The 57,166-nt window shown below is 58.9% G+C and carries 57 protein-coding genes and 1 pseudogene (2 of these 58 only partly in view); 8 read left to right on the forward strand and 50 right to left on the reverse strand.

The features are described from left to right. On the reverse strand, nucleotides 1-464 hold the 5' portion of the coding sequence (locus tag CKW17_RS15780) for an electron transfer flavoprotein subunit beta/FixA family protein (protein WP_007908338.1). 286 nt of this gene lie to the left of the window's left edge; the window shows 464 of its 750 coding nt (coding positions 1-464); its start codon is at nucleotides 462-464; the stop codon falls past the left edge of the window. Nucleotides 465-1,015: 551 nt separating this feature from the next. On the opposite strand from CKW17_RS15780, the gene CKW17_RS15785 reads away from it, so the two are divergent. Next, nucleotides 1,016-2,680: an electron transfer flavoprotein-ubiquinone oxidoreductase gene (locus CKW17_RS15785; protein WP_095120550.1), complete on the forward strand. Its 1,665-nt coding sequence runs from the start codon at nucleotides 1,016-1,018 to the stop codon at nucleotides 2,678-2,680. Between the two features lie 184 nt (nucleotides 2,681-2,864). On the opposite strand, the gene CKW17_RS15790 is transcribed toward CKW17_RS15785, so the two are convergent. Next, nucleotides 2,865-3,755 (reverse strand): AraC family transcriptional regulator, encoded by an 891-nt coding sequence (locus CKW17_RS15790; RefSeq protein ID WP_016985999.1) that lies wholly within the window; start codon nucleotides 3,753-3,755, stop codon nucleotides 2,865-2,867. Between the two features lie 192 nt (nucleotides 3,756-3,947). Here CKW17_RS15790 and CKW17_RS15795 point away from each other — a divergent pair, with 192 nt between their 5' ends. Then, nucleotides 3,948-5,000, forward strand: a complete 1,053-nt coding sequence (locus tag CKW17_RS15795) for an NAD(P)-dependent alcohol dehydrogenase (RefSeq protein WP_095120551.1) — start codon at nucleotides 3,948-3,950, stop codon at nucleotides 4,998-5,000. On the opposite strand, the gene CKW17_RS15800 is transcribed toward CKW17_RS15795, so the two are convergent. The 13 genes from CKW17_RS15800 to CKW17_RS15865 all read right to left on the reverse strand — a co-directional run bounded on the left by CKW17_RS15800 (nucleotide 4,997) and on the right by CKW17_RS15865 (nucleotide 16,450). Further along, nucleotides 4,997-5,800 (reverse strand): IclR family transcriptional regulator, encoded by an 804-nt coding sequence (locus CKW17_RS15800; protein WP_034155326.1) that lies wholly within the window; start codon nucleotides 5,798-5,800, stop codon nucleotides 4,997-4,999. The genes CKW17_RS15795 and CKW17_RS15800 overlap by 4 nt on opposite strands. Nucleotides 5,801-5,862: 62 nt before the next feature. Then, nucleotides 5,863-7,173: an MFS transporter gene (locus tag CKW17_RS15805; protein ID WP_095120552.1), complete on the reverse strand. Its 1,311-nt coding sequence runs from the start codon at nucleotides 7,171-7,173 to the stop codon at nucleotides 5,863-5,865. 190 nt (nucleotides 7,174-7,363) lie between these two features. Next, the gene (gene dgoD, locus CKW17_RS15810) at nucleotides 7,364-8,512 is read right to left on the reverse strand and encodes a galactonate dehydratase (protein WP_007908327.1); all 1,149 of its coding nucleotides are present in this window, start codon (nucleotides 8,510-8,512) and stop codon (nucleotides 7,364-7,366) included. Nucleotides 8,513-8,558: 46 nt separating this feature from the next. Beyond that, a complete protein-coding gene (locus CKW17_RS15815; protein WP_095120553.1) occupies nucleotides 8,559-9,179 on the reverse strand; it encodes a 2-dehydro-3-deoxy-6-phosphogalactonate aldolase in 621 nt (206 codons plus the stop codon). 19 nt (nucleotides 9,180-9,198) lie between these two features. Continuing rightward, nucleotides 9,199-10,188, reverse strand: a complete 990-nt coding sequence (locus CKW17_RS15820) for a 2-dehydro-3-deoxygalactonokinase (RefSeq protein WP_095120554.1) — start codon at nucleotides 10,186-10,188, stop codon at nucleotides 9,199-9,201. 861 nt (nucleotides 10,189-11,049) lie between these two features. Next, complete coding sequence (locus CKW17_RS15830) at nucleotides 11,050-11,790, reverse strand: alpha/beta hydrolase (RefSeq protein ID WP_095120555.1); 741 nt, start codon at nucleotides 11,788-11,790, stop codon at nucleotides 11,050-11,052. 6 nt (nucleotides 11,791-11,796) lie between these two features. Then, on the reverse strand, nucleotides 11,797-12,291 hold the full coding sequence (locus tag CKW17_RS15835) for a PAAR domain-containing protein (protein ID WP_095120556.1): 495 nt from the start codon (nucleotides 12,289-12,291) through the stop codon (nucleotides 11,797-11,799). Then, a complete protein-coding gene (locus CKW17_RS15840) occupies nucleotides 12,288-12,950 on the reverse strand; it encodes a hypothetical protein (RefSeq protein ID WP_095120557.1) in 663 nt (220 codons plus the stop codon). Before CKW17_RS15840 ends, CKW17_RS15835 begins: the two co-directional genes overlap by 4 nt. A 317-nt stretch (nucleotides 12,951-13,267) precedes the next feature. Then, entirely contained in the window at nucleotides 13,268-14,110 is an 843-nt protein-coding gene (locus tag CKW17_RS15845; RefSeq protein WP_141234571.1) for a hypothetical protein, read from the reverse strand. A 62-nt stretch (nucleotides 14,111-14,172) separates the two neighbouring features. Beyond that, on the reverse strand, nucleotides 14,173-14,703 hold the full coding sequence (locus CKW17_RS15850) for a hypothetical protein (RefSeq protein ID WP_137217817.1): 531 nt from the start codon (nucleotides 14,701-14,703) through the stop codon (nucleotides 14,173-14,175). A gap of 58 nt (nucleotides 14,704-14,761) precedes the next feature. Further along, on the reverse strand, nucleotides 14,762-15,283 hold the full coding sequence (locus CKW17_RS15855; RefSeq protein ID WP_095120560.1) for a hypothetical protein: 522 nt from the start codon (nucleotides 15,281-15,283) through the stop codon (nucleotides 14,762-14,764). A gap of 15 nt (nucleotides 15,284-15,298) precedes the next feature. Next, nucleotides 15,299-15,811: a hypothetical protein gene (locus CKW17_RS15860; RefSeq protein ID WP_095120561.1), complete on the reverse strand. Its 513-nt coding sequence runs from the start codon at nucleotides 15,809-15,811 to the stop codon at nucleotides 15,299-15,301. 159 nt (nucleotides 15,812-15,970) lie between these two features. Continuing rightward, complete coding sequence (locus CKW17_RS15865; protein WP_038364457.1) at nucleotides 15,971-16,450, reverse strand: GNAT family N-acetyltransferase; 480 nt, start codon at nucleotides 16,448-16,450, stop codon at nucleotides 15,971-15,973. 231 nt (nucleotides 16,451-16,681) lie between these two features. On the opposite strand from CKW17_RS15865, the gene CKW17_RS15870 reads away from it, so the two are divergent. The 4 genes and pseudogenes from CKW17_RS15870 (at nucleotide 16,682) to CKW17_RS15885 (ending at nucleotide 19,367) form a co-directional block, all read left to right on the forward strand. Beyond that, entirely contained in the window at nucleotides 16,682-17,335 is a 654-nt protein-coding gene (locus CKW17_RS15870; protein WP_095120562.1) for an HD domain-containing protein, read from the forward strand. A 109-nt stretch (nucleotides 17,336-17,444) separates the two neighbouring features. After that, nucleotides 17,445-18,641, forward strand: a pseudogene (locus CKW17_RS15875) (MFS transporter). Between the two features lie 82 nt (nucleotides 18,642-18,723). Beyond that, nucleotides 18,724-19,065 carry a hypothetical protein gene (locus CKW17_RS15880; RefSeq protein ID WP_095120563.1) on the forward strand — a complete coding sequence of 114 codons (342 nt, stop codon included), beginning with the start codon at nucleotides 18,724-18,726 and terminating at the stop codon, nucleotides 19,063-19,065. Between the two features lie 44 nt (nucleotides 19,066-19,109). Then, nucleotides 19,110-19,367 (forward strand): hypothetical protein, encoded by a 258-nt coding sequence (locus tag CKW17_RS15885; RefSeq protein ID WP_016986009.1) that lies wholly within the window; start codon nucleotides 19,110-19,112, stop codon nucleotides 19,365-19,367. A gap of 156 nt (nucleotides 19,368-19,523) precedes the next feature. Here the strand turns inward: CKW17_RS15885 and CKW17_RS15890 are convergent, their stop codons facing one another. From CKW17_RS15890 to CKW17_RS16020, 27 genes are all read right to left on the reverse strand, one after another. Then, on the reverse strand, nucleotides 19,524-20,453 hold the full coding sequence (locus tag CKW17_RS15890; protein ID WP_095120564.1) for a PfkB family carbohydrate kinase: 930 nt from the start codon (nucleotides 20,451-20,453) through the stop codon (nucleotides 19,524-19,526). Further along, nucleotides 20,446-21,912, reverse strand: coding sequence for a cytosine permease (locus tag CKW17_RS15895; protein ID WP_038364464.1), 1,467 nt, complete (start codon nucleotides 21,910-21,912; stop codon nucleotides 20,446-20,448). Before CKW17_RS15895 ends, CKW17_RS15890 begins: the two co-directional genes overlap by 8 nt. 229 nt (nucleotides 21,913-22,141) lie before the next feature. After that, complete coding sequence (locus CKW17_RS15900) at nucleotides 22,142-23,140, reverse strand: ADP-ribosylglycohydrolase family protein (protein ID WP_095120565.1); 999 nt, start codon at nucleotides 23,138-23,140, stop codon at nucleotides 22,142-22,144. Beyond that, nucleotides 23,137-23,850 (reverse strand): GntR family transcriptional regulator, encoded by a 714-nt coding sequence (locus CKW17_RS15905; RefSeq protein WP_095120566.1) that lies wholly within the window; start codon nucleotides 23,848-23,850, stop codon nucleotides 23,137-23,139. Before CKW17_RS15905 ends, CKW17_RS15900 begins: the two co-directional genes overlap by 4 nt. A 403-nt stretch (nucleotides 23,851-24,253) precedes the next feature. Then, a complete protein-coding gene (araH, locus tag CKW17_RS15910; RefSeq protein WP_026000669.1) occupies nucleotides 24,254-25,222 on the reverse strand; it encodes an L-arabinose ABC transporter permease AraH in 969 nt (322 codons plus the stop codon). Between the two features lie 12 nt (nucleotides 25,223-25,234). Beyond that, entirely contained in the window at nucleotides 25,235-26,779 is a 1,545-nt protein-coding gene (gene araG, locus CKW17_RS15915; protein WP_095120567.1) for an L-arabinose ABC transporter ATP-binding protein AraG, read from the reverse strand. 48 nt (nucleotides 26,780-26,827) lie between these two features. Continuing rightward, complete coding sequence (locus CKW17_RS15920) at nucleotides 26,828-27,832, reverse strand: substrate-binding domain-containing protein (protein WP_095120568.1); 1,005 nt, start codon at nucleotides 27,830-27,832, stop codon at nucleotides 26,828-26,830. A 136-nt stretch (nucleotides 27,833-27,968) separates the two neighbouring features. Next, entirely contained in the window at nucleotides 27,969-28,787 is an 819-nt protein-coding gene (locus CKW17_RS15925; protein ID WP_095120569.1) for an SDR family oxidoreductase, read from the reverse strand. Nucleotides 28,788-29,058: 271 nt separating this feature from the next. Further along, nucleotides 29,059-29,934, reverse strand: a complete 876-nt coding sequence (locus CKW17_RS15930; protein ID WP_095120570.1) for an SMP-30/gluconolactonase/LRE family protein — start codon at nucleotides 29,932-29,934, stop codon at nucleotides 29,059-29,061. Nucleotides 29,935-30,066: 132 nt separating this feature from the next. Next, nucleotides 30,067-30,783 (reverse strand): FadR/GntR family transcriptional regulator, encoded by a 717-nt coding sequence (locus CKW17_RS15935; protein WP_095120571.1) that lies wholly within the window; start codon nucleotides 30,781-30,783, stop codon nucleotides 30,067-30,069. Between the two features lie 177 nt (nucleotides 30,784-30,960). Continuing rightward, nucleotides 30,961-31,521: a DUF1285 domain-containing protein gene (locus CKW17_RS15940; RefSeq protein ID WP_095120572.1), complete on the reverse strand. Its 561-nt coding sequence runs from the start codon at nucleotides 31,519-31,521 to the stop codon at nucleotides 30,961-30,963. Between the two features lie 15 nt (nucleotides 31,522-31,536). Then, complete coding sequence (locus CKW17_RS15945) at nucleotides 31,537-32,142, reverse strand: DUF4823 domain-containing protein (RefSeq protein WP_007908280.1); 606 nt, start codon at nucleotides 32,140-32,142, stop codon at nucleotides 31,537-31,539. Between the two features lie 170 nt (nucleotides 32,143-32,312). After that, nucleotides 32,313-33,281: a GTP 3',8-cyclase MoaA gene (locus CKW17_RS15950; RefSeq protein WP_095120573.1), complete on the reverse strand. Its 969-nt coding sequence runs from the start codon at nucleotides 33,279-33,281 to the stop codon at nucleotides 32,313-32,315. Between the two features lie 137 nt (nucleotides 33,282-33,418). Continuing rightward, the gene (locus CKW17_RS15955) at nucleotides 33,419-34,057 is read right to left on the reverse strand and encodes a TetR/AcrR family transcriptional regulator (RefSeq protein WP_007908276.1); all 639 of its coding nucleotides are present in this window, start codon (nucleotides 34,055-34,057) and stop codon (nucleotides 33,419-33,421) included. A gap of 454 nt (nucleotides 34,058-34,511) precedes the next feature. After that, complete coding sequence (locus CKW17_RS15960; protein ID WP_095120574.1) at nucleotides 34,512-35,303, reverse strand: TatD family hydrolase; 792 nt, start codon at nucleotides 35,301-35,303, stop codon at nucleotides 34,512-34,514. A 15-nt stretch (nucleotides 35,304-35,318) separates the two neighbouring features. Further along, nucleotides 35,319-35,675 carry a PilZ domain-containing protein gene (locus CKW17_RS15965; protein WP_095120575.1) on the reverse strand — a complete coding sequence of 119 codons (357 nt, stop codon included), beginning with the start codon at nucleotides 35,673-35,675 and terminating at the stop codon, nucleotides 35,319-35,321. A gap of 42 nt (nucleotides 35,676-35,717) precedes the next feature. After that, a complete protein-coding gene (locus tag CKW17_RS15970) occupies nucleotides 35,718-36,701 on the reverse strand; it encodes a DNA polymerase III subunit delta' (RefSeq protein ID WP_095120576.1) in 984 nt (327 codons plus the stop codon). After that, nucleotides 36,694-37,326 (reverse strand): dTMP kinase, encoded by a 633-nt coding sequence (gene tmk, locus CKW17_RS15975; protein WP_095120577.1) that lies wholly within the window; start codon nucleotides 37,324-37,326, stop codon nucleotides 36,694-36,696. Before tmk ends, CKW17_RS15970 begins: the two co-directional genes overlap by 8 nt. Before the next feature lie 19 nt (nucleotides 37,327-37,345). Then, nucleotides 37,346-38,527 (reverse strand): endolytic transglycosylase MltG, encoded by a 1,182-nt coding sequence (gene mltG / locus CKW17_RS15980; protein ID WP_095120578.1) that lies wholly within the window; start codon nucleotides 38,525-38,527, stop codon nucleotides 37,346-37,348. A gap of 3 nt (nucleotides 38,528-38,530) precedes the next feature. After that, the gene (gene pabC, locus CKW17_RS15985; RefSeq protein WP_095120579.1) at nucleotides 38,531-39,346 is read right to left on the reverse strand and encodes an aminodeoxychorismate lyase; all 816 of its coding nucleotides are present in this window, start codon (nucleotides 39,344-39,346) and stop codon (nucleotides 38,531-38,533) included. Beyond that, the gene (gene fabF / locus CKW17_RS15990; RefSeq protein WP_095120580.1) at nucleotides 39,346-40,590 is read right to left on the reverse strand and encodes a beta-ketoacyl-ACP synthase II; all 1,245 of its coding nucleotides are present in this window, start codon (nucleotides 40,588-40,590) and stop codon (nucleotides 39,346-39,348) included. The genes pabC and fabF overlap by 1 nt, the downstream gene beginning before the upstream one ends. A 111-nt stretch (nucleotides 40,591-40,701) precedes the next feature. After that, the gene (gene acpP, locus CKW17_RS15995; protein ID WP_003175607.1) at nucleotides 40,702-40,938 is read right to left on the reverse strand and encodes an acyl carrier protein; all 237 of its coding nucleotides are present in this window, start codon (nucleotides 40,936-40,938) and stop codon (nucleotides 40,702-40,704) included. Nucleotides 40,939-41,134: 196 nt separating this feature from the next. After that, entirely contained in the window at nucleotides 41,135-41,878 is a 744-nt protein-coding gene (gene fabG / locus CKW17_RS16000; RefSeq protein ID WP_095120581.1) for a 3-oxoacyl-ACP reductase FabG, read from the reverse strand. Between the two features lie 17 nt (nucleotides 41,879-41,895). After that, nucleotides 41,896-42,834: an ACP S-malonyltransferase gene (gene fabD, locus CKW17_RS16005; protein ID WP_095120582.1), complete on the reverse strand. Its 939-nt coding sequence runs from the start codon at nucleotides 42,832-42,834 to the stop codon at nucleotides 41,896-41,898. A gap of 123 nt (nucleotides 42,835-42,957) precedes the next feature. Beyond that, nucleotides 42,958-43,968, reverse strand: coding sequence for a phosphate acyltransferase PlsX (gene plsX, locus CKW17_RS16010; protein WP_095120583.1), 1,011 nt, complete (start codon nucleotides 43,966-43,968; stop codon nucleotides 42,958-42,960). Nucleotides 43,969-43,972: 4 nt separating this feature from the next. Then, entirely contained in the window at nucleotides 43,973-44,155 is a 183-nt protein-coding gene (rpmF, locus tag CKW17_RS16015; protein ID WP_003179396.1) for a 50S ribosomal protein L32, read from the reverse strand. Between the two features lie 13 nt (nucleotides 44,156-44,168). Next, nucleotides 44,169-44,696, reverse strand: coding sequence for a YceD family protein (locus CKW17_RS16020; protein ID WP_038364482.1), 528 nt, complete (start codon nucleotides 44,694-44,696; stop codon nucleotides 44,169-44,171). A gap of 105 nt (nucleotides 44,697-44,801) precedes the next feature. Here CKW17_RS16020 and CKW17_RS16025 point away from each other — a divergent pair, with 105 nt between their 5' ends. Further along, nucleotides 44,802-45,380, forward strand: coding sequence for a nucleoside triphosphate pyrophosphatase (locus CKW17_RS16025; protein WP_095120584.1), 579 nt, complete (start codon nucleotides 44,802-44,804; stop codon nucleotides 45,378-45,380). Between the two features lie 94 nt (nucleotides 45,381-45,474). Here the strand turns inward: CKW17_RS16025 and sppA are convergent, their stop codons facing one another. The 3 genes from sppA to rluC are packed head-to-tail and all read right to left on the reverse strand — an operon-like array spanning nucleotide 45,475 to nucleotide 48,097. Continuing rightward, nucleotides 45,475-46,464: a signal peptide peptidase SppA gene (gene sppA / locus CKW17_RS16030; protein WP_034155357.1), complete on the reverse strand. Its 990-nt coding sequence runs from the start codon at nucleotides 46,462-46,464 to the stop codon at nucleotides 45,475-45,477. A 24-nt stretch (nucleotides 46,465-46,488) separates the two neighbouring features. Then, a complete protein-coding gene (locus CKW17_RS16035) occupies nucleotides 46,489-47,151 on the reverse strand; it encodes an HAD-IA family hydrolase (RefSeq protein WP_095120585.1) in 663 nt (220 codons plus the stop codon). Further along, nucleotides 47,138-48,097 (reverse strand): 23S rRNA pseudouridine(955/2504/2580) synthase RluC, encoded by a 960-nt coding sequence (gene rluC / locus CKW17_RS16040; RefSeq protein WP_095120586.1) that lies wholly within the window; start codon nucleotides 48,095-48,097, stop codon nucleotides 47,138-47,140. Before rluC ends, CKW17_RS16035 begins: the two co-directional genes overlap by 14 nt. Nucleotides 48,098-48,796: 699 nt before the next feature. Between rluC and rne the strand changes: the two genes are divergently transcribed. Next, a complete protein-coding gene (rne, locus tag CKW17_RS16045) occupies nucleotides 48,797-52,036 on the forward strand; it encodes a ribonuclease E (RefSeq protein ID WP_095120587.1) in 3,240 nt (1,079 codons plus the stop codon). 269 nt (nucleotides 52,037-52,305) lie between these two features. Here the strand turns inward: rne and CKW17_RS16050 are convergent, their stop codons facing one another. The 5 genes from CKW17_RS16050 to murB all read right to left on the reverse strand — a co-directional run. Continuing rightward, a complete protein-coding gene (locus CKW17_RS16050) occupies nucleotides 52,306-52,902 on the reverse strand; it encodes a nucleotidyltransferase family protein (protein WP_095120588.1) in 597 nt (198 codons plus the stop codon). Further along, nucleotides 52,899-53,879 carry an XdhC family protein gene (locus CKW17_RS16055; protein ID WP_095120589.1) on the reverse strand — a complete coding sequence of 327 codons (981 nt, stop codon included), beginning with the start codon at nucleotides 53,877-53,879 and terminating at the stop codon, nucleotides 52,899-52,901. The genes CKW17_RS16050 and CKW17_RS16055 overlap by 4 nt, the downstream gene beginning before the upstream one ends. Then, the gene (locus tag CKW17_RS16060) at nucleotides 53,879-56,200 is read right to left on the reverse strand and encodes a xanthine dehydrogenase family protein molybdopterin-binding subunit (RefSeq protein WP_095120590.1); all 2,322 of its coding nucleotides are present in this window, start codon (nucleotides 56,198-56,200) and stop codon (nucleotides 53,879-53,881) included. Before CKW17_RS16060 ends, CKW17_RS16055 begins: the two co-directional genes overlap by 1 nt. After that, the gene (locus CKW17_RS16065) at nucleotides 56,197-56,667 is read right to left on the reverse strand and encodes a (2Fe-2S)-binding protein (RefSeq protein ID WP_003227073.1); all 471 of its coding nucleotides are present in this window, start codon (nucleotides 56,665-56,667) and stop codon (nucleotides 56,197-56,199) included. The genes CKW17_RS16060 and CKW17_RS16065 overlap by 4 nt, the downstream gene beginning before the upstream one ends. A 312-nt stretch (nucleotides 56,668-56,979) precedes the next feature. Further along, a protein-coding gene (gene murB / locus CKW17_RS16070) for a UDP-N-acetylmuramate dehydrogenase (protein ID WP_095120591.1) crosses the window boundary here: on the reverse strand, nucleotides 56,980-57,166 show its 3' end. The gene runs 833 nt beyond the window's last position; 187 of the gene's 1,020 nt are visible here — the last part of the coding sequence; the start codon falls outside the window, past its right edge — the gene reads right to left on this strand; the stop codon is at nucleotides 56,980-56,982.

The raw sequence follows: 57,166 nt of genomic DNA on the forward strand, positions 1-57,166 counted from the left end.
ACGGCAACGCTGTCGCCAGACACTTCGACTTTCGATGCGAACGTGCCCTGACCGTAGCCGCTCAGTGCAGCGAGCATCTGGCCAGTCTGGTTGTTGTCGCTGTCGATGGCTTGTTTGCCAAGGATCACCAGCTGTGGCTGTTCCTTGTCGACAACAGCTTTCAGCAGCTTGGCAACGGCCAGGGAAGTCAGATCTTCGGCGGATTCGACGAGGATGGCACGGTCGGCCCCCAGAGCCAGTGCGGTACGCAGCTGCTCCTGAGCGGTGGTCGGGCCGATGGAGACGACGACGATTTCAGTCGCAACACCTTTCTCTTTCAGGCGTACGGCTTCTTCCACTGCGATTTCGCAGAACGGGTTCATCGACATCTTGACGTTGGCGAGATCGACGCCGGAATTGTCCGCCTTGACGCGAACCTTGACGTTGTAATCCACAACGCGTTTGACAGCTACAAGAACCTTCATGGATTCCTCGTTACTCTCCGGTGAAAAGAAAGTCGCCTAGGCGAACCTGGCGGTTGATGCTCATCAGGCTAAAAGGGCACCTCTAAAAACGCCGACCGGGGTGCGAAGTGATTCCACGATGTGAAGAGGGTGCGACCGTTCGTCAGTGGTGACCGACAAGTCATTGATCCTCACGCTGTGTAAACTGCGCGCCAGACTGCGCTGCGCATCACTCTCAACCGCCTGTGCCCTGTCTTTAGACGTGCTCTTGAAACCGCCAGTCTGCCTACGACGAGCGCAAAACCGCCCGTATCTTGACCGGAACGCCTATTCCGGTCAATACAGCAAAATGACCATTCATAAGCCGCGCTTCTTTGATTTCTCTGGGCTGGAGCCGATTCAAACAAACGTTTGTATTGGACGCTCGGAGTGGTGTAGATATAATGCGCCGCCTAGAGAGAAAGGTCTGTTCTCCAATATTCCCCTTGACGTTAACGTAAAGGAATAGCGGATGCGACATCAAACCTCCAAATTAGAAAAAAAACTGTTGAGCCTTGAGTAGGAGATAGCCTGTGGAACGCGAATACATGGAATTCGACGTGGTCATCGTCGGTGCCGGCCCCGCTGGCCTGTCCGCCGCCTGCCGTCTGAAGCAGAAGGCCGCCGAAGCCGGTAAGGAAATCAGCGTCTGCGTGGTCGAAAAAGGCTCCGAAGTCGGCGCACACATCCTGTCCGGTGCCGTGTTCGAACCACGCGCTCTGAACGAACTGTTCCCGGACTGGAAAGAGCTCGGCGCGCCGCTGAACACGCCAGTGACCCGCGACGATATTTTCGTGCTGAAAAACGCCGAAAACGCGCAAAAAATTCCAGATTTCTTTGTGCCCAAGACCATGCACAACGAAGGCAACTACATTATTTCCCTCGGCAACCTGTGCCGCTGGCTCGCCCAGCAGGCCGAGAACCTTGGCGTAGAAATCTACCCGGGTTTCGCCGCTCAGGAAGCGCTGATCGACGAGCAAGGCGTGGTGCGCGGGATCATCACCGGTGATCTCGGCGTCGACCGCGAAGGCAACCCGAAAGAAGGCCTGTACACCCCTGGCATGGAACTGCGTGGCAAGTACACGCTGTTCGCCGAAGGTTGCCGTGGCCACATCGGCAAGCAACTGATCAAGCGCTACAACCTCGACAGCGATGCCGACGCCCAGCACTACGGCATCGGCCTGAAAGAAATCTGGGAAATCGACCCTGCCAAACACCAGCCAGGCCTGGTGGTGCACACCGCTGGTTGGCCGCTGGACATCATGGGCACCGAGAACACCGGTGGCTCGTTCCTCTATCACCTGGAAAACAACCAGGTCGTAGTCGGCCTGATCGTCGATCTTTCCTACAGCAACACCTATCTGTCGCCGTTCGACGAGTTTCAGCGCCTCAAGCATCACCCGGTGCTGGCGCAGTACCTGGAAGGCGGCAAGCGCATCAGCTACGGCGCCCGCGCGATCTGCAAAGGTGGCCTGAACTCGCTGCCGAAAATGGTCTTCAAGGGCGGCGCGCTGATCGGTTGCGACCTCGGCACCCTGAACTTCGCCAAGATCAAAGGCAGCCACACCGCGATGAAGTCCGGCATGCTCGCCGCTGAATCGGTGGCCGACGCGCTGTTCGCGGAAAAGGACGGCACTGAAGAACTGACCACTTATGTGGACGCGTTCAAGAAGAGCTGGCTCTACGACGAACTGTTCGCCAGCCGCAACTTCGGCCCGGCGATCCACAAGTTCGGCGCCATCGTCGGCGGCGGTTTCAACTGGCTGGACCAGAACATCTTCGCCGGCAAACTGCCGTTCACCCTGCACGACACCAAGCCGGATTACGCTTGCCTCAAGCTCGCGGCGGACTGCAAGAAGATCGACTACCCAAAACCGGACGGCAAACTCAGCTTCGACAAGCTCAGCTCGGTGTTCATCTCCGGTACCAACCACGAAGAAGAACAGCCTTGCCACTTGAAGCTGACCGACCCGAGCATCCCGATCAGCAAGAACCTGCCGCTGTACGACGAACCCGCGCAGCGCTACTGCCCGGCAGGCGTATACGAAGTGATCACCAAGGAAGACGGCGAAAAACGCTTCCAGATCAACGCGCAGAACTGCGTGCACTGCAAGACCTGTGACATCAAGGACCCTTCGCAGAACATCACCTGGGTCACGCCGGAAGGCGCTGGCGGCCCGACTTACCCGAACATGTAAGTCGAACCGCTGAACAACAAGGCTCCCGAAATGGGGGCCTTTTTGTTGCCCAAAATTCCTCAAACGCCACCGAACCAATGTAGGAGTGAGCCTGTTCGCGATAACGGTGTGTCAGTTGACGATGATGCTGACTGACACACCGCTATCGCGAGCAGGCTCACTCCTACAGGGGATTTTTGTCGGCTCAGGCAGCGCGCTCGTCACCCGGGCTGCGCTCGAAATAGCGTTTGTACTCGCGGCTGAACTGGGAGGTACTCTGATACCCCACCCGATGCGCGACCTGCGCCACACCCAAGCCTTCGGCGACCAACAACGTCTGCGCCTTCAACAAGCGCAAACGCTTCAGATACTGCACCGGCGACAACAACGTGCTGCGCTTGAAATGCTCATGAAAGGTCGACACGCTCATGTTCGCGCAACCGGCCAGCGTCTCGACATTCAATGGCTCGGTGTAATGCGCATGCAGATGACTGATCGACGCCGCCACCCGCGCGAATTGCCCCTGCTGCTCGACCAGCGCCCGCAATACATCGGCCTGCGGCCCGCGCAACGCGGTGAACAACAACTCCCGCACCCGCGCCGGCCCGAGAATCTGGCATTCCAGCGGATCGTGCAGGCAACTGAGCAAGCGCTCGACACAGCCACGCATGTCATCGTCGAGCACCACTGAGGTCATCGACTCCGGCGTCTGCGCCGGAATATGCCGTCCCGGCGCCAACCCCATCGCCAGCACCAGTTCACCGAGCAACACCCGATCAATCGCCACCGACACGCCGAGCAACGGCGCATCCGGCAAGGCGAAGGTCTCACATTCGAACGGCACCGGCAGCGCCTGAATCAGATAATGCCCGGCGCCGTATTCCATAGTGCGTGGCCCGAGAAACGCCAGTTTGCTGCCCTGGGCGATGATCATCAGGCTCGGTTCATAAATGTGCGGGCCACGGGCGACGTCGCAACTGGCGCGCAATACTTGCACACCGGGCAATCCGGTCGGCGAATAACCATCGCGAAGCGCCAGCGGTTCGATCAGCGAAACCAGCCGCGCATTGGCATCAAGATGACGGGTCAATTGCATCGAATTGTTCTTCACGAAAAATCACGAAAATAGGGGATGAAAGCATCATCGCAGATCCTTTTGCCAATGCGACCGATCAAACCCGTATGCCGGAGGATTAGGCATGAGACCCGGAGGAATCGTCATGGCCGGCCGGTCAGTCGACGCCCAAAATGCGCCGCCTCCCCTGTCACTGCTTTTGCGAGGTTTCACATGTACACCGCCATCGGCTATGCCGCCCAATCGGCCACCACTCCCCTCGCCCCGATGAAGTTCGAACGCCGCAGCCCGCGCGCCGACGACGTGGCGATCGAGATTCTCTACTGTGGCGTCTGCCACTCCGATATCCACCAGGCGCGCAACGAATGGGGCATCGCCGTTTACCCGTTGATGCCGGGCCATGAGATCGTCGGAAAAGTCACCGCGATCGGTGCGAATGTCACCCAACACAAAGTAGGCGATCTGGTCGGGGTTGGCTGCATGGTCGACTCGTGCCGCACTTGCGAAGCCTGCCAGTCGAACCTTGAGCAATATTGCCTCGAAGGTCCGACCATGACCTACGCGACTCCGGATCGGGTCGATGGCAGCAACACCATGGGCGGTTATTCCGACAGCATCGTCGTCAGCGAACACTTCGTCGTGCGCATCCCGGAAAAACTGGCCCTCGCCAGCGCCGCACCGATTCTCTGTGCAGGCATCACCACCTACTCGCCGCTCAAGCACTACGGCGTCAAGGCTGGCGACAAGGTCGGGATTCTCGGCATGGGCGGTCTGGGCCACATGGGCATCAAGTTCGCCAAAGCCATGGGCGCCGAAGTGACGCTGTTCACCCGCTCGGCGAGCAAGGCAGAAGAAGGTCGTCGTCAGGGTGCCGATCATGTGATCGTTTCCACCAACGCCGAACAGATGAAAGCCGCGGCCGGTTACTTCGACTTCCTGCTCGACACCATTCCGGTGCAGCACGATCTCAACCCGTACCTCGACACCCTGCGCTTCGACGGCGTGCACATTCTGGTCGGTTTGATCGAGCCGGTTGATCCACCGGTACACGCCGGCAAACTGGTGATGAGCCGTCGCGTATTGGCCGGTTCGTTGATCGGTGGCGTCGCTGAAACCCAGGAAGTGCTGGATTTCTGCGCCGAGCACAACATTACCTGCGACATCGAAATGCTCGACATCCGCCAGATCAACGAAGCTTACGCGCGCATGATCGCCGGCGACGTTAAGTACCGTTTCGTGATCGACATGGCGACGCTCAAGGTTTAAACCTTCAGGCCTAGCTCTGCCGACAGCCGGGCTGTGACCCCTTTGATCAGGGGAATCAGCTCGGCCATTTTTTCCAGCGGCATGTACGGCACGGTGCTGGCGATACTGATCGCCGCGACAATGCCCTTGCTCGCATCGCGAATCGGCGCCGCCACGCAGCGGATCGACGGTTCGTTGTCCTCCAGATCGAACGCGTAGCCACCGGCGACATACTCGGTCATGCGCTGCTCAAGCTGTTCCCACGACTGCTGGGGATGCTGCGGCCAGAACTGACTTTTCCCACCCGCCGGCAGGCTGATGTCGTACAGCCGCTGCCAGTCTTTCGGCGAGTCATCGAGCATCAACGCCTTACCGATCCCGGTGCGCGCCAACGGCATGCGATGGCCGACCCGTGAACGCATTTCCGGGCCATTACGCCCCGGATTTTTCAGCAGATACAGCACCTCGTCGCCTTCACGAATGCCCAAATGCACGGTGTCACCAGTCAGCGCCGACAACTCGTCCAGATACGGCCCAGCCAGGGTCACCAGCGGTAACTCTTCGCGCGCCTGGAAACCCAGCTCGATCAACTTCGGCCCGAGCAGATAACCGACTTGTGGCACCACACGCAGGTAGCGCTCGTCGACCAGGCAACTGGCCAGACGATGGGTGGTGCTGCGCGTGGTGCCGATCAGCCGGGCAATCTCCTTGAGATCGCGGGCGCCACTGGCCACCGCTTGCACCACGCCGAGGCCGCGCAATAGCGTCTGCGTGCCGGTGGGTGCGGCGTCCTTGGTTTTTTCCGGGGCGTCTTCCTGCATATCCAGCCTTTTACCGTTTGAGCGAGGGAACGGGCGGCATTATGGTCGCCCGACGCAGACCACTACAACTCGATACGCTCGACCTTGCCGACCAGCAGCACGTAGGACAAAGCACCGATCAATGCGAGAACCGCGATATAGGTGATTGCTGGCGCGAACGAATCGCCGCTGGCGAGGAAGCCGATGACGATCGGCGTGGCAATTGCCGACAGGTTGCCGATGAAATTGAACACCCCGCCGGTCAGCCCGAGCAAACGCGCCGGCGCCAACGTCGACACCAGCGACCAGGTGATCGAGGCCAGACCATTGCCGAAGAACGCCAACGCCAGAAAGGCAATCACCAGCGGCGTCGACTCAACGAAGTTGGCGCCGATGATCGAGGTGGAAATAAGCAGCCCGCCAATGATCGGCAACTTGCGCGCGAACCCGACGGTGTAGCCGCGACGAATCAAGAAGTCGGAAAAGAACCCCGAACACAGCACTCCGATGAACGCGGCGAGAAACGGCAGCGATGCCAACAGGCCGGACTTGATGAAGTCCATGCCGCGATACTTCACTAGATAAGTCGGGAACCAGGTGAGGAAAAACCACAGCGTCGAGTTCAGGCAAAACTGGCCGAGGTAGATGCCCCACAACTTGCGCTTGGTGAGGACGATGCCCAGATCGGTCCAGCTGAACTTGGCTTTGACCTTGGCCGACTCTTGCTGAATATCGACCAGACCACCGCCCTCGCGGATCAGGTCGATTTCAGCTTCGTTGGCGCCTTTGAAATCCCGCGGCTCGCGATACACCGCGTACCAGATCGCTGCCCAAATGATGCCCACCGCGCCGGTCGCGACGAAGACCATGTGCCAACCGAATTCGTGTTGCAGCCAAGCCAGAACAGGGGTCAGGAATGCCAGGCCGACGAACTGCCCTGAGGTGTAAAAACCAATCGCCGTGGCGCGTTCACGCTCGGGGAACCACGTCGTGACCACGCGGCTGTTGATGGGATAGGCCGGCGCTTCCAGCGCACCGACCGCCATGCGCAATACAAACAACGCGATGAAACTGGCTGCGAAACCGAGCATTACCGTGGCCAGCGACCACAGTAGCAACGCGACACTGTAAAGAATGCGCGGCGGCACGCGATCGACCAGCCAGCCGCCGGGGATCTGCATGGCGGCGTAAGTCCAGCCGAATGCGGAAAAGATCAGACCGACGTGAATCGGGTCGATGCCCAGATCACTGGTCAGGGCCGGCGCGGCAATCGACAGGTTGCTGCGGTCGAGATAGTTGATGACCACGGTGATAAACAGCAACACCATGATGAAAAACCGCTTGCGGCTGGGCGTGACTAAAGACGCCTGCCCGGTGAGGGTTTGCGGTTGCATGGGGAGAGCCTCTTTTTATGTTTATTGAGGTCGGCCGGAGGCCTGCACTGCACTCTGTCTGATCGTTCCCACGCTCCGCGTGGGAATGCTGCCCGGGACGCTCCGCGTCCCAAAAGCGAACGCAGAGCGTCCATTGAGGCATTCCCACGCAGAGCGTGGGAACGATCTCATCGGGTGTGTCAGGCAGTAATCACCACTCGGCAAAACTGCCATCGGCATGGCGCCAGATCGGGTTGCGCCAGCGGTGGCCGACCGCCGCGCGCTCGATCACGTATTCCTCGTTGATCTCGATGCCCAACCCCGGGCCGTTGGGGATCTTCACGAAGCCTTTGTCATAATCGAAGACGCGTGGATCCTTCACGTAATCGAGCAAGTCGTTGCTCTCGTTGTAATGGATGCCCAGGCTTTGCTCCTGGATAAACGCGTTGTAACAAGCCGCGTCCAGTTGCAAACACGCCGCCAGCGCAATCGGCCCCAGCGGGCAATGCAGGGCCAGCGCGACGTCGTAGGCCTCGGCCATGTTGGCGATCTTGCGGGTTTCGGTGATTCCGCCGGCATGGGAAGCATCCGGCTGGATGATGTCGACATAGCCTTCGCTCAACACGCGTTTAAAGTCCCAACGCGAGAACAGCCGCTCGCCGAGGGCAATCGGTGTGCTGGTCAACGGCGCCAGCTCTTTCAACGCTTCATAGTTTTCGCTGAGCACCGGCTCTTCGATAAACATCAGTTTGTACGGATCGAGTTCCTTCATCAGCACCTTGGCCATCGGCTTGTGCACGCGGCCATGAAAGTCGACGCCGATACCGACGTTCGGCCCGACCGCGTCACGCACGGCGGCGACGTTGGCCAGCGCCAGATCGACTTTCTCGAAGGTATCGAGAAATTGCAGCTCTTCGGTGCCGTTCATTTTCACCGCAGTAAAACCACGGCTCACCGCCTCTTTCGCCGCACGCGCGGTGTCGGCCGGACGATCGCCACCGATCCACGAATACACGCGAATCTTGTCACGCACCTGACCACCGAGCAGATCACTCACCGACACGCCGAGGGCCTTGCCCTTGATGTCCCACAGCGCCTGATCGATACCGGCCAGTGCGCTCATGTGGATCGCGCCGCCACGGTAGAAGCCGCCGCGATACAGAACGGTCCAGATGTCTTCGATATTGCGTGGGTCTTTGCCGATCAGGTAGTCGGACAATTCTTCGACGGCAGCGGCAACGGTGTGTGCGCGGCCTTCGACCACAGGCTCGCCCCAACCGGTCACGCCCTCGTCGGTTTCGACCTTGAGAAAGCACCAGCGCGGCGGGACGATGAAGGTGGTGAGTTTGGTGATTTTCATCTTTTTGTCTCTCTTATAGATGCAGCGCACGCAGCGCCAGAAAGTCTTAGCGAAGGGCCTTCCAAGCAGCCACGTAGGCCTTGGCGTTCACTGCCACCTGCTCCGGCGTCATGCCCGGTTTGAACAGCCCGGAACCGAGGCCGAAGCCTTTTACACCGGCATCGATAAACGCCTGCATATTGTCCGGGGTGATACCGCCGACCGGCGCCAGCACCGTCCCGGACGGCAACACCGCGAGCCAGGCTTTGACGACCGCCGGGCCCATCTGCTCGGCCGGAAACATCTTGAGAATGTCCGCGCCCTCCTCCAGTGCCGCGAACGCTTCGGTCGGTGTGGCAACGCCCGGCGACAGGAACAGCCCCGCCGCTTTTGCCGCGCGCAAGACCTTGGCGTCGCTGTGCGGCATGACAATCACTTGGCCGCCGGCCTCTTTCACCAACCCGACCTGTTCCGGGGTCAACACCGTGCCGGCACCGATCAGGCAATCGGTGGGCAAAGTCGTGCGCAGGATGCGGATACTTTCGTACGGCGAAGGGGAATTGAGCGGTACTTCGATGACGCGAAATCCGGCTGCATACAGGACTTCTCCGACAGCGGCGGCTTCCTGCGGATGCAGGCCACGCAGAATCGCGATCAGACCGTTTTGCGCCAATGCTTGCTTGAGCATGTCAGGCCTCCAGTCAGGGTTAACGGGATGAGGAATCGATCAGTCCGGCGGCCAGCGCCAGTTGCCAAAGACCACGCTCGGTGGCCTGTTCGGCCAGCGTCACGTTGGCGAAGCCACAGACGTCGAGGGCGCGGCTGTAACGCGCACAAAGTTGCGCGTTGCCGATGAGGATGATCGAAGGAAGATTCGGGGTGTTGCGGCGACGTCGCTGAACCGTGGCCAGTGCCGCCAGTTCATGGCCGATCATCAGGCCGGACAGATAATCCGCCTGCGCAGTCGGGCTGAGTTCGCCGGTCAGGCCCAAGGTACGGGCACTGAACAACGTCGACAGCACGCCAAGCTCACCGTCCGCCGATTGCGCAACCTGCACACCGCGGTCAAACGCCAGAGCATCGAACGTCGCGCCTTGCTTCAAGGTTCGGCCGAGAATGCTGTGTTCGCTGAGCACGGCGAACACTTCGCCGGTCATGAACGTATCGAAATGCGTGATGCAGCCATCAACCACATCCACCCATTTCGAGTGGCTGCCCGGCAGCCCGATCAACAGATCAGCACCCGCCTCAATCGGCAGATTCTGTAGCACGCCGAGCACTTGGGTTTCTTCGCCGCGCATCACGTTCGGCAAACGCGAACGCTGAATCACGCCCGGCACGATATGCACTCGCGTGCCGCGCAGACTGACAACTGTTTGTAGGGAGTTTCCGAGATTGGCGACGTTCGCCGGCGTCTCGCAGTAGGCAGCTTCACGCCAGCCCTGCGCACTGCCGACCATGCCGCAGGCAATCACCGGCAGATGAGGCTGCGCATCGAGCCAGTCGCCGCACGCCTCGTCGAACGCCAGTTCAAAACCATCGGCGCATTCGCGACCGTTGATGACTCGCGGAGTCTTCGGCAGTTGCATGATCCCGGACGACAGCGCGCGCTGCTCCAGCACCACACCACCCGCCGCGAGTTTGTAAGCACGTAATGAGGTCGTCCCCCAGTCGAGCGCGATCAATTGCGCCAGCATCGCTTCACCTGTTTTGTTTTTGGCAGTGAGTGCGATGGACTATAGACCTCTCAGACGGGAAATCTCAATATGTAATTTTGCATCCCATATTTTGGGATAAGGCAGGTCAAAAATTCTTCCTCTGCAAACCGGAGGTTATGCATATTCGAGTCGGAGAAGCAGTGATGATCGTTATTTACCGAACAGATCAAAAAAATATCGTGGTGCGAGCTGCACTCCTTGAAGAAACTCGAAACCAATTTATTAAAAATACTGCGAGCCGTCTTATTATTACCCAATGGTCGTAAACCCATAATATGGGCACGAACAGGTCATGGTGGAAACGGCCTTCAAATTAGGCAAGGCCGATGAAATATGCGGCTATTCTGCAGTTCCTGGATTCATCAAATCGACACTCGGGACTTGCATGATCTTCGAGAAATACGTTTTGTAAGTAGTCGAATGAACTCTAAACACACAAGAAATGGAATCTCTGGATTTCAAAAACGGGACTAATGAATCTCCTTTGAGACGTCTTTCCTCACCCTTATCATCTACCTGTTCATCGAAAAGAACATCCGCCCTATAGAGCAGTGAATCAGTTGACACTCTTTCAATGAAACCGAAACCGGATTGCTTTATACGGTGCGCCTGTGAAAAATCTTGATCGTTCGTTAACGAACACACAAGCCCCTGACCAATAGACGACTTGAACAACTGAAGCAATTCTACATCTGACGAAAAATAAATTTTATAAATCCCGGTACTGCGAAGCCGATCAGTCTTTGAGTATTGTAAATTAGCGATAGGCCGACCATGATTCAAAGAACACGCAGAGACCATCAGAATCATAACTGCCAACGTTATAAATCTCACAAAAAGTTACTCCTTGGTCCATTTCAAAATTGATTCCCTTACAATCTGTCGAGCTGACTTGCCACCAGGCAAAGGTCGCGCGTACATAAAGTTAGCATCCGCGTGATTGATGTCCAGCCGCCCCATTACATTCGGTCCAGCGGAAATTTCCCATTGCTCACCAAAATCTGCAACGACGTCCGATAAATTCCAATCAACTGCAGCAGCTCTGATATTTACCCAATATTCCGCTTTTGGCTGAGGAACCTGCCTATATATCTTTGAAATACCGTAGACAATTTTTCCGTGGCCTACAGGATCTAGGGTGACCAGCATCTTGACTTTAAATCCACGATCGGACAAAACAGCCGATAGGTGCGCGCCATTCCACCCACCCAGGCTATGACCGATAATGTAAACAGCGGTATTACAGTTTGAAATCTTACCAATTACATTCTTTTCCAGATCCTCTTCACTCATGAACGCGTTATAACCAAGAGGCAAGGTAGTGCAGTACTTCTTTATTTCTAGAGCTTCTATATCTGCATCAACCATTTCTCGAACGTAATCGACGTTGTGGTTAGGGCCATCAACATAATATCTTTCCTGATCGCCCGCTCCGCCAACAAGAAATACCATTACATCGCGCAATTTTACCGATGCTTGCTTAACAGACTGATCAGTCTTACAAGTGAGCGTATGGGTAACTGGATTCCTTCTAGCTACCGGCACTTCTGGAGTGTCTGCTGTCGCACTTCCTTCTGCCATTTATCATCACTCCACAAACAAATTTATAGTTTCAGCCAAATGCGAGCTGACGGTATGGGTGAATCCCAACGCATCCGTAATTCCCGGCTCCTCACTGCCATCGCCGCGCTGAATCGTGTAGGGGTGATAGGGCACCGGCTCTCCGGTGTCCTCATTCACCACTTGCAACCTGTCCGTAAAATGCACCGGCATCGGCAACAACCCGCTAAACGCCGCCCCACCGCCGCTCTGGCCAATAATCACCGTCCCTGAAGCACCGACCACGACATTGCCATGGCCTCCGGTGCTGTCGAGCGTGGCGGCATTCAGGCCGTTGATGAACACGGTGCCGGAAACGGCGCCGGTGATCGGGCTACCGCACGCCGATTTATCGGTCATGCGCGCAGCGGCGAGGCCGTCGAAGAAGACGTCGGGCGAGCCGGAAACAATCGGGTTGGTGCCATGCCCTGGCATTGGGCAGGCGGTCGGGTCGGTGACGCGTGCAGCGGGTTTACCACTCAATTCAAAGCTCCTTGCTTCAGGGGTTCCGGGTGCGGCTGATGAATATCGATGTCGGTCGCGGCGAAGCGCCAGCGGTTGTCGACGGGGTCGAACAGGGCGTGGCAATGCTCTCGACTGTCGGGTGATGCGGTGGTTTGCAGGTGCCGCCAGGCTTCGTCGGTTTGCCAGGCCAGTTCGGCCGGCGTCGCATCGTCGAGTTCGTTGAGCCAGGCGTTGTAGTTGCGCAGGTGATTACGCTCGTAAGTCGATTGCAGCAGTTCGGCCATTTGTGCGCCGAAGTCGAGATGATGCTGGGCCGTCCACTGGCCGATCTCGGAATAGACGTACCAGCCCATCGGCATCAACCCGCCGTCCTTGAGCAGCGAATGCCCGGCAGGGGCGACAAAACCGCAACAGACATGCAGTGTCAGCCAGCCTTGATGGGCGTCGATAAACGCCGTCGGATCGAAAGTGCGCAGCGGTATCACGCGGTAATCGGCGAGCCCGGCACTGCGCGTCATCAACTCAGCATCGAGGCGTGACACGAACGCGCGAATGGCGCTGCCGCCCGTACGATTTGTCATGCACAGAATGTCGACCGGTTGGCGCTGGGGGTTGTCGCTCGAGCCTGAGTTTTTCACCAGGCCATACAGACGCATTGTCGCCCGTAGTCCGCTCATCGCCGGTCACTCATTGACGCAGCGAAGGCTCCACGGGCGTGGAGAAGTTGTGCCAGAGGCATTGCAGGTATCGTCCGTGAGCGCGCAAAAATGGCGCGTAGAATGCCGGACTAGAGTGCCGGAGACAATCGAAATAGCACTGGATTGCCATCATCGACTTCAGTCCTCGGCAAACTCGCGCAGGACCTTGCTATCCATGGGATAGCGCACTCATCCCTTTTCCGAGATTGCGCACTGCCGACCATGCCGAAGTAAACACCGGGAAAATCCTGCTGCGAATAGAGTCAGTCGCCGTCATATCAAGGGGCGACATCAATTCATTTCGTCGACCGATCAACGCTGGTCACGCCCTCTTCAGCTAAAACCTTCACGACTTCATAATCTCCTGCGCCGAGGTGATGAGTATGGCCATGTTCGTCAGAAATACCCGGTTCCTGGCGGCCATCCCCGCGCACTATGACGTATGCCGTCAGCGGTTTTGGCGTCAGATCCGACGAGGACACGATGCTCAGAGCCAATCGATACGGCGCAAACGAGGCAAGTAATCCTACGTAGGGCAGCTCATCGCAACGGCCAAGGCGATCGATTTCGTCATATGGCGTTGCGGCAACATGTCGCCACCGCGTGATGCAAATCGGGACCTGTGGCAACAACGTACGCATGCGATCCTCGGGCAGCAGCGAAACCCGTGGCGGTGCTACCCGTGGACTGCGCACTTGATCAATAAATCGTGAGGTCGGCAGGTACATGACTTTCGAGTAATACGCCACGAACGGAAACGCCGTGATCACCACCTTGCACGGTATGTATTGTTGCGGTTTGAGCATCCGCACCAGTTCAATCGGCCTGATGTCATTAAAACCTTCATTGATGCCGTGATTCTCAACCCTAATGTGCGCGAACATTTCATACCGCCGATCACCCTCGATCAGACGCATGGCGCTGACGCGTCCCGACGCCTCCATCTTGATTCGATGTTCGATGGAAAAATCCACATCACCATTCAGCGAACAATGAATCGTCGTACTGATCTGGCCTTGCCTACCGTAATCCTCATACAGATTGATAAGATTTCGATCAGAGGTGAAGCGCAGGTCGTAATAGGAAGAGTTGGCGCGCTCGATTGAAACAAACTCAAGTCTGGCGGGAGGAACGTTCAAGTGCATGCACGCCGTGCAGGATAGAAAACTGCCAATCAACGGCCATCTGAATAAACGCAGATTCAACGGTTGCCCCTCTGCTCTATCACGCGGACAAATTCGGAACTCGGGATACCGATAGGGTTGGACTCGTAGGGTCCGTAAAAATAGTCGGAGGCATGAAACCGGCAGGCCAGGGCATTGCGCGCTTTTAACAAGACCAGCAATTCTTGCGCATTGGGAAACGTATTCGAGCCGTACTCATGATCGGTGTACACCGCGATCAGACGCGTGAAATATTGATATTTGCCACGCGAACCCGGGCGATCCAGTTCCTCTACGGTACCGATCAGATAGTTCGACTCGCCGTGTCGCTCAGACAAATTTATTCGCGCGTCCAGATAACACGTAAAACCGTCACTGGCTTGATCCTTGCCCAAGTTACTCTGGAACATTCGCATCAAATCCGTATCGGAGGAAAACCGAACCTCAAACTGGCCATACCCGGGTACATCCGTCATGGATAGATATTCGATATCGGATGGAGCAAGCACCGGGCGCTTGGCGCAGGCACTGCATAAAACAACCAGACAAATCCCTATCAACTTTCTCACTAAAACATCCTGTCAATTAACAACAACCCGATCTTCGTGCACACAGCAGTCCAAACAATCAGCGTTCACCAACGGCTACAATCGCACCTTCTATCGCCCGAAATATATCCGCGACAGGAACGTACATCACGTTGGAAAAATAGGTTTCCATCATTGTTGCGCTGGCAAAGAACTTACAGGGCACCTGAGTTTTCCGGGCCAACATTTGCTTTATCTCCGCAGGTGTCAAATCTCGTTCACTACTTCCATTCACTACTCTCTCGCTGAAGAGCATTGCGGCAATGAAGCCATATTTCGCCCCGGCGGGGTTTCGCTTGACACTGCCGGCCATCAGTCGCTTCATCGCGTATCGCTCCCTGAAGTCGGCATGATCCTCCAAGGCACAGACGAAACCGACGCCAATTAATGACCGATAAGGCCCCCAGATATCGATATCTGAAGAAAAATACACGTCATACAGAACGGTTTGCCCTACCCGCTCTATCTTGGTGAACTGAAGATTGGCGGTAGTTTTGTTTTGCCGCAGTGAACACCCGGACATGACCAGCACGCACAAAACAAAAATCGCTCTCGATAACATGCTATTGCTCTACGCTCACGTGCCGAGCGCCCGTATAAAATCCATGGAAGGAATAGGCATAAAATCTGAAAAATAGGTTTCGTATTTCGTTGTATGCACTCTAAAAGCGCACACAACCACGTCGTTTACCTTTAAAGCCCTGCGCAATTCATCTCCCGCGAGAATACGTTCCTTACCCCGCACCGCTCCGGTCTCTCGAAAAATGACCCGGGCGATATAATTTCCTTTCGAAGAGTTGTCGCTTAACTCAACGATGCCGCTGCCGTAGCCTCGCTGGTAATGGCCAATCGAAAAATCCGCATCGCCTTCCAACGCACAGACCAGCTCTTCGCCGATCCTGGATTGGAACAAGGTCAAGAGATCCGTATCACTTGAAAATCGTACGAAAAACGAACTTGCGCTCGGCGTAATTGAAATACTTTCAAAATCAAGCTTCGCTATTGGCCTGCCGTGATTCGAAGTACATGAACAGCAAAGCAAAAAGGCGAGCGCTATATACCGGCGCATTGTCGCCCGTAGTCCGCTCATCGCCGGTCACTCATTGACGCAGCGAAGGCTCCACGGGCGTTGAGAAGTTGTGCCAGAGGCATTGCAGATGTCGTCCGTGAGCGCGCAAAAATGGCGCGTAGAATGCCGGACTAGAGCGCTGGCTACAATCGAATTACTGCCGGTTTGCCATCATTGTGATCAGCCCTCGGCAAACTCACGCAGGACCTGGCCATCCATGCGGTAGCGCACCCACTCTTCCTGAGGTTGCGCGCCGAGGGATTTATAGAATTCGATCGCCGGCGTGTTCCAGTCCAGCACACTCCATTCGAAGCGGCCGCAGTCGTTGTCGCAGGCGATTTTCGCCAGGTGGCGCAACAAGGTTTTGCCGGCACCGCCGCCGCGTTGCTCCGGGGTGATATAGAGGTCTTCGAGGTACAGGCAGTTGCTGCCGAGCCAGGTCGAGTAGCTGAAGAAGAACACCGCGAAACCGATCGGCAGACCATCGCGCAGGCAAATCAGACCGTGAGCGGTGGCGCCTTCGCCGAACAGGCTGCGTTCGATGTCGGCAACGCTGGCGATGACTTCGTGGCGGGCCTTTTCGAAATCGGCGAGTTCAGTAATGAAGGCGAGGATTTGCGGGGCATCGCTGGGGGTCGCCGGGCGGATGTCGATCGTCATGGACGGGCCTTGTCGGAAAAAGGAAAACGCCATACTAAGGCGGTGAGCGGCGCTCGTCACATGGCAAAACACACACTACCCTGCGCACTGTTACAAACATTGCAGTTCCCTGTGGGAGCGAGCCTGCTCGCGAAGGCGTCCTTTCAGTCACCTGCATTGTTGATTGACAGACAGCATTCGCGAGCAGGCTCGCTCCCACACAGGGGACTTCGACAATCTGAAAGGATGCTTATGAACCGTGAGTTTTTTACACCCGTGGCGGCACTGGCAGCAGAGTTGCTGCCGCACGCATTGGAGCCGTCCGACGACGGCGCCCACGACCTCGCCCACTTGCAGCGCGTCTGGCACAACGTGCGTACGTTGCATGAAGAAGAAGGTGGAGATCTTGAGGTGCTGCTGGCCGCCGTGCTCTTGCACGATTGCGTGGCCGTCGAGAAGAATTCACCGCTGCGTTCGCAGGCTTCGCGGCTGGCGGCAGATAAAGCTTCGTCAGTGCTGGCCGATCTGAACTGGCCCGAAGAAAAAATCGCCGCCGTCGCCCACGCCATCGAAGCCCACAGCTTCTCCGCCAACATCACTCCGCGCACCCTCGAAGCGAAAATCGTCCAGGACGCCGACCGTCTCGACTCGCTGGGCATGCTCGGCGTCGCCCGTACCTTCTACATCGCCGGGCGTATGGGCTCGGCGTTGTACGACCCGGAGGATCCCGAAGCGAAACAGCGCGACTATGACGACAAACGTTTTTGCCTCGATCACTTCCAGACCAAGCTGCTGCACCTCGCCGACGGTTTCCAGACCGCCACCGGCCAGCGTCTGGCGCAGGTCCGTCATCAACGCCTGAAAGGTTTCATGGAGCAGTTCAAGGAAGAGATCGGTATCGCTTGAGCATTACTCCGGCGTGCAGTGATCCTGACTTCGCCAACCTCAGACCTAAGCCGCATGCCTGCCGTGTTAAACAGACGACGCTGAATTTTTCCGTTCAAGGAACCGCGTCATGTCGCCAGCAACACCCAAGGTTTCAGGCAAGCTGTTCGGCCTGTTCTGTCTCGCCAGTTATCTGCTGTCGCTGTCCTACGGCTCGACGTTTTTGCTTTCGCTGTTGATCGGCTCTCGCGGCGGCAATTAGCACGATGCCGGCAGTGTGATTTCGGCGGCGATGCTCAGTACGTTTGTCGCGGTGCTGGTGTCCGGGCATCTGTCGGACTGGCTCGGCGCGGCGCGCTCGATTGCCCTGTTTGGTCTGTTGCTGGTGGCGGCAAGTCTGGGCTTTGCGCTGACGCCGGGGTTTGGTCACCTGTTGTTGTTTTTCGGTTTGCTGCTGGGCTTGGGTTGGGGCGTTTTCTATACGTTGGGGCCGATCATCGTCGCCAGTCTGGTGACGCCGGCGCAGCGGGCCAAGTACTTCGCGCTGTTGTCGGGCAGCATGATGACCGGCATCGGCAGCGGACCGTTGCTAGGTCGTGCAGCGAGTGCAGTGGGTTTGCCGGTGACCTCGGCGTTTTATCTGGCGGCACTGGCGAGCCTGGTTGGCGTGCTGTTGTTCTGGCAAATCGGGGCTCGATTGAAAAGCACGCAAGTAACCTCGGCCGCGAGAATCACTTGGCGAGCGACCACCCAAGTGCTCGGCTCGCGCGCACTGTTCCCGATCATCATGGTCGGTCTCGGCGGTTGCGTGTTCGGTGGTCTGTCGAGTTTCCAGACCAGCTATGCCAACGCCCGCTCGCTGGATTACTCACTGTTCTTTCTGGGTTTCATGGGGGCGGCCATCAGCAGCCGGATGTTGATCGCAGGTTATGTGGTCAAACGTGATCCGCTGCGCGCGTCGTGTCTGTTGTCCGGACTGATGCTGGCTTCGATTGTGCTGTTCGCGTTCGGCGTGCACAGTGGATTCACCTATCTGCTGGCGGCGTTGATGCTCGGCGTCGGGTATGGCCTGACCTATTCGGTGATCAACGGTTTGGCGGCCAACGAAGCGCCGGCCGGCACCACGTCACAGGCCTTGTTGCTGTTCAGTCTTGCGTACTTTATCGGTGTGTTTGGTTTCCCGTTGCTGGCCGGGAAAATCATCGTTGAGCACGGCATGAGCACGCTGCTTTTGACGGTTTTGCTCGTCGCGTTGGCCAACTGGTTGATTACCCTGGGCCGCTTGCTCTGGCGGCAGATCAGTCTGAAAGCCGCGCAGGCGACCTAGACCGTTCGTCGCTGATCAGGCACCAATCCGATCACAGGGCAGACCAACGACAGGTAAGGATTCCAATCACTGGAGACGCCCTATGATCCCGTCAAGGTTGACCGCTTTTGTATTCAGCGCCCTGCTCTGCCCTGCGGTTTTCGCCGCATCCGCCACGGCTGCGGGCACTGGCCCTACCGACCCGACCCCGCCACGAGCCCCCGCCATCAACAGTGCCCCCGGTATGAACACCGATGGCTCCGGCGTGCCTTTGATCAATCAGCCTCCTGCGACGGGTACCGATCCGCGCACTCAGGGCAGTGATCCGGGCCGTCAGGGCGGCATGAACACCCCCGACGCCCCCTCCACGCCAGACAACGCTGGCCCCGGCGTCGGCTCGAAAACCACCACTGGTGGCTCCGGTTCCGAAGGCTCCGGTCAGTAGTTCGCCGACGCGAGCGTCCTATTCAATCCAATGAAGAGGTAACCATGAACGTCGATAAAAACCTGGAAAAAGAAGTCCTCACCCGCCTGTTGCATGCTCATCCAAGTGGACTGGGCAAGGAGGTGCTGGACAATTACCGGGGCGAGAAAGTCGTGGCCAGCGCCCTCGCCGCCTTGCAGGATCGCGGACTGATTCACCATGGTCATGTGACCTGCAACGAGGCTGGCGAACATTCGTTGAACCTGCCGATCAAGCTCAGTGCTGCTGGCGTTGAAGCAGCGCGCAAACTGGATCTGCAGTAGTCATGCGGCCGCTCGCTGCTGATGCGGCGAGCGGTATCCAACATTGAATTTTGTGATGAAGCTAATTGCCCTTTCGCGAGCAAGCTCGCTCCCACACTGAATTGATGTCGTTCACACATCCCCTGTGGGAGCGAGCCTGCTCGCGAAAGCGGTAGATCAGGCACCGCCGGAATCAAGGAAAAACGCATCCACCTCTGCCGCCCCCGGCGAGGTCGCCGGTCCCCAGCGCGTCACCGCAATAGCCGCTGCCGCATTCGCCCGCCGCGCCGCTTCATAGGCAGACAAGCCCTGCGCCAACCCGGCAACAAACACCCCGGCATGGGCGTCACCGGCACCATTGCTGTCTACCGCTTTCACCGCAAACCCGGGCACATGCCGACGCTCATCGCGCTGATGAATCCAGCAGCCCTGCGGCCCGTCCCTTACCACCATCAACACATCGTTGGGCAGGTGCTCAGCGAGGCTATCCAGCGCCGCGCCAATATCATCGACGCCGGTAAACCGCAGCGCTTCAACACTGTTGCTGGTCCACACATCGATGCGCGGCAGCAACGCCTGCATCATCGGCGAGTCCGGCGATTCCACCAACGGGCCCGGATCGAACACGACGTTGATCGAGTCCGGCAGTGCCAGCGTCCAGTCGAGCAACGCCTGGGCCTTGCCTTCGTGCAGCAAGCTGTAGCCGCTGAGATAAACGTAATCGCCCGACTCGGCCGCGACGCTGTTCAGATCCTCTTCGGTCACTTCACCTTCAGCGCCGATATAGGAAATGAAACTGCGCTCCGCCGACGCATCGGTCAGCGCCACACATAAACCGGTGTCCTTCTGCACGGGTTCGGTGATGCCGATGTGAATCCCCTCGGCGTTCATCGCCTGGCGCGCGAGATCACCGAAACGCCCAGTGCCATGGCGACCGAGATAAACCACCGGCAGGCCGTTACGCACCGCCGCCGCCATCACATTGAACCCGCCACCGGCTTCGAAACCGGCCGACTGCGCCAGCACGTCACCACCAATCTGCGGCAGTTTATCCACGGCCATGACCAGGTCGATGATGACCTGGCCGGTGTGCAACATCTTAGGCATGTGCATTCTCGGTTTGCGCGGCACGGCGATCTTTCGCCCCGCCCAATACAAAGTAAATCCCACCAGCGACGACGAAGGTCACGATCCAGCCGAGACCGTTGTGGCCCAGCCACGAGTCGGACAGGAAGCCCTTGAACCAGACGTTCTCGGCAGTGGTGCCGATGGTGGTGAAACTGAAGCCGAGGACAATGGCAATCGCCCACGCGCCAAATGCGCGCCATTCGATACCGCCACGATACCAATAGGCGCTGCTCGGGCTGACGTCGAGCAGATCTGTCGGGCTGTAGTAGTGACGGTGAATCAGATCAACGACGAAGATCCCGACCCACGCGGTGATCGGCACCGCCAGCAGGGAAATGAAAGTGATAAATGGGCCGTAGAAGCTGTCGGCGATCAGCATGAAGTAAATCGAACCGGCGAAGATCGCGACGATATCAACCACTACCGCGTAGACGCGTTTGACCTTCAAGCCGAGGGTCAGCGTGGTCAAACCGGCGGAATACACCGACAGGTTGTTCGACAGCAACAGGCCACCGAAAGCGGTTATCAGGTACGGCACGGCCATCCAGGTTGGCAGCATGTCGCGAATTGCCACGATCGGGTCCGTCGCCGAGGCCAGGTCGTTGTTGCCCACCGACAGCAGACCGCCAAGGGTGATCAGCAGTACCAGCGGAATACCCGCACCAAACGCGGCAGACGCGACCAGACGCACAGCCTTGACGCTGCGATGCTGATAGCGCGACATGTCGGCGCCAGCGTTGGCCCAACCGATGCCGGTGCCCGCAGCCATGGTGCCGATGCCGATGATCATTGCGCTCATCGGCGCTGGCGTGGCGTTGAACACCGCGCTCCAGTCGATGGTCGCGCAGAGGAAACCACCGACCAGAATGTTCAGCGCACCAAAGACGTAGGTCGCCCACTTCTGGATCACCAACAACGTCGCGTGGCCGAGGCCGGATACAGACAAGGTCAGCAGAACGAAAATCGCGATGAAGATCAGCGTCAGCACCGGCGCACTTTTCGCTTCCACCGGCGAGCCGAACAGGATCGAGCACAGCGACAGCAGCACGAATGCAGCGGTGGTGGTGTTCACCGTTTCCCAACCGAGACGCGACATCAGCGAGACCAGCGTCGGGCCGATATTGCCGCGCACGCCGAAGATCGCTCGTGACAAGGTCAGGCTCGGCGCACGACCACGTCGACCGGCAATCGAGATGATCCCGACCACCGCAAACGAACCGGCAGCGCCGATGATCGCGACGATGATCGCCTGCCAGATCGCCAGCCCTCGAAACGCCACCAGCGTGGCGCCCAGCGGCAGGCCGAGAATGGAGATGTTGGCGGCGAACCAGACCCAGAACAGTTGTAGCGGATGACCGTTGCACTCGGCTTCCGGCACCGGTTCGATACCGCGGGTTTCAAGTTGCCCGGCGCTTTGCCCGGCGTTTGATGAACTCATGAAGGTGCTCCTGTTTGCCTTTTTTGTGGTTGTGGCAATGATGCAAAACGACAAGACATCGCGGCCATCCTCGGCCTGTCTGCGCGATCCATTGCGGGTTGAAAATTCGAAATTTGCGGTGCGGCCTTCGCGAGCAGGTCGAATCGTCGCACCGTCGCTCCCACAGGGGTTATGTGAACGCCACAAATCCAATGTGGGAGCGAGCCTGCTCGCGAAGACGTCAGCCCAATCAACGCAACGCCAACAGCCCCTGCACCAACGGCTCAAGCTCCAGATGATTAACGGCCTTAACCGTCTCGATCATCTCGGCAGGCCAACTCTCAAGGCCCAGGCAGGCCCCGAGCATGGCGCCAAGAATCGCCGCGATGGTGTCAGTGTCACCGCCAAGACCGGCGGCCATGCACAGCGCATCAAACGCGCTCATCTCACCGACCGCCACTTGCTGCGCCAGTGCGAACGAGACCACCACCGACTCCTGCGACGCCACCGAAGTGCCAATCACGTCATAGAGCAGATCCGCCAGCAATGCCTTGTCGCTATCGACACTGATGGTGCGCGCCCAACTGATACGCGAAGCAATACGTCCACCGGCCACCCAGTGCCCGTGCGCTTCTGCTTGTTGAGCGATGTGCTGGCCAAGGTTCAACGCCTCGCCCAAGTCCATGCCATTGATGCCAGCGGATACCACCGCCGCCACCGCCGCCGCGCTGGAAATCCCCAACGTGGTGTTGTGCGTGACCTGGCAGGCCTGCACCACCGCCGCAATAAAGCGCTCCGGATCAGAAACATCCGCCGCAATCCCCACCGGCGTAATGCGCATCGCCGCGCCGTTGGTAGTGCCGTAGCGCCCGGCCTCTTCCGGCGAATGACCGGCAAGGATCATTTCAATCGCGCGCTTGGTCGATGGGCCGAGCAAGTCCTGCGAGCCCTTGGCCTGCATCTCGGCTTCCCACTCGATCAAACGTTGCGCGAGGATCGCCGGCTCGATGCGGCCCTTGCCTTCGACCAGCAACTCGCCGACCAGAATCGCCTGCTCGGTGTCATCGGTGATCGAGCCTTTGGGCATGTTTGCGGCGATCGGCTGCAAGGGTCCGGCGTCCTGCAGATCGGTGATCTGGCCGAAACGGGTCTTGATCGTTTCGCGGTTCAGCGATTGCGTCGGCATGCCCAACGCATCACCGAGGGCCAGGCCATAGAAAGCGCCGAGAGCACGGTTGAGCGCGGTCATTTCGATTCTCCAAATTGCAGGTGCAGACGGAAATGCACCGGGTCGAGCAGGCTTTCGACCAGCTCCATGAAACGGTTCTGGCGGTCGTAAGTGGTGCGCAGGGCTTTGAGGAACACCGTGCCCTCAGGGCGGCCGAGCAGTTCGGCGTCTTCGGCATTCAACGGTTCGGCGCCGATCCATTGATCGCCGCGTTCGCCGATGTAGCCGTAGGCGGCCAGAGTGATGGTCAGGGAATTATCGATCAGACCAACGCGCGGCAGGCTTTCCAGGCCGCCGGTGGCCGGCATCAATGAGCGTTCGAGGGAGACCAGCGTGCCTTCGCTGGAACGGCGACGACGGTCGAGGGTGATGAATTGGTCAGTGCCGAATCGCGACAGCAGGTCTGGCCGGGTCACGGCTTCCAGACGCAACACTTCGGTATTGATCATCGCCCCGCTGTCGGCCAAGGCCTGCGCCCAGCCGCTGCGCTGGTCGAGGGCGACACCGTCGAAAGTGACGATGGAACCGACGCCGCTTTGCGTGGCGATGTAATTTCGCCGTTTCAGTTCGGCCAGCGCTTCGCGCAGCGTGCCTCGGCTGACTTGGAATTCTTGAGCCAACTGATGCTCGCCGGGCAACAGAAAGCCGTCCTCCATGAGGCCGCTTTCGATGCGTCGGACGAGTTCGTCGACCACCCGTTGTTTCTTGTCAAATCGCACCTGTCTAATCATGTACAAATTGATACCCGAAACTAGCGTGGGCGGGCAAGGGATATTTAGCGAGAGTGACGAAAGGCGGGAGAATCAAAAGCCCCTCACCCTAGCCCTCTCCCAGAGGGAGAGGGGACTGAATGGGGGATATTTGGGAGATACATCGACCTGAAAGTCCTTTTCCGAATCCATAATCGACGAGGTCTTTCAGTCGACGGATCACCTCGGTCGACCCTTCCCCTCACCCTAGCCCTCTCCCGAAGGGAGAGGGAACTGAATGGGGGATGCTCAGGAGGTTCGCCGACCTGAAAGCGCCTTGCTCAATCCATAATCGACACAATCTTTCAGGTCGATGTATCACGCCAGACACCTCGGTCGGCCCCCTCTCCCTCCGGGAGAGGGCTGGGGTGAGGGGCTCTCGATCTTAGCGTTGCTTCAGACGGTCAATCACGACGGCCAACAGCAGGATCGACCCACGAATCACATACTGATAAAACGTATCGATATTCTTCAGGTTCATCGCATTCTCAATGATCGCCAGAATCAACACCCCGGCAATCACATGCCGGATCATGCCAATCCCGCCGCTCAACGACACCCCGCCCAGCACGCAAGCCGAGATCACCGTCAGCTCAAAACCCTGGCCAATCATCGGCTGCCCCGACGTCATCCGCGACGCCAGAATCACCCCGGCCAACGCGCCAATCACACCGTGCACGGCAAAGATAATGATCTTGGTCCGGTCAACGTTCACACCCGCCAGCAGCGCCGCTTCCTGGTTGCCACCGATGGCCATGGTGTTGCGCCCGTAGGTGGTGTAATTCAGCAGCCAGCCAAAAAACAGAAAGCAGACGATGGTGATCAGAATCGGCACCGGCACGCCGAACAACTGGCCATTGCCGAAGACAAAGAACGATTCCTGCGACACGCCCACCGCTTTGCCGTTGGCAAAAATGTACGCCAGACCGCGGACGATCTGCATGGTCGCCAACGTCGTGATCAACGCATTGACGCGCAACTTGGCAATCACAATCCCGTTGATCAACCCGACAATCAGGCCCATGACCAACGCCGCACTGACACCGAGAAATACGCTGTTGGTGTCACGCATCACCACCGCCGCGACCACGCCGGCGCAGGCAATCACCGAGCCCACCGACAAGTCGAAATGCCCCGACGCCAGGCAGTACAACATCGTGCACGCGGCAATCCCGGTAGTAGAAATCGCCAGGCCCAGGCCACGCATGTTCAGCGGCGAAAGGAAGTTGTCGATCAGCAAGGTGCAGGCGACAAAAATGCCCACAGCCGCCAGCAACATGACCCAGTCATCAAGGAAGCGGCGCATGTCCAGAGGTTTGCGCTCTTTGGGCAGGGTTTCGTTTTGGGTTGTCATCATAGTCACCTCTCAGTTCGCCACGCCGTCAGCGCGGTGGCGCGGCAAAGCCAGTTGCAGCAGGTTGGATTCATTGGCCTGGTCACGGCTGATTTCGCCGCGCAAGGCGCCTTCGCAAAGCACCAGAATGCGGTCGGAAATGCCCATCACTTCCATCAGATCGCTGGACACCACGATCACCGAAATGCCGTCGGCGGCGAGGTTATGGATGATCTGGTAGATCTCGGCTTTGGCGCCGATGTCGATGCCGCGAGTGGGTTCGTCGAGCAGCAGGACCTTCATCGGCATCGACAACCAACGACCGAGAATGGCCTTCTGCTGATTGCCACCGGAAAGGAATTTGATCTGCTGGCCGGCGTGCGGGGTTTTCACTTTCAGGGCTTTGATCTGTTTGTCGGCGTTACCCTTTTCCCACAAACCGCGAATCAGGCAGCCGAGCCCTGAATGGGCGCCACGTGCACTGATATTGATGTTCTCGGCGACGCTGGCCAGCGGGATGATGCCTTCCTTCTTGCGATCTTCCGGACAGAGCAGAATCCCCGCGGCAATCGCGTCGCGCGGTGAGCGCAGTTTCAGTTCATGACCGCGTAATTCGAGGCGTCCGGCGGTGTTGCGTTCCAGCCCACTGAGCAAACGAAACAGCTCGGTGCGCCCTGCCCCGACCAGTCCGAACAAACCAAGGATTTCACCTTTGTGTGCCTCGAAACTGATCGGCTCGCGCAGGCCCGGGCCGAGCAGGCCGGAGACCTTCAGGGCCACTGCGCCGCGTGGACGATGGCGATAATCGTAGATGTCCTGAATGTCGCGACCGACCATGCAGGTCACCAGTTGATCATGGGTCAACTGGCTCATGTCCTCGAAAGTGCGCACGTAGCGACCGTCCTTGAACACCGTCACCGCGTCGCAGATGCGGAACACTTCTTCCATGCGATGCGAGACGTAGAGGACGACTTTGCCCTCGTCACGCAGACGGCCGATGATCGCCATCAAGCGGTCGATCTCGCGGGCCGAGAGGCTGCTGGTCGGTTCGTCAAAAGCGATGACGTGAGCACCACGCGACAGGGCTTTGGCGATTTCCACCAGTTGCCGCTGACCGAGCGACAAGCGCCCGACCTTGGTTTGCGGATCGATTTCATCGGCCAGGCCTTTGAGGCAATTCAACGCTTGCTGGCGTAACACACCGCGATTGATCAAACCGAAACTGGCCGGCAGATGGCCGAGAAACAGGTTCTCGGCGACGGTCATTTCCGGCACCAGATGCAGTTCCTGGTGAATCACCGCGACGCCGCTGCCGATGCTGTCAGCCGTCGACTTGAACGCCATGGTCTGCTCGCCGATCTGCAACTCACCGCTGCTCGGGATGTAAGCACCACCAAGGATTTTCAGCAGGGTCGATTTGCCAGCGCCGTTTTCGCCCATCAAGGCATGAACCTGCCCTGGATGCGCGACGAAGCTGATCGCGTCCAGCGCTTTCACACCGGGAAAGGTTTTGCCGATCCCGCTGAAGCGCAGGCTGCCGCTGGCGCTGTGTTGTTGTGTTTGTACTTGCGCGTGCATTTAAGCCACCTCAATCAAACGGCCCGGTTGCCCGGGCCGGCGTTGCCGTCAGTTCCACAGGCCGATTTTTTCCAACTCTTGCTTGAAGTTCTCGCGGGTGATCAGGGTGACGTCGTCCATCGCGGTGTACTTCGGCGGCTCTTTGCCGGTGGTGACCCACTCGTACATCATCTCGGCAGTCTTGTAGCCTTCGATGTGCGGGCTTGGCAGCATCGAGCCGAAGAAGCCGCTGTTAGGCTTTTTCAGTTCGCCGATGGCGTCGGTGCCGTTGATGCCGATGCCGATCACGTTGGCCGCGGCGAAACCGGCCGCTTCAGTGGCGCGCACGCCGCCGAGTACGGTGTTGTCGTTCATACCGCCGATGATCAGGTTTTTTGCGCCGCTCGGCAGTTTCACCAGCGCCGAGTTGGTCGCATCCATGCTGCCCGGTACGTCGAGGGTTTTCAGCGCGGCGAAGAGGATGTGATCCTTCGGCATGCCGGCGTCTTCAAGGGATTTCACCGAGCCGTCGGTGCGTTTCTTGCCGGTGTCGAGTTCGTTGTAGGTGTTGACCACCGCGTAGGTGTCTTTCCAGTCCCAATTGCGTTTCTTCGCTTCGGCGACCATCGCGTTGCCCTGCTTCTGGCCGACTTCGAACGCGGCCATGCCGAGGTACGGCACGTCTTCCATGAACTTGCCGTTGGCGTCGACGAAACGGTCATCGACGGCAATCACTTTCAGGTCATTGAGTTTGGCTTTGGCCATGATCGCCGGGCCGAGCGAGACATCCGGCGGGCAGATCACAAAGCCCTTGGCGCCGTTGGCGGCAAGGCTGTCGATGGCCGAGAGGGTTTTCTCGCCATCCGGCACGGCGATCTTGATCAGTTCGAAGCCCTTGTCCTTGGCGGCTTTCTCGGCGAAAGCCCACTCGGTCTGGAACCACGGCTCTTCAGCCTGCTTGACCAGAAAACCGATTTTCACGGTGTCGGCAGCGAGCAGCGCACTGCTCAGGCTGAACGCGGTGACCGCCAGGGCGGTACTGCACAGGGTACGAATCCCGAAACGACGTTTCATAAGCTGACTCCTTGTTATTTTTTTTGAGCAATGTTTGAAAAGCGTTAAAGCGTGTTCCTGCAAAATCTTCTGACAATAGTCATATCGTATGATGATTGGATTGCAAACGGATTTATCCGCGTGAAAGCCACTGCGCTCAGTCGTGGTACATCACCGAGCGCCCACCATCGATGGTGATGCATGAAGCATTGATGAATGGCGCTTCATCACTGGCCAGAAAAACCGCAGTCATCGCCACTTCGAGTGGCTGACCGATGCGCTTCGGCGGGTGCAGATCAAAAGCGCGCTGACGTTCGGCGTGCGGGTCGGCGAAACCGTTCCAGTAATCGACGTTCAGTTGCGTTTCGATATAGCCCGGCGCGATGGCGTTGACCCGAATGCCTTTCGCCGCGTATTCGATGCCGAGCGCGCGGGTCAGACCGAGCAAACCGTGCTTGGCCACCGGGTACGGAAAGCAGCCGGGAATGATGTGACTGGAATGGGTCGAGGCGATGTTGATGATGCTGCCAACGCCCTGCTCGATCATCTGCGGCAGCACCGCTTTGCAGCCGAACCAGGCGCCGTCCAGATCGATGGCGAAGCAGCGACGCCAGTCTTCTTCAGTCATCTCCAGCGGATCGCGGAACACGTTGACCCCGGCGCAGTTGACCAGCACGTCGATGCACCCGTGCAGTTCAACCGCGCGTTTGGCCATGGCATGCAGATCAGACTGACGCGAGACATCGGCCTTAAGCGCCTGCACATCAAAGCCCTGTTCACGCCAATGGGCGGCAACCTGCTCGACTTTTTCGGCCTGGATATCGCTGATCACCAGTTTCGCTTGCTGCGAGGCGAAGGCAGCGACGATGGCTTCGCCAATGCCTTGCGCAGCACCGGTCAGCAGCACGACCTTGTTTTTCAGACGCTCGCCCTTCGGCGGTGCGGGCACCGGCGGCAGGGAAAGAGGTTCAGCCATGGATCAGGACTCCTGTTTCGCAAGCGCAAAAAAACCGGGCATCTGCCGATGTCCGGTCTGGAAGGCGGTTTGAACGAAACAGGCAGGCGCGGCCGACGGCATCGAGCCGTTGCGAGACGCGGACTCCACACGGGAGTGCGATAGACATTCGCTGCATCACTTCACCTGTTTTGTTCTTTTTAAGTGTGAGTGCGTGTTACTGCTGGAGCCGACTATAAACCCGACCGCCAAATAATCTCAATATATAATTTTGCATCCCATATTCTGGGATTTAATCCGCAAAGCGCGTACAGAGTTTTCCTGCGACATCCACGCGCATCGACAGTACCGCGCCATCCAGTGGATGGTTGTGCGGACTCTGGGCGCTGGTGATGAACAGGGTTTTCAGGTCTTCACCGCCAAACACACAACTGGTCGGGCGGCTGACCGGTAGATCGATCTTGCGCTCGACCTGGCCGTCAGGTGTCAGGCGCAGCAGGCAGCTGCCGTCCCATCGGGCATTCCACACGTAGCCTTCGGCGTCCATTGCCGAGCCGTCCGGGCCACCCTGCTGATCGGGACCGTAGAAGACTCGTGCAGCATCGAGGTTGCCGTCGGTGTGAATGAAATATCGGTAGAGCGTGCTGTCGAGACTGTCGCCGAACAACAGCGTGGTGCCGTCGTCGCTCCACAACAAGGTGTTGGGAATTCCCAGATTGCGCAGTAAGGGTGTGACGCGTTTATCCGGATCGACGCGGAACAGGCCACCGGAGCGACGGGTGATTGGCAGGTCTTCGCCCTGTTCGCCGATGTTGTTTTGCATGGTGCCGAGCCATAGACGACCCTGAGCATCGCAACGCGCTTCGTTGGGACGATTGCCCGGTTGCGGGTCGGCGACGCAGAACAGTGTCAGGCGCGGTTCGAGGCCTGGGGAGTCAAGATCGAGACGGTAGACGCCGCTGCTCAGGGTCACCAGTGCATCGCCGCTGGCGCAGGGGATGAACGCGGAAACGTGCTCGGGCATCTGCCAGATCTGCACGTTCTGGCCGATCAGGCGCAGGGCCTGTTTGCCGGCGATATCGACCCAGTACAACGCCTGGGTCGGCGCGTCCCAGAACGGGCCTTCACCGAGCTGGGCGCGGTGTTGGGTCAGGGCGGTCCACGGCATATCAACTCCTCGGATCTTGTTGTTGTTTAATGTGGGAGCGAGCCTGCTCGCGAAAGCGTCGTGTCAGTCGATGAATGAGTTACCTGATACACCGCCTTCGCGAGCAGGCTCGCTCCCACAGGGAAATGTGTATTAACCAGCTTTTTTATCGGCCATGACTTTCGGGTAAAAACGTTTGATCGCCAGGTCGGCGTTGTCGATCAGGGTCATGCACGCCCATACGCCGCGTGCGGAATCGCGGGCGGCGATAGCGTCGGCCATGTCTTTGTGGATCGGCAAAGTGCGGCGCAGTTCATCCGGGTCGGCCGCAGAAACTTCAAACGATACCGCCAGCAACGCGCCGAGCGCCGGAACCATTTGTTCGATGAATTGATTGTGGCTGGCCGCGAGGATGCATTCGTGGAAGACCTGATCGGCGCGGTTGTAATCGATGCCGCTGTCGACCGCGCGCTCAAGGGCGTTGTAGGCCAGTTGCACCGCTTCGATCTGTTCCAGGGTCGCCCGCTCGCAGGCCCAGCGCACGGCCATGGGTTCGATGGTGCGGCGCAGGTCGAGCAGGTCATCGACGAAATTTTCCGGCAAGCCGTTGCGCGACAGCCAACCGACCACTTGCGGATCGAACAGGTTCCAGCGCCGTACCGGCAGCACGCGGGTGCCGACCTTCGGCCCGACTTCGAGCATGCCTTTGGCGACGAGGGTTTTGATCGCTTCGCGGATGACCGTGCGGCTGACGCCGAGTTGCTCGCCCAGATCGGCCTCGACCTTGATGGTCTGCCCGGGTTTGACCTGGCCAGCGGCGATCCAGCTGCCCAGCCAGTCGACCGTGGATGCGTGAAAGCTGCTGGACATGAACACCTCAAAGCGGATCGCGATGGGTGTTCAAGCTAATCATCATATGATTACGTGTCAACGACAATCCCCTGTAGGAGTGAGCCTGCTCGCGATTGCGGAGTGTCAGTCACCACAAGGATTGACTGATCCACCGCTATCGCGAGCAGGCTCACTCCTACAGGGGGGATGTGTGTCTCAGGGTTCCAGGCCGATGCGGAAGAACTCGCCGCCGCTCCATACACCGAGCCAACGCTGCCCGTCGATTTCGCGACTCACCGCCAGTTCCACCAGTTGATAGAACACATTGCGGTGGATCAGCGCTTCAAGGTTGGTACGCACATGCACGTAGGGCGCGGGCTCTTGCGTCGTCGGATCAATCTCGACGCGGATCGGATGCTCCGGCCCGGCCTCGGCGGTTTCATCGACGTTGGTGGTGAAGCGCAACAGCTGCGCCTCCCCCTCGCCTTCAACCTCGACGGCAATCGCCACGAACGGCGCATCGTCGACCTTGATCCCGACCTTCTCGACCGGGGTGATCAGGAAATAATCATCGCCATCGCGGCGCATGATCGTCGAGAACAGCTTGACCATCGGTTTGCGCCCGATCGGCGTGCCCAGGTAAAACCAGGTGCCGTCGCGGGCGATGCGCATGTCGATGTCGCCGCAGAAGTCCGGGTTCCACAAGTGCACCGGCGGCAAGCCTTTGGTTTTCGGGATCTGTCCCAACAGGTCATTGGCTTTTTGCGGGCCGCTCATGGCGTTCTCCTTGAATTATTGGTCGCCGACTCCCAACAGACTGCGCGCGTACTGTGCCAGCGGCGGGCCGATCAGATCTTCGGGCTTGCTGTCGTGGAACGTCAGTAAACCGCCACGACTCTTGATCCGTGCAGTATCAATCAAATACTGGGTGCTGGTCTCGATCAACATGATCTGAATCACGCCGCCGTCGATTCCGAGACGATCAACCGCTTCTTCATCAAGCCATTCATCGGAGTTGCCGATGCGGTCGTCAGCTTTGGCGAAACGCGTGTACAGCAGATAGTGCGCGCCGGCATCGCGAGCTTCGCCCATCGCCTGATCGAGGCCTTCCGGCGCGCGGGCACGGCGGACCATCGGGAAGTATTCGACGAAGCCCTTGAAGGCCTCTTCAGCCACTACGTTCGGGCGCGGGTAGGAACCACCCGGCGGCGCGAACGCGCCTTGAGCGATGTAGATGAACGAGTCCGGCTGAATGCGGAAGTTGTTCACGCGGCGGCTGTCGCTGTGATCGAGCAGGCCCGCGTCGCTCATCTGATAGCGAGTGCCTTCGGCCATATCGCTGACAGTCATACAGCCGCCAAGCGCCAAAACGGCCAGCAGCAAAACCAGGCTACGCATCCTATTCCTCCAGAGGCCGGTGACGGAAAACCGGCGAATGGCCGTTGGATGCAGCTTTTGCGCCAGCTCAAGAAATTTGTTGATGGTTAAATCGTATTCGCGAGCAGGCTCGCTCCCACAGGGGGAATACATTCCAAGGTGGGAGCGAGCCTGCTCGCGAAAGCGGTTGATCAGCCGCCGATAATTTTCATCACTGTCGCGCCACCGGAGAACGCCACCTCCTGCTTGTCGCCCAACGCTTTGACCAGCAAACGCTGGAGCGCCGGCAGTGCCTGATGGCGCGGCTTGTCGAGCAGATCGCCGACATAGTGACGGTTGCTCGACGACAGGCAGCCATGCAGCCAACCAGTGGACGACAGGCGCAAGCGCGAGCACGTCCGGCAGAACGGCACGCTTTCGTTGGCGATCACACCAAAATTGCCCAGACCGGGAATTGCGTAACGCACGGCGGTGGCGTCTACGGGCGCATCGGTTTGCGCGTATTCATAACGCTCGCCAATCAGCGCCAGCAGCTGTTGCAGACTGACGAACTGTTGCAGGAACGCATTGTTGTCCTTGGCCAAGTGGCCCATGCGCATCAGCTCGATGAAGCGCAGTTCGTATCCGCGTTCCAGGCAGTAGTCGAGCAGCGGCATCACTTGATCAAGATTCTGCCCACGCAACGGCACCATGTTGACCTTGATCTTCATCCCCGCCGCTTTCGCCTGATCCATGCCATCGAGCACGGTGGCCAGATCGCCGCCACGGGCGATGCTGCGAAAAGCGCTGGCGTCGAGAGTATCAAGGGATACGTTGATCCGGCGCAGACCGGCTTCCACCAGCAGCGGCAGTTTTTTCGCGAGGAGTTGACCGTTGGTGGTCAGGCTGATGTCGTCCAGGCCCATCTTGCCGACGGCGGTCATGAACGATTCGAGTTTGGGGCTGACCAGCGGCTCACCGCCAGTAATGCGCAAGCGCTCGATACCGGCGGCTTCGATCAAATACGCCACGCCACGCGCCATGGCTTCGGCCGACAGTTCATCCTGCGCAGCCACCAGCCGCTTGCCGTTGGGCACGCAGTAGGTACACGCGTAATTGCAGGCTGAAGTCAGACTGATCCGCAAATTGCGAAAACGCCTGCCTTGACGGTCAACGATCATGATCACTCCGGCGAAAGAATTTCGAGCCGCTAAAACCTGACTCACAAATCAAGTTTTAGCAAGCCCTATGCCTGAGTATATTCCTGCGGTACTGCGACATGTAGCGAAATCATGGCGCAATAAGGCTGCTGAATGGCTCAGCTGCTCGGCGTTTCCGGATCGCGCTTGCGCTTGTTGCCCATGCGCACGCCGATGTCCATCAGGAACTGGAAGAAACCTTCCTGATCTTCCAGCACATTGCTCCAGAACGGCGAGTGATACAGCGCAACAGCGCCGTGCACCAGCGCCCAGGACGCGCAGTAGTGGAAGTACGGCGGCACGTCTTCGAGCTTGCCTTCGCTGATGCGGCCCTTGATCAGCAGGGTCAGGCGTTCGAAGTTCGAGGCACGGATCTTGTGCAGCTCCTCGACCATTTCCGGCACCTGATTGCCCTTGACCACCTTCTCTTCGAGGCGGTCGAACAGGCGATAACGCTGCGGGTCGCGCATGCGGAATTCGAAGTAGGCGCGGGACAGCGCTTCCTTGTCCTTGTCGACATCGGCCGAATGCAGCAGCTCGTTCAAATCACGCTCGTAATCGAGCATCAGGCGCAGATAGATCTCGGCCTTGGATTTGAAGTGTTTGTAGATCGTGCCTTTGCCGATACCCACGGCATCAGCAATCATCTCGACGGTGACACTGTCTTCACCTTGGTCGAGGAACAGCTTGAGCGCGGTATCGAGAATTTCTTGCTCGCGGCGACGAAACTCACGGACCTTACGAGGTTCTTTGTGCATAAGAAAAGGTCTGAAGGGTCAAAATTCGAAGCCGCGTATTATGCCTAACTTGCGCAAAATTGCACGGATCATCCGACCATATCTCTGTTTCATGTTCGTTTTGAGAACGTTTTGGGCGCAATGAGAACTCAACTGAAGCAAACGTATTCCAAATTTGTTTAAAAACCCCGACCGGCTAACTGGACTGCACGCCAGACTGATCAATACTTGAACTGTCGGGCGACATCTCCCCCAAGTGTCGCGCCGATAAAGGTACCAAGGGACCGCGTGCCTTTGTTTTACTCCTAATGGTCTTAACCCGGATTCACCCCCCAGAACCCGGGTTTTTTTTGCCTGCGATTCGGCCTTTACCTCAGCTACCTGAACATCACACCTGTAGGAGCTGCCGCAGGCTGCGATCTTTTGCCTTTGCCTGTCAAAATCAAGATCAAAAGATCGCAGCCTGCGGCAGCTCCTACATGGCAGATTTAACGGAGGCCAGCGGGAACAGACGCTTGAAGTTCTCGGTGGTCTGCTCGGCAAAACGCTCGTAGTTTTCACCGCGCAACATCGCCAGGAATTCCGCCACCTCGCGCACGTATTGCGGCAGGTTGGGCTTGCCGCGATAGGGAATCGGCGCCAGATACGGTGAATCGGTTTCCACCAGCAGACGATCCGCCGGGACCTTGCTCGCGACATCGCGCAACGCATCGGCATTGCGGAACGTGACGATGCCCGAGAGGGAAATGTAATAGCCCATGTCCAAAGCGTCTTTGGCCATGTCCCAGTCTTCAGTGAAGCAATGCAGCACACCGGCCTGCGGCAAGGCTGCTTCACGCAGCAGCTCAAGAGTGTCGGCGCGGGCGCCACGGGTGTGGATGATCACCGGTTTGCCAGTCTGCTGCGCCGCCTGCAGGTGCAAGCGGAACGATTCCTGCTGCAATTCGGCAGCTTCAGGCTCGTAGTGATAGTCGAGACCGGTTTCACCGATCGCCACCACTTTCGGGTGGTTGAGTTCGTGCAACAGCCAGTCCAGCGCAGGTGCCGCGCCGGGTTGCACATCGAGCGGATGCACGCCGACCGAACAGTCGACATCGTCATAACGTTCAGCCAGAGCTTTGACGTCGGCGGCGTTGTCAGCACTCACGCCGATGCATAGAAAGTGCCCTACTCCGCGCTCACGGGCCGCATCGAGTGCAGCATCCAGCGAGCCGTCGTGAGCGGCGAGGTCGAGGCGATCAAGGTGACAATGGGAATCTACGAGCATAAAAAAGACGGCTACTTACATCGTATGAGTGGGACGGTCGGATTTAAGCGCTCCGGCCAGATGGGTTTCGATGCGACTGCGCGCCGTGTTGTCGCCCTCGTTGAACTGGACGCCGACACCGGCAGCGCGATTGCCTTGCGCCCCTTTCGGGGTGATCCAGGCAACCTTTCCAGCTACCGGGATCTTTTCGGCCTCGTCCATCAGGTTGAGCAGCATGAACACCTCATCGCCCAACCGGTAACTCTTGTTGGTCGGGATGAACAAGCCACCGTTCTTGATGAACGGCATGTAGGCGGCGTAGAGCACCGACTTGTCCTTGATGGTCAGGGACAAAATGCCGTTACGCGGCCCAGGGCTGACGGATTCATTCATGTTGACCTCCACTGCTGATGCTCAGAGTCTAGGTACACATTGTTATCTTTGACCAGGCAATCCCGCCCATTGCACCAACAACGCTTCCAGCAGCAGGGCCGGATTGAGGTTGGCCTTGCTCATGACCTTCTGCCGCTGGGCGAGAATCCAGTCCTGAATCTCGAGGACTTTGCCTTGCGCACTTTTCTGCGCCAGGTACTGCACGACTTTGCGCATGTCGGTCAGACCAAGACCCGCTTCATCCTGAGTCAATTGATAACGCAGGATCAGGCTCGACCAATCGCAAAACCAGTCAAACAGCCGCAGCATGGGAATGCTTTTCCATTCTTCGGCCAATTGCGTCGGCGATTGCTGCTGCTTGAGCAGCTTCTTCACGCCTTCGACCACTTGCGCACGCTGCTCGCGCACGCCCTGAGACTGCAGACTGACCGCCATCAACGGTGAACCGGCGGCCAGCGTCAGCAATTCGACACGTTCGTCTTCGGAGCAATCGGGCAACGCTTGCGCCAGCCATTGCAGGCTCATTGCCTCGCCCGGCAGCGGACAGGCCTGCTGCACGCAACGGCTCTTGATCGTCGGCAACAAACGACTGGTCTGATGGCTGACCAACAGCAAAATCGTATCGCCGGAGGGTTCTTCAAGACTCTTGAGCAAGGCGTTGGCAGCGTTGATATTCATCGACTCGACCGGCTCGATCAGCACCACTTTGCGTCCGCCCATCTGCGCGGTCTGCACCACGAAACTGACAAGGTCGCGCACCTGATCGACCTTGATTGCCTTGTCGGCTTCTTCCGGTTCGAGAATGTAATTATCCGGGTGACTGCCAGCCTTGAGCAGCAGGCAGGATTTGCACTCGCCACAAGCTTCCGGCGTCGGCCGCTGGCACAACAGACTGGCCATTAAACGCTCGGCCAGTGCGCGCTTGCCGATCCCGGCCGGGCCATGCAGCAGATAGGCGTGAGCGTGTTGCTTACGCCCGGCCAGTTGCTGCCAGAGGCTGTCTTGCCATGGATAGGCCTCAGCCACGAGCCAGCTCCAGCAGGTTCGGAATCAAGGTATCCAGCGATTGTTGAACCTTGGCCAGTGGCTGACCGGCATCGATGCGCACATAGCGCGCGGGATCGGCTTCGGCGCGTTTGAGGAAGGCACTGCGCACGGCCTCGAAAAATGCCCGACCTTCCAGCTCAAAACGGTCCAGACGACCACGGGCACTGGCGCGGGCCAGGCCGATTTCCACTGGCAGATCGAAAATCAACGTCAGATCCGGGCGCAGATCGCCCTGCACGAACGTTTCCAGGGTGGCAATACGCTCCAGCGGCAGACCGCGCCCGCCACCCTGATAGGCGTAAGTGGAATCGGTGAAGCGATCGCACAACACCACAGCACCACGGCTCAGCGCCGGACGGATCACTTCAGCCAAATGCTGAGCACGCGCGGCGAATACCAGTAACAGCTCGGCGTCCGGGTTCATGACCTCATCGGCGGGCGCCAGCAGCACATCGCGAATCCGTTCGGCCAGCGGCGTGCCACCGGGCTCGCGAGTCAGCACCACCTCGATACCGGCGGCGCGCAGGCGCTCGGCGAGGTATTCGCGGTTGGTGCTTTTGCCGGCGCCTTCCGGGCCTTCCAGGGTAATAAACAAGCCAGTCACAGGCAGTCCTTAATCAAAGTCATTGCGTGTTTTGTGGGGCGGCGGCTTCCGGTGCCGGGTTCGGTGCCGGCTCCTGCGGCGCAACCTGCGGCAACGCTTGCGGCACAGTATCCGGTGATGCGCCTGGAATCGCTTGTTCCGCAGCCGGAGCCGCTTCAGGCGCTACCGCCGGCGCAGGGCTGGAACGGTAATCCGCACGGCGCTTGAGCTGGTACTCACGCACCGCATTGTTATGCGCATCGAGATCATCAGAGAAGACATGGCTACCATCGCCACGCGCGACGAAGTACAGGCTGGTGCCTTCCACCGGGTTCAACGCCGCATGAATCGCTTCACGCCCGACCATCGCAATCGGTGTCGGTGGCAGCCCGGGAATCACATAGGTGTTGTACGGCGTCGGTTCTTTCAAATGCGCGCGAGTCAGTTTGCCGTTGTAACGATCACCCAAACCGTAAATCACCGTCGGATCGGTCTGCAGTTGCATGCCCAAGGCCATGCGGCGCACGAAGACACCGGCAATCTGCCCGCGCTCTTGCGGCACACCGGTTTCCTTCTCGACCAGCGAAGCCATGATCAGCGCTTGATACGGTTCGGTATAAGGCACATCGGCAGCGCGACTCTGCCACTCTTTGGCCAATACTTCGTCGAGACGATCAAAGGCCTTTTTCAGCAGTTCGGCATCGGACATGCCGCGCACGAAGCGGTAGGTATCGGGGAAAAACCGTCCTTCCGGAAACAGCCCTTTATGGCCAATTTTCGCCATCACGTCGCTGTCGCTCAAACCGTTCAGGGTCTGCTCGACCTTGTCATCCTTGGCCAACGCCGCACGTACCTGATGGAAATTCCAGCCCTCGACCAGCGTCAGGCTGTACTGCACCACTTCGCCACGCTTCCACGAATCGATCAGACCATTGACGGTCATGCCCGGCTGCATGCGGTATTCACCGCTGTGGATCGGTGTGCCGGCGAGATTGAAACGCCAGTAAACCCGCAACCAGAACGCGTCCTTGATGACGCCATCGGTTTCGAGGGAAAGGAACGTACGGGTCGGAGTGGAGCCTTTCGGCACATCCAGCAGTTCTTCCTGCGTGATGTTCAGAGGCTGTTCCAGTGCGGAGTGAATCTTCCAGGCGCTGGCGCCCATCAGCAGCCCTGCCAGAACCAGTCCGGTTTCCAGCAGCAGCAAAAGTTTACGTCTCACAAATCAGGCATCCAGTAGGGCGCGGGCAATGGTTTGCAGTTTACGGGTGAGCGGACCAACCGGCCAGCTCAGTGCAGCACAGGCGCGTACCGGCCAGACGCCATACACGCTGTTGCAGACAAACACTTCATCAGCCCATTGCAGCTGTTCGAGGCTGATGTCGGCGATCTGCGTGGGAATAGCCAGTGACTCGGCCTGAAACAATATTTCGGCGCGCATCACACCGGCAACGCCGCAACGTTTGAGGTCCGGCGTTATTAGCGCACCATCGCGCACGATGAACAGGTTGCTGAACACCCCTTCAATGACGCGGCCGACCTGATCGAGCATCAAGCCTTCGGCGTGCTCGCTGTCCTGCCATTCGGCACGGGCGAGAACCTGCTCCAATCGATTGAGATGTTTGAGTCCGGCGAGAAGCGGCTGTTTGGACAGTCGCGTATTGCATGGAAACAGGCGAACGCCTTGTTCAGCATGAACAGCAGGATAAGCCGCCGCAGGATTGCCTTGCAGAATACGTCGGCCCGGCGCCGCCGGATCGGGAGCATAACCGCGCAAACCGTCGCCACGGGTGAGGATGAGCTTGAGCACGCCCTCACCCATCGCTGCCGCATAGCTCAGCAGCTCATCGCGGATCGGCTCGATATCGGCCGCGATGGCCAGACGCGCACAGCCATCGGCCAGACGCGCCAAGTGCCGATCCAGCAGGATCGGCTGGCCTCTACGCACGGCGATCGTCTCGAACAGACCATCACCGTAAGCCAGGCCGCGATCTTTCAGCGACAGACTGTCAGCCGGTTGACCGTCGACCCAGCAGTCCATCAGCCTGCAAACCGGCGGAATGCCAGGGTGCCGTTGGTGCCACCAAAACCGAAGGAGTTGGACAGCACGACATCGATGTCCATGTTGCGCGCAGTGTGCGGCACGAAATCGAGATCGCAGCCTTCGTCCGGCTCATCGAGGTTGATGGTCGGCGGCGCTACCTGGCTGTTGATCGCCAGCACGCTGAAGATAGCTTCGACCGCGCCCGCCGCACCCAACAGGTGACCGGTCATCGATTTGGTCGAGCTGACTGCCAGCTTGTAGGCGTGCTCACCGAACACCGACTTGATCGCATTGGCTTCGGCGAGGTCGCCGGCCGAAGTCGAAGTACCGTGAGCGTTGATGTATTGCACTTGATCGGCGTTGATCTTCGCATCGCGCAGCGCGTTGGTGATGCAGCGTGCTGCACCGGCGCCGTCGGCAGGTGGCGAGGTCATGTGGAACGCATCGCCGCTGGTGCCGAAGCCAATCAGCTCGGCGTAGATGGTCGCGCCCCGCGCCTTGGCGTGCTCCAGTTCTTCAAGAACCAGTGCACCGGCACCGTCGGACAGCACGAAACCATCACGGCCCTTGTCCCACGGACGGCTGGCGCGAGTAGGCTCATCGTTGCGCGTCGACAGCGCACGGGACGCGCCGAAACCGCCCATGCCCAGACCGCACGCGGCCATTTCGGCACCGCCGGCAATCATCACGTCGGCTTCGTCGTACATGATGTTGCGCGCCGCCATGCCAATGCAGTGCGTACCGGTGGTACATGCGGTGGCGATAGCGTAGTTAGGTCCCTGTGCACCCAGGTGGATGGACAGAAAACCGGAAATCATATTGATGATCGAGCCTGGCACGAAGAATGGCGAGATTCGACGCGGGCCCGTCTCATGCAGGGTACGGCTGGTTTCTTCGATGTTGGTCAGACCGCCGATACCCGAACCCATGGCCACGCCAATGCGTTCACGGTTGGCGTCGGTGACTTCCAGACCGGCATTGCGCACGGCTTGAAAGCCGGCAGCGAGGCCGTACTGAATGAACAGGTCGAGCTTGCGCGCTTCCTTGACCGACAGGTATTCCTCGACATTGAAGCCCTTTACCGAGCCGCCAAAGCGGGTGGAATAGGCAGAAAGGTCGGTGTGTTCGATCAGACCAATGCCACTGCGGCCAGCCAGAATGCCCTGCCAACTGCTCGGCACATCCGTGCCCAGTGGCGACAACATACCCATACCGGTGACTACGACGCGTCTACGCGACACAGCACTCTCCTTTTTCAAATGACGACGACTTTGCATCAGGCCTAAAGAAAAAACCGCACGCCATGATGGCAGTGCGGTTTTTCCATGACAGCAAACAACGATTACAAACTATTACGCCTGGTGGCTAGTAACGTAGTCGATTGCAGCTTGTACAGTAGTGATCTTCTCAGCTTCTTCGTCAGGGATTTCGGTCTCGAATTCCTCTTCCAGAGCCATCACCAGCTCAACGGTGTCAAGGGAGTCGGCACCCAGGTCTTCTACGAAGGAAGCGGTGTTGACCACTTCTTCTTCTTTAACACCCAGTTGCTCGGCAACGATTTTCTTGACGCGCTCTTCGATGGTGCTCATACCTTGTTTTCACTCCTAATGGACAAATTCAGGCAGCTGGCCAGTGGGTAAGTGTATAGAAAGACTTTTCAGTTTTTCAACTGAAAGCTTCACTCCTCAAACCCTGCGACCCTCTGCCTATAAATAGATTGCAGCTTTATAACGGATTTTAGACAGCTCGTATGACATTTTTTTGAAGCAATCCGTCACATTTTACTTACATGTACATCCCACCGTTCACCGGGATTGTAGCCCCAGTGACGTATGCCGCACCGTCGGATGCAAGAAAAGCGACCACGGACGCGATCTCTTGAGCTTGTCCCAGACGACCCAGCGGAATCTGCGTCTGCAAGGCTTCACGCTGTGCTTCAGGCAGTTCGCGCGTCATGTCGGTGTCGATAAACCCTGGGGTTACCGAGTTCACCGTAATCGAACGCGAACCGACTTCACGCGCCATTGCACGGCTGAAACCTTCCAGACCGGCCTTGGCGGCTGCATAGTTTACTTGGCCAGCGTTGCCCATGGCACCCACTACCGAGCCAATACTGATAATTCGGCCCCAACGCGCCTTGGTCATGCCGCGCAAAACGCCCTTGGACAGGCGGAACAGACTGTTCAGGTTGGTATCGATCACGTCGTACCACTCGTCGTCTTTCATGCGCATCATCAGGTTATCGCGGGTGATGCCGGCATTATTGACCAGGATCGCCACTGGCGCACCAAACTGCTCCTGAATGCTTGCCAGCACCGCGCTGACCGATTCGTCGCTGGTGACGTTGAGTTCGAAACCTGTGCCCTGAATACCGTTTTCCTTCAGGGTCGCGGCAATGCGCTCAGCGCCTGAAGCGGAAGTCGCGGTGCCAATGACGATGGCGCCCTGACGACCCAGTTCCAGCGCGATAGCCTGACCAATGCCACGGCTTGCACCGGTGACCAGTGCAACTTTACCTTGCAGACTCATGCAAGTTTCTCCTGATTTCAGGCTTGCGCTGCGCGAGCGGCAGCGAAAGCATCTGGGGTATTGAGGTTGGAAGTCGTCACGCCTTCGGCGCAACGCTTGTTCAGACCGGCCAGTACTTTGCCCGGGCCGCATTCGACCAGATTGGTCGCGCCCTTGGCAGCCAGAGTCTGTACCGACTCGACCCAGCGCACTGGCTTGTAGAGTTGTTCGAGCAGATCACGCTTGAGGGTTTCCAGATCAGCCGGCACTTGCGCGCTGACGTTCTGAACAACCGGAATCTGCGGCGCCTGCCAGTCAATGGCGGCGATGGATTCGGCAAAACGCTCGGCCGCCGGACGCATCAGCTCGCAGTGCGACGGCACGCTCACCGGCAGCGGCATGGCGCGCTTGGCACCACGCGCCTTGCAACCTTCGATGGCGCGCTCGACAGCAGCCTTGGCACCGGCAATAACTACTTGGCCCGGCGAGTTGAAGTTAACAGCGCTGACCACTTCACCTTGCGCAGCTTCAGCGCAGGCTGCCAGCACGTCGGCATCCTCGAGACCGAGAATGGCAGCCATGCCGCCCTGCCCGGCCGGAACCGCTTCCTGCATCAGTTGACCACGGCGCTCAACGAGCTTGACCGCGTCAGCCAGCGTCAGGCTGCCAGCAGCAACCAGCGCGCTGTATTCGCCCAGGCTGTGACCGGCAACAAAGGCCGGACGCGCGCCACCTTCAGCCAGCCACAGACGCCACAGGGCGATCGAAGCGGTCAGAATGGCCGGTTGGGTTTTATCGGTTTGATTGAGCTGCTCTTCCGGGCCCTGCTGGGTCAGTGCCCACAGGTCATAACCCAGAGCCTCAGAGGCTTCTTTGAAAGTTTCGAGGATCAACGGATATTCCGCGCCCAGCTCGGCCAGCATGCCGAGGGACTGCGAACCTTGTCCTGGAAAGACGAATGCGAGGGAAGCAGACATGTAACAAGCCCCTAATGATCTTGTCGTCGGAAAATGACGCCCCACTGGGGGACGCAAGAAACTGACAGTTGGATGGCCCTTTGAACCGGGCGGTCACATTTAAGCATTGTCCGACGAAAACGCCTAAGACAACAAATCCTCCAGACGACCGTGGAGGCGTTCGGGCAAGTTCTCCTGAATCTCGATCAGCGCGCGCTGAATCGCACTCTGAAAGCCCTGAACCCCGGCCGAACCGTGACTTTTCACGACGATGCCCTGCAAACCGAGAAAGCTTGCGCCGTTATGTCGCGCCGGCGCCAGATCGGCCTGCAAGCGCTTCATCAGCGGCAACGCCAAAGCCCCCACGGCACGGGAGGCGAGATTTCTTTTGAACAACGCTTCAATGCGCGCAGCAATCATCGTCGCCAGGCCTTCGCTGGACTTGAGCAGGATATTGCCGACGAAACCATCACACACCACGACATCGGCCTCGCCGCGATACAAACCATCGCCCTCGATAAAGCCGATGTAGTTGATGCCACGGGCAGCCTGCAACAACGTTGCGGCCAGTTTGACCTGCTGATTACCTTTGATGTCTTCGGTGCCGATATTCAGCAGCGCGACGCGCGGACGATGGATGCCCAGCGTCTGCGCCGCCACCGAACCCATCACCGCAAACTGCAGCAGATGCTCGGCGCTGCAATCGACATTGGCGCCCAGATCGAGCAACTGACAATAGCCGTTCTGCGTAGGAATCGCCGCCACCATTGCCGGGCGATCGATGCCCGGCAACGTCTTCAGCACGAATCGCGAGAGCGCCATCAACGCACCGGTATTGCCGGCACTGACACAGGCTTGAGCCTTGCCGTCACGCACCAGTTCCAGGGCGACACGCATCGACGAGTCCGGCTTGCCACGCAAGGCCTGGGTCGGTTTTTCGTCCATGGTGATGACTTCGCTGGCCGCAACAATTGTCAGGCGCGCGCGATCGGCAGCCGATTGGCCGTTGATCAATTCTTCAAGAAGGGAGGGTTGACCGACGAGGGTCAGGTGCAGCGAGGGCGTAGCAGACAGGCAAGCAAGGCTGGCCTGAACAATGCTGCGGGGACCGAAGTCCCCGCCCATTGCGTCAATCGCGATGACTTGAGCGGACAAGTGATTACTCGTCGGCGCCCTTGTCGATCACTTTACGGCCACGGTATACGCCTTCTGGCGATACGTGGTGACGCAGGTGAACTTCACCAGTGGTTTTTTCTACAGACAGGGTGCTAGCCTCGAGAGCGTCGTGCGAACGGCGCATGTCACGGGCAGAGCGGGATTTTTTGTTCTGCTGAACAGCCATAATTGATTAACTCCTAAACGTTTGGGTCACGCTTTAACTGCGCCAATACACTGAACGGGTTGGACCGCGTTACCTCGTCCTCGCTCGGTTCGGGCTCATCTGCTCCCGCCGGCTGCTGGCATTCTTCCGGATGATGAGCAGGCACAATAGGCAAAGCGAGCAAAAGCTCCTCTTCGACCAGTGACTGCAGATCCAATGGATCTTCGCCCAGTTCCAGCACGTCATAACCTTTCGGTAACGACTGGGTATTCGCACCCTCCTTCACTACAGCGTAACTGCATTCGCTGTGGATCGGCAGGGTGACCAGCTCAAGACAACGCTGGCAAACCATTTTGACCTCGGTGTCGATAAAGCTGTGGATCACCACAGATTTACGTTCATCTCGCTCAAAAACGAATTTCGCCTGCACCGTACCGACATCGTCGGAAAGCGGGTCGCAGAGTCTCTTCAAATCGGCCAGCAGCAGTTCACCTTGAAGGGTGGTGCCACGGTCAGCCAATTTGCGCGGGTCAACGTGAGGTGGAATCGGGTCATTCAACATAGGCGCAGCATTATAGGGATGCACCCACCCATGTCAAAGGAAATTGTGCCCTGTCCGTCACTTGCGTGCCTCCGCTAGAATTCGCATCTGCCTCAGGAGACGCGAATGCTGCCTTTATTACTCGCTTCAAGCTCGACCTATCGCCGGGAATTGCTCGCCCGCCTGCACCTGCCGTTCGTCTGCAGCTCGCCGGATATCGATGAAAGTCATCGCCCGGGCGAGTCAGCCACCGAACTGGTCAAACGCCTCGCCGAACAAAAAGCCCGGGCACTGGCTGACAGTCACCCCGCTCATCTGATCATCGGCTCGGACCAGGTTGCCGTACTCGGCGAGCAGATTATCGGTAAGCCGCATACATTCGAGAAGGCTCGCGAACAATTGATGGCTGCCAGTGGCGCCAGCGTGACCTTCCTGACCGGCCTCGTCTTACTCAATAGCCAGACCGGCCAATGCCAGGTCGATTGCGTGCCGTTCACCGTACACATGCGCCAGCTCGATCAGGCGCGCATCGAGCGTTACCTGCGCATCGAGCAACCCTATGACTGCGCAGGGAGCTTCAAGGCTGAAGGGCTGGGTGTGAGCCTGTTTCAATCCACCGAAGGCCCTGACGCCACCAGTCTGATCGGCCTACCCCTGATTCGCCTGATCGACATGCTGCTGACTGAAGGCGTGCAGATCCCATAAAGCAAAAGATCGCAGCCTGCGGCAGCTCCTACAGGGGAATGTAAAACCCCGTAGGAGCTGCCGCAGGCTGCGATCTTTTGATCTTTACAACGAATTAACGCAACGAAGGCCCGTGGAACCCCATCCACATCGCCAACTGCTCAGCCACACTGGCACCCAGCTTCTTCGAGAAGCGGTCAAACGGCGACTCCTGAACCGTGAAGTCCACCAGCTCTTTCTCGCCGATCACGTCCCGCGCCACCGAACTGGCATTGCCCAGACCATCAATCAAGCCCAGCGGCAGCGCTTGCTCGCCCGACCAGACCAATCCGGAGAACAGCTCTGGATGATCCTTGTCTTTCAGACGATCACCACGCCCCTGCTTGACGCTATTGATGAACTGCTTGTGCGTGGTATCGAGCACGCTCTGCCAGAACGCCGTTTCTTCAGGCTTCTGCGGCTGGAACGGATCAAGGAACGATTTGTGCTCGCCCGAGGTGTACGTACGACGCTCGACACCCAGCTTCTCCATGGTGCCGACAAAACCGTAACCGGCCGCCGTCACACCAATCGAACCAACCAGACTCGCCTTGTCGGCGTAGATCTGATCCGCCGCGCTGGCGATGTAATAGGCACCGGACGCACCGAGATCGGAAATGACCGCATACACCTTGATCTCCGGATGCAGGCCGCGCAGGCGCTTGATCTCGTCATACACGTAACCCGACTGCACCGGACTGCCGCCCGGGCTGTTGATCCGCAGGATCACACCCTTGACCTTCTTGTCCTCGAACGCCGCTCGCAGACTGCCGACGATGTTGTCGGCGCTGGCCGGCTCCTTGTCGGCGATCATGCCGGTGACGTCGATCAACGCGGTGTAGTTCGGTCCGCGCGTGGCGCTTTTTTCCATGTCCATCAGCGGCGTGAACAAAATCAGCGCCACAAACAGATAAACAAATGTCAGCAGCTTGAAGAAAATCCCCCAACGCCGTGAACGACGCTGCTCCTGAACACCAGCCAGCAGCGTCTTTTCCAATAGCTTCCAGCTTTTCTGATCACCGTCGTCGGCACTTGCCTTGGCCGGTGCTTTCCATTCGTCGGTCATGCCATCCACCCCAGCAAAAACGTATTAAGCCTGCTTCTCCAGCCAGGCATGCAATTCGGAAAAACGGTCGATCGACAGGCGCGGCTCGAACTGCTGCAGCGATTCGATCGATTGCGCGCCATAACTGACCGCCACCGAATCCATCCCCGCGTTACGCGCCATCAGCAGATCAAAGGACGAATCGCCGACCATCAGCGCCTGCTCCGCACGCACACCACAATGCGCAAGGATCTGCTCCAGCATCAGAGGGTGCGGCTTGCTGGCAGTTTCATCGGCAGCACGGGTGATATCGAAATAATCTTCCCAGCCATTGGCCTTGAGCACCCGATCCAGCCCACGACGATTCTTGCCAGTGGCGACGGCCAGGTGATAACCCTGTTCGCGAAAGGACGCCATCGACTCGACAACGCCTTCGAACAACGGCGAAGGCACAGCTTCGGCAGCGATGTAGTGATCGGCGTAATACTCGCGAAACAAGGTCATTTCGGCATCGCTGATTTCGGGGTACAGCGTACGGATCGCCTCGGGCAGACCCAAGCCGATGATGCCTTTGACGGCAAAGTCATCACGCAACTCGAAACCGGAGCGCCCGGATGCAGAGTGCATCGCCTCGACGATCCGATGGATGGAATCGGCCAGCGTGCCGTCCCAATCAAAAATCAAAAGCTTGTAATCAGATGGGCGCACTCAATCGCTCCACGGTCTTGGCCCACATTTCGTCGACCGGCGCCTGCAAGGTCAGCTTGCCGCCATCGGGTAGCGGCACGGTCAGCATGTAGGCGTGCAGAAACAGCCGCTTGCCGCCCAGATCGCGGATTTCCTTGGTGAAATCCTCGTCGCCATACTTGCTGTCACCAGCAATGCAATGGCCAGCATGCAAGGTGTGCACGCGAATCTGGTGGGTGCGACCGGTAACCGGTTTAGCCTCGACCATGGTGGCAAAATCACCGAAGCGGCGCAGCACCTTGAACATGGTCAGGGCTTCTTTGCCCTCGTCATTGACTTCGACCATGCGCTCGCCGGAACGCAGATTGCTCTTGAGCAATGGCGCGCTGACTTTCTTGATCGAGGCCGCCCAGTTGCCGCGCACCAGCGCCATGTAGCGCTTGTCGACGCCATCACCACGCAATTGCTCATGGAGGTGACGCAACATGCTGCGCTTTTTGGCGATCATCAGCAGGCCGGAGGTGTCACGGTCGAGACGGTGCACCAGCTCCAGCTCCTTGGCATCGGGACGCAACTGACGAAAGGCTTCGATCACGCCGAAATTCAAGCCGCTACCGCCGTGAACCGCAATGCCGGCGGGCTTGTTGATCACGATCAGGGCTTTGTCTTCGAAGACAATCGAGGCTTCCAGGCGCTGCAGCAAACCCTGTGCAAGTGGCACCGGTTCGTCGCGCTCAGGCACGCGAACGGGCGGCACGCGCACGATATCACCGGCCTGCAGCTTGTATTCTGGCTTGATCCGACCTTTGTTCACGCGCACTTCGCCTTTGCGCAAAATGCGGTAAATCAAGGTCTTGGGCACGCCTTTGAGCCGGGCGAGGAGAAAATTGTCGATTCGTTGGCCGGCATACTCCGGCGAGACTTCAAGCAATTGAACGCCTGGAGTCGAAGGGGCAGTAGTTGTCATGCCGCGGATGATAACAATTTTTATGGAATTGAAGCACTTAATCATTGCTGCTATAGTCGCGAACGCCGCCAAAAGCGGCCTGGACAGAGGAACCACGGTCAAAAACCGGCCCTGACCAACGCAATTCACCAGGACGCGAGGCCGTCCTACGGGGCTTTCGCTACGTAACGGTGGAGTTTTCAGTTGTAACGAGCGCAGGTGACATGAGGCCTGAATTACACCGCCGAGCAGAGTTTTAACTCGCCTGGCAGGCACACATTCAAGGCCAGTTCACAAAGTGCAGTCAGCTGCAGATGACCCCGAGCGAATGCTTCGGAAACAACGCCTGAATTAGCCATGATGCGTGACCTCCCCTTTCGGAGCTCACGGTAAATGCCAACCCGCTGCGGATTCTGCGCGCGGCAGCACCCGAATTATCAGGGATACGTGTAGGGTGGAGATGCACAACCGCTGGACTGTGTAGCAATAGGCTTTATCAAGACGCTTCATCTCGTCCACAGCCGCCGGTTGATTCCTCCTCCTGACTGAGTGCTTAAGTAGCCACAGCAAGCAGGACGCGTACGTCGCTGTATCGGCCCAATTGGCCGCATATCGCTGGACACGGGAATGGCCAACCACTCCCGACGCACCTGACACCGACCGTGAGAAGTCGTGTGTGCCGAACGCCGTTTCCGGCAGCCCGGAAACCGACGGTACTACATGAAAAGAATGCTGATTAACGCAACTCAACCCGAAGAGTTGCGTGTTGCACTGGTAGATGGCCAACGCCTCTACGACCTGGACATCGAATCCGGTGCACGCGAGCAGAAGAAGGCCAACATCTATAAAGGCCGCATCACTCGCATCGAACCAAGCCTTGAGGCTGCCTTTGTCGATTTCGGCTCCGAGCGCCACGGCTTCCTGCCCCTCAAAGAAATCTCCCGCGAATACTTCAAGAAAGCCCCTGAAGGCCGCGTCAACATCAAGGACGTCCTGAGCGAAGGCCAGGAAGTCATCGTTCAGGTCGAAAAAGAAGAACGTGGCAACAAGGGCGCCGCCCTGACCACCTTCATCAGCCTGGCCGGTCGTTACCTCGTGCTGATGCCGAACAACCCGCGTGCCGGCGGCATTTCCCGTCGCATCGAAGGCGAAGAGCGCAACGAACTGCGTGAAGCGCTGAACGGCCTGGTTGCACCGGCCGACATGGGTCTGATCGTGCGCACTGCCGGCCTTGGCCGCAGCAGCGAAGAAATGCAGTGGGACCTCGATTACCTGCTGCAACTGTGGACCGCCATCAAAGAAGCCTCGCTGGATCGCTCCGCGCCGTTCCTGATCTATCAGGAAAGCAACGTGATCATCCGCGCCATCCGCGATTACCTGCGCCAGGACATCGGCGAAGTGCTGATCGACAGCGTTGAAGCCCAGGACGAAGCCCTGACCTTCATCCGCCAGGTGATGCCGCAGTACGCCAGCAAGATCAAGCTGTACGAAGACAGCGTGCCGCTGTTCAACCGTTTCCAGATCGAAAGCCAGATCGAGACCGCTTTCCAGCGCGTCGTTGAACTGCCTTCCGGCGGCTCCATTGTCATCGATCCAACCGAAGCTCTGGTGTCCATTGACATCAACTCGGCGCGCGCCACCAAAGGCAGCGATATCGAAGAAACCGCCCTGCAGACCAACCTTGAAGCCGCCGAAGAAATCGCCCGTCAGTTGCGCCTGCGCGACATCGGCGGCCTGATCGTCATCGACTTCATCGACATGACCCCTGCCAAGAACCAGCGCGCCGTGGAAGAGAAAGTCCGCGAATGCCTGGAAGCCGACCGCGCCCGCGTGCAGATCGGCCGCATCTCGCGCTTCGGCCTGCTGGAAATGTCCCGTCAGCGCCTGCGTCCATCCCTGGGCGAAAGCAGCGGCATCGTCTGCCCGCGTTGCAACGGCACCGGCATCATCCGTGACGTTGAATCGCTGTCGCTGGCGATCCTGCGCCTGATCGAAGAAGAAGCCCTGAAAGACCGCACTGCCGAAGTGCGCGCTCAGGTGCCGATCCCGGTCGCAGCCTTCCTGCTCAACGAAAAACGCAACTCGATCACCAAGATCGAACTGCGCACCCGTGCCCGCATCATCATTCTGCCGAACGATCACCTCGAAACGCCGCACTTCGAAGTTCAGCGTCTGCGTGATGACAGCCCGGAAGCCGCGACCAACCAGTCCAGCTACGAAATCGCTGCTGCCGCTGCCGAAGTCGAAGAAGTCCAGCCAGCCGCCGCGACCCGCACCCTGGTTCGCCAGGAAGCCGCAGTCAAGACGGCTCCGGCCCGCGCCAATGCTCCGGTTCCGACCGAAGCCGCCGCCCCTGCCGCTCCAGCACCGGCCCCGGTTGCCGCGCCTGAGCCAAGCCTGTTCAAAGGCCTGGTGAAATCGCTGGTCAGCCTGTTCGCCACCAAGGAAGAGCCAGCCGCTCCGGTTGTAGTTGAAAAACCAGCCAGCGAACGTCCGGCCCGTAATGAAGAACGTCGCAACGGTCGCCAGCAGAGCCGCAACCGTAACGGTCGCCGTGATGAAGAGCGCAAGCCGCGCGAAGAACGTGCACCGCGTGAAGAGCGCGCCCCACGTGAGCCGCGTGAAGAGCGTGCTCCACGTGAAGCCCGTGAAGTGCGTGAGCCGCGTGAAGCCCGTACCGAAGCTGCTCCGGCCGCTCGTGAAGAACGCGCGCCACGTGCACCGCGTGAAGAACGTGCACCGCGTGCTCCGCGTGAAGATCGCAAGCCACGTGGCGAGCGTGAAGAGCGTGTACGTGAACTGCGCGAGCCATTGGACGCCGCTCCAGTGACTGCAGACACCGCAGCCGTTACCGCTGAAGAGCGTCCGGCCCGTCAGCCACGTGAAGAGCGCGCACCGCGTCCGCCGCGTGAAGAGCGTCAACCGCGCGCCGAACAGGCCGCTGCTGCCGTCGCTGAAGAAGAAGTGAACAGCAACGAAGAGCAACTGCCGGAAGACGGTTCGGAGAACGCCGAAGGCGATCGTCCACGTCGTCGTTCGCGCGGTCAGCGTCGTCGCAGCAACCGTCGCGAGCGTCAGCGTGATGCCAACGGCAACGTGATCGAAGGTTCGGAAGAATCCGAAGCCGGCGAAAACGCTGAAGAGCCAAGCACCGCCGATCTGGCTGCTGGCCTGGCTGTCACCGCCGCTGTTGCCAGCAGCGTGATCAGCGCTCCGGCCGAAGCTCAAGCCCACGAGCAAGCTGAACGCGCCACCGCTGCTGTGCAGGAAACTGCGGCAGTGGAAGCGCCGGTTGTTGAAGCGACAACGCCAGTTGAAGTAGTTGCTGCTCCAGAAGTCGAAGTGGCTCCGGTTCAGGAAACGCTGCCTCAGGTTGAGCCTGCACCAGTAGTGGTTGCCGAGCCGGTTGTTGAAACCGTCGCTGAAACCGTGACCGAAACCGTGCGTGAAGTTCGCGAAGAGCAGACCGCTTTCAACTGGGTTGCCGAGCCGGCTGTTGCTGAAACACCAGCGCCAGTGGTTGAAGCGCCGGTTGTTGAAAAGCCAGTGCTCGAAACGCCTGCGGTTGAAGCTCCTGTGGTTGAAGAGACCAAAGTTGCCGAGCCAGTGGTCGTTGCTGAACCAGCGCCAGTGTTCGAAGCGCCAGTGGTTGCCGAAGCGCCAGCTCCAGCGGTTGAAGCACCGGCTCCAGTCAGCGCCCTGACGCCAAGCGGCCGCGCGCCAAACGACCCGCGTGAAGTGCGTCGTCGCAAGCGTGAAGAAGAGCGTCTGCAGAAGGAAGCCGAACTGGCTGCCGCTGCTGCTCCGGTTGCTGAAGTGGTCGAGGCAGCGCCTGCCCCGGTCGCTGAAGAAGCGGTTGTCGAAGCGGTGATCGCTGAAGCACCACGCTCCGTTCAGGACGCGGTCGAGCAACACCAGGAGGCCGAGGAAAAAGAGCACGAGCCTAAACCACTCGTGTAATTTCCAAAGCCGTTAAAAAGCCCCGCCTGATTATTCAGGCGGGGCTTTTTTTATGCCTCGATTTTTTGTGGTGGACTCTAGACCCAACCCCCTCACCCCAGCCCTCTCCCCACGGGGCGAGGGGGAAAGGGAGCCGATCTCCGTGTGCTTCAAGGCCGGAGTTCGACTCGAAGTTTCAGGTCGGTGTAGCTCGAAAGAACACCTCGGTCAGTCCCCTCTCCCTCTGGGAGAGGGTTAGGGTGAGGGCTTCTAAGGAATTCATACAGATCTCAAGACGAGGCAAAAACCAAAGCCTCAGGCACATCGATATCCCACAGCACACCTGGGTCATCGACGGCAATCTCCACCACCCTACCCTGCTTGAACAAAGGCCGAGCCCCACGATCGCCACTCAACGCCTGCAACCCCAAACCAAACGACCGCCCAAATCCCACCGGATGACCAAACTCGCCATCCTGCACCGGCACGCTCACCGCATCATCTGCAATGGCCGCGACCACCCGCTCAATCGTCGACGGCAGGATAAACGGCATGTCTCCAAGCACAATCAACCAGCCATCGGCGTCCGGACAAGCGGCGACACCAGCGGCAATGCTGTCCCCCATCCCGGTCGACTCAATCGAGACCACGTCACAGCCATACGCCTGCGCCATGCGCATCGCCTGCGGGCGCGCCTCAGTCGTCACCAACACACGCTTATCAAGATCGGTCGGCAGATTCACCAACACCTGCTCGATCACCGAACGCACCGCACCGTCACGTCCGGTGCAGTCCGCCAGCAACTTGTCCTTATCGGCGCCGGCCACCTGGCGAAAGCGGCTGCCCTCGCCTGCAGCCAGTACAATTACCGCAATGGATCGACTCATGCGTCCTCCAGTGTTTTCTTCTGCTTCAACTCGACACCGTTCTTGATCGCGACGATCTCTGCCAGCAAGGACAAGGCAATTTCCGCCGGCGAATGACTGCCAATGTGCAAACCGATCGGACCATGCAGCCGACCGATCGCCTGTACCGACAAGCCTAGCTGAGCCAGATTCTCCCGACGTTTCTGACTGTTGACCCGCGACCCGAGTGCGCCGACATAAAAGGCCGGCGAATCCAGCGCCGTCAGCAGCGCCATGTCATCCAGACGCGGATCATGAGTCAACGCGACAATCGCTGTGCGCTCATCGGTCTGGATGCTCAACACCGCGTCATCCGGCATGCCCGGGACGAAGCGACCGTGATGCTCTTCCCAGCCGTAGACAAATTCAGTGCGCGGATCGCAAATCAGCACCTCGAAATCCAGCAGTCGCGCCATGTCCGCCACGTAGCGTGACAACTGCCCGGCGCCGATCAACAGCAAACGCCAACGCGGGCCATAAATAGCGCGCAGGGACTTGCCGTCGAACGCCAGCGCATCGTTTTTGCTCGCCGGCGACAGAAGCACCTCACCGGTGTCGATGTTCAATTCGCGAGCGACAATCTCGTGGGCCTCGCAACGGGCCAGCAATTCAGCGACCCACGCCGGATCGCCAACGCGCTCTTCGGTCAGGCGCAACGTACCGCCGCAAGGCAAGCCAAAGCGCGCCGCCTCCTCTCGCGTGACGCCATAAGTAATCAACTGCACCGGCGGCCCGTCGGTGGCGATGCGGCCGTCGTGCAGGCGGGCGATCAAGTCATCCTCGACGCACCCGCCCGACACCGAACCGATCACCACGCCATCTTCGCGCAAGGCGAGCATGGCGCCAGGCGCACGCGGCGCCGTGCCCCAGGTCTGCACCACGCTGAACAGCACCACCCGCTGTCCGGCGCGGCGCCATTCGAGGACGCTGCGCAGAACATTGAGGTCGACGCTGTCCATTACGCCTCTGCCTTCTGCCAGCCCTGCAACTGGTAACGCACCGGCAGATTGCGAATGCGCTTGCCGGTGGCGGCGAAGATCGCGTTACACAAGGCCGGAGCAATCGGTGGCACGCCCGGTTCGCCGACACCGCCCAGTGGCACGTCACCCGGTGGCGTCACCAGATGCACGGCAACTTCCTTCGGCGCCAGCGACATGCGCGCCACTTCGTACATGTGGAAATTGTCCTGCTGCACTTTGCCGTCCTTGAAGCTGATTTCCCCCAGCACGGCATTACCCAGGCCCATCACACAAGCGCCTTCGAACTGCGAGCGAATGCGCTCGGGGTTGATCTGCGGCCCGCAATCGACGGCAATATCAGCCTTGTGCACGATCAGCGTGCCATCGTCTTTGACCTCGACTTCGATCACCGCCGCCACATAGGTGACGAAGCTGTAGTGCACCGCCAGGCCAAGACCCCGACCCTTGGGCAGTTTGCGCCCCCAACCGGCAGCCTTGGCGGCGGTTTCCAGCACGGTGCGCATGCGTCCGGTGTCGATCGGATACCGCTCGGGAGATTCACCGTAGTTCCACTCTTCGCTCAAGGTACGCGGGTCGATCTGCCGATCCGCGCCGAGCAGTTTGATCTGGTACTTGAGCGGATCTTCGCCAGCCTTGTACGCCAGCTCATCGACGAAACTCTGGATCGCGAAACCGTGGGGAATGTTCGACACCGAGCGATACCAGCCGACCCGCGTGTGCACGGTCGCTTCGGGGTTTTCCAGGCGCACATTGGGAATCGCGTAGGCCATGTTGGTGAAACCCATGCCCAGCTCGAATGCGGCTTCATGGTTCATGCCCGGCGCGAACAACGCAGTGATGCTCGGTGCCACAGTGCGATGCAACCAGCCGGACGGCATGCCGTCCTTGCCGACGCCAGCCTTCAAATACTCAGCGGACACGGTGTGGAAATACGAGTTGTGGATGTCATCCTCACGCGTCCACTGCACCCGCACGGCTTTGCCGGGAAACTCTTTGGCGAGAATCGCTGCTTCGACGACGAAATCCGGCTTCGATTTGCGACCGAAACCGCCGCCAAGCAAGGTGACATTGAACGTGACATTGTCGAACGGCAGCCCAAGACGCTCGGCAATGCGCTCGCGGGTGACTTGTGGTGCCTGACTCGGTGCCCAGGCTTCGCAGACACCATCCTTGTAACGGGCGATGGCGACCATCGGTTCCATCGGCGACTGTGCCAGATGTGGCAGATAGTAAGACGCTTCGAGCGTACTCGCGGCGCCGCTCAGGGCCTTGTCGATATCGCCGGTGTTGCGCACCACTTTGCCGGGTTTCAGCGAGGCGGCTTCCAGTTCCTTGCGATAGGCGATCGAGTCGTAACTGGCGTTCGGGCCATCGTCCCACTCGATTTTCAGCGCTTCACGGCCCTTGATCGCCGCCCAGGTATTGCTGGCGACGACTGCCACGCCGCCCAACGGCTGAAACTCCGAAGGCAGCGGCCGGCTTTCGATCTGCAGCACTTTGAGCACGCCGGGGACTTTCAGCGCGGCGCTGTCATCCAGCGATTTGACCTTGCCGCCGTACACCGCCGGACGGGCGATAGTCGCGTACAACATGCCATCGAAATGCACATCGGCGCCAAATACCGCACGACCGTTGACGATGTCGGCGCCGTCGATGGCTTTGCTGCCTTCCTTGCCGATGTAGCGAAACTCGGACGGCTGCTTGAGGCGCAGGCTGTCACGCGCCGGCACCGGCAACGCACTGGCTGCGGCGGCGAGTTCGCCATAGCCGAGCTCACGACCGGAGGGTTTATGGATGACTTTGTGCAACTGCGCGTGGCATTCGCCGACCGGCACTTTCCACTGCGCGGCGGCGGCCTGCTCGAGCATCGTCCGTGCCGCCGCGCCGCAACGCCGCATCGGCTCATACCAGTGGCGCATGCTGCGCGAGCCGTCGGTATCCTGATTGCCGAAGCGAACTTCATCACCCGGCGCCTGCTGCACTTTGACGTGAGCCCAGTCGGCTTCCAGCTCATCGGCAACGACCATGGTCAGACTGGTGCGCACGCCCTGGCCCATTTCCGATCGGTTGCACACCACGGTCACCGTGCCGTCAGCGGCGATGCTGACGTAGACCTTCGGATCATCGATCCAGCCGTTGGGCATGCCATCGGCGCCGAACTGTTTCGGCTTGTCCTCGGCCAACGCATCCTGCCAGCCCCAACTCGCCGCCAGCACCAGCGCACCGGTGGCGCCGACGCCTTTGAGGAAACCGCGACGGCTGAGATTGCTTAGGGCGAAATCATTCGGAAGACGGCTCATGCTTTCGCCTCCTTCAGATGCGTGGACGCCTGACGGATAGCGGTTTTGATCCGGTTATAGGTGCCGCAGCGGCAAATGTTGCCGACCATGGCTTCTTCGATCTGCTCGTCGCTCGGGTTCGGGTTGGTTTTGAGCAATGCCGTGGCCGACATGATTTGCCCGCCCTGACAGAAACCGCACTGCGCGACGGCTGAGTCGAGCCAGGCTTGCTGGACCACCTGCCCGACCGGGTCGGCATGAAGATTGTCGATGGTGGTGACGTTTTGCCCGATCACCGAGCCGATCGGCGTGATGCAACTGCGCGCCGGCAAACCATCGATGTGGATGGTACAGGCGCCGCACAGGCCCATGCCGCAACCGAATTTGGTGCCGTTGTAACCGGCGACATCACGAATCGCCCACAACAGCGGCATGTCTTCAGTGACATCGAGGGGATGGTCTTGACCGTTGAGTTTCAGGGTAATCATGGGCACGCCCGCATATTTTTAGTGGTTATGGGGTCGAGCAATCTGCCGCCATTGAATCGGCGGTGGTTCACGCAGATCGACTCAGGCTAATCAGGCTCTCTTGTGCCGACGCGAACGTCTGCACCGGGCCTTTGGTGGAGCAAATGACGGTTATCGTTAGCTCGCTAAGTTAACCCAGCATTAACGAAAAAGCCCTGCTGAGACAGGGCTTTTCAGTTATGAGCTTTTAGCTACAAGCTGCAAGTGAATGCAGTAGCTGGCTCACCATCAAGATTGTAGCTTGCTGCTAGAAGCTTGAAGCTCGCCGCTGCTTCAATACCGATTGGGCTCCATTTCCAGCTCGACATTGAAACGTTCTGCAATGTCTTTCTGGATGCGTTGCGCGAGGTCGAGCAGTTGCAGACCGGTCGCGGCGCCGTAGTTGACCAACACCAGCGCCTGCAATTTATGCACGCCGGCATCGGCTTCACGGAAACCTTTCCAGCCAGCGCGCTCGATC

It is taken from the genome of Pseudomonas sp. Irchel s3f10 (genome assembly GCF_900187515.1).
GTDB lineage: Bacteria > Pseudomonadota > Gammaproteobacteria > Pseudomonadales > Pseudomonadaceae > Aquipseudomonas > Aquipseudomonas tensinigenes.

Coding starts and splice junctions, on each gene's coding strand:
- CKW17_RS15865 (WP_038364457.1), bottom strand. CDS start 16,450: ATGACGATCGACATCCGCCCGGCGACCCCCAGCGATGCCCCGCAAATC.
- CKW17_RS16060 (WP_095120590.1), bottom strand. CDS start 56,200: ATGAGCCGTCTTCCGAATGATTTCGCCCTAAGCAATCTCAGCCGTCGC.
- CKW17_RS15795 (WP_095120551.1), top strand. CDS start 3,948: ATGTACACCGCCATCGGCTATGCCGCCCAATCGGCCACCACTCCCCTC.
- rne (WP_095120587.1), top strand. CDS start 48,797: ATGAAAAGAATGCTGATTAACGCAACTCAACCCGAAGAGTTGCGTGTT.
- CKW17_RS15945 (WP_007908280.1), bottom strand. CDS start 32,142: ATGCGTAGCCTGGTTTTGCTGCTGGCCGTTTTGGCGCTTGGCGGCTGT.
- CKW17_RS15890 (WP_095120564.1), bottom strand. CDS start 20,453: ATGCCTAAGATGTTGCACACCGGCCAGGTCATCATCGACCTGGTCATG.
- CKW17_RS15935 (WP_095120571.1), bottom strand. CDS start 30,783: ATGTCCAGCAGCTTTCACGCATCCACGGTCGACTGGCTGGGCAGCTGG.
- CKW17_RS15895 (WP_038364464.1), bottom strand. CDS start 21,912: ATGAGTTCATCAAACGCCGGGCAAAGCGCCGGGCAACTTGAAACCCGC.
- CKW17_RS15790 (WP_016985999.1), bottom strand. CDS start 3,755: ATGCAATTGACCCGTCATCTTGATGCCAATGCGCGGCTGGTTTCGCTG.
- CKW17_RS15800 (WP_034155326.1), bottom strand. CDS start 5,800: ATGCAGGAAGACGCCCCGGAAAAAACCAAGGACGCCGCACCCACCGGC.
- CKW17_RS15880 (WP_095120563.1), top strand. CDS start 18,724: ATGATCCCGTCAAGGTTGACCGCTTTTGTATTCAGCGCCCTGCTCTGC.
- CKW17_RS15840 (WP_095120557.1), bottom strand. CDS start 12,950: ATGAGCGGACTACGGGCGACAATGCGTCTGTATGGCCTGGTGAAAAAC.
- CKW17_RS15805 (WP_095120552.1), bottom strand. CDS start 7,173: ATGCAACCGCAAACCCTCACCGGGCAGGCGTCTTTAGTCACGCCCAGC.
- pabC (WP_095120579.1), bottom strand. CDS start 39,346: ATGGACTGCTGGGTCGACGGTCAACCGGCTGACAGTCTGTCGCTGAAA.
- rpmF (WP_003179396.1), bottom strand. CDS start 44,155: ATGGCTGTTCAGCAGAACAAAAAATCCCGCTCTGCCCGTGACATGCGC.
- CKW17_RS15940 (WP_095120572.1), bottom strand. CDS start 31,521: ATGAGCGGCCCGCAAAAAGCCAATGACCTGTTGGGACAGATCCCGAAA.
- fabD (WP_095120582.1), bottom strand. CDS start 42,834: ATGTCTGCTTCCCTCGCATTCGTCTTTCCAGGACAAGGTTCGCAGTCC.
- CKW17_RS15955 (WP_007908276.1), bottom strand. CDS start 34,057: ATGCACAAAGAACCTCGTAAGGTCCGTGAGTTTCGTCGCCGCGAGCAA.
- CKW17_RS15855 (WP_095120560.1), bottom strand. CDS start 15,283: ATGTTATCGAGAGCGATTTTTGTTTTGTGCGTGCTGGTCATGTCCGGG.
- CKW17_RS15965 (WP_095120575.1), bottom strand. CDS start 35,675: ATGAATGAATCCGTCAGCCCTGGGCCGCGTAACGGCATTTTGTCCCTG.
- CKW17_RS15905 (WP_095120566.1), bottom strand. CDS start 23,850: ATGATTAGACAGGTGCGATTTGACAAGAAACAACGGGTGGTCGACGAA.
- CKW17_RS15930 (WP_095120570.1), bottom strand. CDS start 29,934: ATGCCGTGGACCGCCCTGACCCAACACCGCGCCCAGCTCGGTGAAGGC.
- CKW17_RS15870 (WP_095120562.1), top strand. CDS start 16,682: ATGAACCGTGAGTTTTTTACACCCGTGGCGGCACTGGCAGCAGAGTTG.
- araH (WP_026000669.1), bottom strand. CDS start 25,222: ATGACAACCCAAAACGAAACCCTGCCCAAAGAGCGCAAACCTCTGGAC.
- CKW17_RS15830 (WP_095120555.1), bottom strand. CDS start 11,790: ATGGCAGAAGGAAGTGCGACAGCAGACACTCCAGAAGTGCCGGTAGCT.
- fabG (WP_095120581.1), bottom strand. CDS start 41,878: ATGAGTCTGCAAGGTAAAGTTGCACTGGTCACCGGTGCAAGCCGTGGC.
- CKW17_RS16025 (WP_095120584.1), top strand. CDS start 44,802: ATGCTGCCTTTATTACTCGCTTCAAGCTCGACCTATCGCCGGGAATTG.
- CKW17_RS15925 (WP_095120569.1), bottom strand. CDS start 28,787: ATGGCTGAACCTCTTTCCCTGCCGCCGGTGCCCGCACCGCCGAAGGGC.
- CKW17_RS16065 (WP_003227073.1), bottom strand. CDS start 56,667: ATGATTACCCTGAAACTCAACGGTCAAGACCATCCCCTCGATGTCACT.
- rluC (WP_095120586.1), bottom strand. CDS start 48,097: ATGACAACTACTGCCCCTTCGACTCCAGGCGTTCAATTGCTTGAAGTC.
- CKW17_RS16055 (WP_095120589.1), bottom strand. CDS start 53,879: ATGGACAGCGTCGACCTCAATGTTCTGCGCAGCGTCCTCGAATGGCGC.
- CKW17_RS15820 (WP_095120554.1), bottom strand. CDS start 10,188: ATGCTGGCGCAATTGATCGCGCTCGACTGGGGGACGACCTCATTACGT.
- CKW17_RS15950 (WP_095120573.1), bottom strand. CDS start 33,281: ATGATCGTTGACCGTCAAGGCAGGCGTTTTCGCAATTTGCGGATCAGT.
- acpP (WP_003175607.1), bottom strand. CDS start 40,938: ATGAGCACCATCGAAGAGCGCGTCAAGAAAATCGTTGCCGAGCAACTG.
- CKW17_RS15960 (WP_095120574.1), bottom strand. CDS start 35,303: ATGCTCGTAGATTCCCATTGTCACCTTGATCGCCTCGACCTCGCCGCT.
- CKW17_RS16050 (WP_095120588.1), bottom strand. CDS start 52,902: ATGAGTCGATCCATTGCGGTAATTGTACTGGCTGCAGGCGAGGGCAGC.
- CKW17_RS15885 (WP_016986009.1), top strand. CDS start 19,110: ATGAACGTCGATAAAAACCTGGAAAAAGAAGTCCTCACCCGCCTGTTG.
- araG (WP_095120567.1), bottom strand. CDS start 26,779: ATGCACGCGCAAGTACAAACACAACAACACAGCGCCAGCGGCAGCCTG.
- CKW17_RS15920 (WP_095120568.1), bottom strand. CDS start 27,832: ATGAAACGTCGTTTCGGGATTCGTACCCTGTGCAGTACCGCCCTGGCG.
- CKW17_RS16020 (WP_038364482.1), bottom strand. CDS start 44,696: ATGTTGAATGACCCGATTCCACCTCACGTTGACCCGCGCAAATTGGCT.
- CKW17_RS15860 (WP_095120561.1), bottom strand. CDS start 15,811: ATGAGCGGACTACGGGCGACAATGCGCCGGTATATAGCGCTCGCCTTT.
- sppA (WP_034155357.1), bottom strand. CDS start 46,464: ATGACCGACGAATGGAAAGCACCGGCCAAGGCAAGTGCCGACGACGGT.
- CKW17_RS15900 (WP_095120565.1), bottom strand. CDS start 23,140: ATGACCGCGCTCAACCGTGCTCTCGGCGCTTTCTATGGCCTGGCCCTC.
- dgoD (WP_007908327.1), bottom strand. CDS start 8,512: ATGAAAATCACCAAACTCACCACCTTCATCGTCCCGCCGCGCTGGTGC.
- CKW17_RS15815 (WP_095120553.1), bottom strand. CDS start 9,179: ATGCTCAAGCAAGCATTGGCGCAAAACGGTCTGATCGCGATTCTGCGT.